The organism is Prosthecobacter vanneervenii (assembly GCF_014203095.1).
GTDB classification, from domain to species: Bacteria; Verrucomicrobiota; Verrucomicrobiia; order Verrucomicrobiales; family Verrucomicrobiaceae; genus Prosthecobacter; species Prosthecobacter vanneervenii.
In genome coordinates this window covers 171,121-227,991 of record NZ_JACHIG010000007.1, presented here as the reverse complement: position 1 = coordinate 227,991, position 56,871 = coordinate 171,121, and the positions used below count along the sequence as shown (strand labels likewise).

Genomic DNA, 56,871 nt, shown 5'->3' with positions numbered 1-56,871 from the left:
TGCGCCTGAAGGGCCCCTTCAGCGGATCGCCCGTGGCGGCTGGCAAGCGAATCTACATCGTGAATGAGCGCGGCATCTTCCAGGTGATCGACCCCGAGGCTCCCGAAGGCAAAGTGCTGAAGGAGATCGAGCTGAAAGAGACGGTACTGACCACGCCCGCCATCTCCGGTGGCGCGATCTATGTGCGCAGCGACGCCAAACTGTGGAAGCTGCAGTAATGGCGACACACGAAGATCCCGCGCAGGAACCTGAAGAACTGCTGGACGCTGCGGTAGCCACCGAGGTGGAGCAGGAGACCTCGCGCGCGCTCGGCAAGGAAACACGCCAGGTGCTCATGGCCGTGCTGCTGGTGGCCGCTTTCATGGCCGTGGCACATTTCACGCCGCTGAAGGCCTGGATCTCCAATGTGCAGACCTGGAAAAAGATGGTGCACGATTTTGGCTGGGGCGCGCATGCCATCTTCATGGCCGCCTGCGCCGGCAGTGTGATGCTGGGCGTGCCGCGCCTGCCGCTGTGCGCTGCTGCAGGGCTGGTGTTTGGCTTTGGCGAGGGGCTGGTGATCTCGCTGGTGGCATCCACCTTGGGCTCGTATGGCGCGTTTGTGCTGTCACGCCATGGCTTCCGCCGTGCGGCGGAGTCACGTGCTGAGAAATGGCCGTGGCTGAAGAAACTGCTGAAAAAGCCGTCCGTGCTGCGGGTCTTCTGGGTACGGCAGCTCATGGTGCCGGGTCTGGTACTGAATGTTCTGCTGGGCATGACGCCGGTGAAGCACACGCGCTTTCTGCTGGGCACCGCGCTGGGCTACCTGCCGCTGAATGTGGCTTTCAGCCTGGTGGGCAGCGGCCTGGGCAAGGGCAGCCTGGCCACCACGATGACACAACTCCTCGCCGCCATGGCGGTGATCAACATCGCCGCATGGCTGGTTTACAAGGTGATGAAAAAGCAGAAGCAGCAGGGCTGAGATTGCACATGGCTCAGGCTCAGTACCTGGCGTGTCAGGTCAGCGCATGCTCCTGCATGTCATCCGCCCGCAAGGCATTGAACACCACGGCGGCCAGGCCGATGATGACAAAGACCGGGAAGATGAGGATGAGCAGCGGCAGCAACATGATGAAAGCCAGCGGGCCGAGCACGAGGCTCAGCAGCAGCGTCTCCCAGCCAAACTGCTTGAGCCTGAGGCTGACAGGTGGCGTGCCGTGCTGACCGCTTTTGACAAAGATGTGGTCCTGCCGCAGCCAGACAAGCAGGGGGCGGAGGGCCTGGCGGAAGGGCCGCAGGAGGGTGGCCTGCATCCGGCGCAGCTGCCAGACGCGATGGAGATTCCGGGTGACGAAACGCGCTTCGGCGTTGTGGGCAGGGGCGACCAGCTGAAACGAGGCCGCCTGCCCTTGGAGAGGTACAGGGATCGTGTTCATAGCAAAGGGATCTGTTGTGATCTTGCTTACTGTAACGTGTCAGCTGCTTTGTTCCTGACAGAAAACATCCTGACTGCCTCATCCGCATGGGTTGAACGCAGCGTGTGTGTGCGCTCCGTGAAACACGCCCACAGAGTGGGGATAAGGATAATCACCCTAAGACGGTGCTTCTGCAGCCGGGTCTTTTTAGCGGACCATGGCCTCAGCCACAGCGGCCATGCAGCGAGCATGCCCGGCAGCTGGTGCACAGTTCACAGCTGACCGACTGGGGATTTTCCAGGCATTTGGGGCAGTGCACGCAAAGCATGCAAAACGGACGCTGCGAACCAGACACCGCCGATGTAGCAGCGACCGCCACTCTCTCTGTCGCGCATGAGGATGACACGGCGCAGGCCTTTTTGGAACGCGTCTGAACTTGGGCCAAAACATCGGTTTTCATGCGTGCGGGGGTGATCTGACGCACGAGTCGGATGAGACGAGAAAATGTGCTATTGGCAGACCTGCCAATACGTGAAGTTTTTTTTAGCCGCGTTGCACTTTCATCACTTCTGCGCAGGTTAAAATGCATGTCCGTAAACGCCGGTGCCGGGATCCAATCAGCCAGTCTCAGATGGAGCGGTGGCGTACATTCACTCACCGGCACATGCTTCATCGGCCGCCGCTCTGACAACGACATCCCCATCAACAACGTGCAGGCCTCCCGACGCCATGCGGTGATGATGATGCTGAATGGGGACTGGTGGATCAGCGATCTCGGCAGCCGCAATGGCGTGATCGTCAACGGCTTGCGGCTCAGCACGGCACGCCGCCTGCGCAATGGAGATGAAATCCGCATCGCCAATCAGCGGCTCGTTTTCAGCAACTCCGCACAGGGCCCCCACCAGCACAGCTCCATCATGGGCAAGACTACGGAGCAGGCCCCGCGCTCGGCCAACGACGCTCCGCAGGTGGCCGCGTGCGAGCTCCTCATCGTCTCCAGCAAGGGTGAAGTGCTGGAGGGCGACAAGGCGGCGCACTGGTTCTTTGGCAAAACGCTGGAGCGCGCTCCAGGTGCGCTGCACTACATGCTGCCCCCTGCCGTGCGCCACTGGCTGCAGCAGCTCTCAGACGCGAATGAGAAAACCTGCCCGCCGCTGGAAATGGAGCAGGACGGGCACCGCATCATGTTCTCGCTGGCCCGCTGCCGGGACGACCGCTTTTACCTGCTGGGCCGTGTGGAGTCGGTCAAAGTCACCATCGAACGCCTGCAGAGCCTGGGCCTGACCGAGCGCGAGGCGGAGGTGCTCTACTGGGTTTGTGAAGGCAAGAGCAACCCAGAGATCGCTCAGATCCTGGATGTGACCCTGCACACCGTGAACCGGCACAACGAGCACATCTTCAAAAAGCTGGCCGTGGACAACCGCCAAAAGGCCATCAAGGCCGTGCAGGAACGGCTGGGGGTGTGAGGGCGGAAGCTGCTAGCTGCCCCGCCTCCTCACACCCGCGCAAAGAAGTGGATTACTTCACCACCGGAGTCAGCACCATGTTGCGGTAGTCCACATTGGTGTGGTCGCCCTGGAGGTAGATGGGGCCGGGCTTGAATTCATCGCTGGTCATCGCACCGCCGGTGCAGCCGAGCACGGGGGCGTTGTCGATGATGGTCTTGCCATTGAGGATGACGGTCAGGTGGCGGTCCACGAGGGTGATGTCGAGCGTCTGCCATTCACCGATGGGCTTTTCGGCGGCCACGCTGGGGGTGATGCGGCTGTAGAGCGCGCCCATGTGGTGGGAGTCCAGCGGCTGGCCAAAGCTTTCCATCACCTGCACTTCGTAGATGCCGCGCAGGTAGATGCCGCTGTTGCTGCCTTCCTGGGTGCGGACTTCGGTCTTGAGATTGAAGTCTTCAAACTCGGCGTCGGTGCGCAGATTGCCAAAGTGCTTGTCCTTGGCCTTCACCACGCGGTTTTGCAGCACGCCGTCCACAACGCTCCAGCCATTGTCCACGCCCTCCTTCAGCAGACGCCAGCCGGTGAGGTCTTTGCCATTGAGGAGCTGGATGGGAGCGCCGTACTTCACCTTGGAAAGGTCAGGTGCTGGCGGCACGTCGGGGATGCGCTTGCCGGCAAAGTCCTGCGGCTTGCCGATCTCCTTGCCTTCCGCGTTTTTCTTGGAGGTGGTGAGCTTGAGGTTTTCGCCTTCGATCTTGGCGGAAATGGTTTCGATAGCAGTCAGCTTGCCCTCCTTGTTCTTCTGCTCACGGGTCACCAGGAGGGTGTCTCCGTCGATCTTGGTGCCGGCGGTGGGCACCACGCTGCCGCCGCCCCAGAGCACGCTGGAGCTGAGGGCGCCGTCCTTGGACTCAACGCCGAGCCAGCCCGCGCCGCCTCCGGGAATCGTGAGCGCCCAGCGGCCGACGAAGGGACTGTCTGCGGCATGGAGAAGCGTGCCGAGACTGAACACAGCAGCGATGGAAAGAGAGCGAAGCGGGAGCATGATGGCGAGTGGTATGGGGTAGGATGTTGAACGAGCTGGAATTAACGGGCTTTCTTCTGCTGATCCTTCACGCAGTCGGGATCGGCGGGCGTGGGGGAGCCGGTCTGGTCCACCGGATGGTTGAAGAGGTAGTGCCAGACGGCTTCGTGGATGAATTTGCCATCCTTGTCCTTCACAGCAGCGCCACCAGGAGTCACGGAGCTGTGGGCGCGTTTGTCATCGCCCTTCACATCCGCATTGGTGATGAGGCGGCGGGTGTTTTGAAAGGGAGGGGCGCTGATGTCCACATCCACGATGGGGCCATACTGATTGAGGCCCATCATCTCCCAGGAGCGGCAGTAGTGGTCGGCTGTCCAGCCGCCGTCGAGCACGTGGCTGAAGCCGAAGATGCGATTTCCCGGCGTGGCGGAGGGCAGGGCCTGCCAGGAGTCGTAGTTGTCTCGCGGACCGCAGAAGCAGACGACGCGATCGACTTTCTGATGCTTGGCAAAGCGGGCCGAGGTGGTGGCACCGTGGGAGGCACCGGAGACGATGACCTTGTCCCAGCGCAGGCCTTTGCCGTCCTGGGCGATGAACTGCTCCCATTTGCCTTCGGGATGCTCTTTGGCCAGCCATTTCACAAACTGGAACGAGCGCTCCATCATGCTGTCCGGCTGCGGGATGCTCACAACATCGCTCACATCCTCGCCAGTGCAGGCTTCGAGGCGGATGTCTCCGAGTGTCTTACCATCGTCGCGGCGTGCGGCGGGGATGATGCCGAACCACTTGTTGGCGTAATGCGGCTGGATGGCGTGGAGGCCATAGCTGTTGAGGCGCTCAAACAAGGGCGCGCTGTGGCCCATGAGCCAGATGACGAGCTTGCCCTGCAGCTTCACGCTGGTGTCCACGCTGGCGTTTTGCAGGTCCTGCGGCTTGCCCTTTTTGTCGGTGAAGACGAAGTCGATTTCCGGATGCTCCTTGGCACGCGGATCGATTTCGCTGGCACGCTTGGAGATGGTGGGTGCGGCGTGGACATGGGTGCTGACGCAGAGGGCCAGCAGGCAGGGGAGGATGTGTTTCATGTGGTTGATAAATTCGACTTCCAGAGGGGCCAGGAATGGCCCCGTTACGACTCAAAACGCAGCCCGGCGGAGTAGGTGCCCACGCTGCGGATCGTCGCGCCATCTGCGCGTGTTTGATCCAGCGCTTTTTGCACGCGCGGGTCGGCGGTGGAGCCTTCGATCTCGATGTAGAAGCGGTACTTGTTGGGCTGGCCGCGGATGGGGCGGGATTCGAGGCGCTTCATGTTGATGTCGCCCTCGCTCAACGGTGTGAGGAAGCGGCACAGGCTGCCGGAGCGGTCTGGCAGCTCCACCACAAGTGCGGTGCGGTTGTGCTCCAAAGAGGGGGTGTTGGCCGTGTGGCCGATGAGGTAGAACTGCGTGATGTTTGGCACCTCTCCCGCGATGGGGAAATGCAGGATCTGCAGGCCGTGGCGCTCTGCATTCTGACGCGGACCGATGGCAGCCGCGCCGGAGACGGCCACGGCTTTCTCCGCCGCCTTGGCGGTGCTCGCCTCCACCACACGCTTCACATTGGGGTAGTGGGCCTTCAGCCATTCGTCGCCATGGTAGAACGGCATGGCGTGCGAGTGGATGGACATGATGGGCTCCCCTGCCCTGCCGAGCAGCGCCAGCTTCACATCCAGCGTGAGCTCTTCGAGAATGCGCAGCTCGCAGCGTGCATCGACGAGCCGGTCCACGGTGTCGATGATGAAGCCGCCGGAGGAGTTTTCGATGGGGACGATGCCGAGGGCGTCGGGGGTTGAGGCGAGGAAGTCGAAGACATCCCCCACATTGTCCCGCAGGCTCACCGCCGCGCCGGGGAAGCGCATCTGCGTGATGAGATGCGAAAAGCTCCCGTCGGGTCCGAGGCAGGCGATGGTGGGCGGTGGATTCATGCGCCGCGCATGCTCCGCCGCTGGGGCGGATGGTCAAGCTGAGTCAGCTCAAAGCAAAGCCATGAACTGCTCAGGAGTGACGACCTGCGGCTTGAAACCGCTGCCGTGCATAGACTGAAAGTGATGGTCGGTGGTCACGATGTATTCGGCGTTGGCGGCAACTGCACAGTCGGCAAATTTGTTGTCATCAACGTCCGCCGAGATCAGTCCAAAACGGTAAGATGGCGAAACCCGCATGACGTTGCTCGAAATGCTCAGAAGCCTTTCCAAAATACTCCATCTGGCAGCACCAGCCCGTTCCGTGACGACTTCCTCATACTCCAGCAAAATCTCTGTGCTCACCACCCAGGTGAATCTGTCATTCATCCATTCTTGAAGAATAGCATGATAGGGATGGCCTAAAGCACGCGCCTGCAATACCACGTTGGTGTCGAGAACTACGTGCATGCTCAGGCGTAGGGATGCCTGGTCCGATGAGCACGCACCGCCTGCTCGACAAGTGCGGGATCGTATTTGCCCGCCTGGCGGTCGGCTTCGGCCTCTTCACTCATCTGGGCAAAGAGCCAGCGCCTTTCAAACTCGACCAGCAGATCATTCACTGCGGCGATGGCGCTGTCGCTGAAGGCGTCCAGCTTCTGATGCAGCAGCGGACGCAGCTCTTGCGGGCTGAGGTTGGCAGAGGTCGCGCTCATGGTCAAAAGGTGTACTACCAGACGCTGATTGGCAAGCATCACGCTCTGGATTTCACCGCCACCCGGGCTTGATTGCCGCATGCGCCGCCGCTGGAAACTCATGCTCCTCTCCCTGCCCATACTAGCGGCAGGCGGGTGGTGGGGGCTGCCGTGGGTGGTGCGGATGCCGGAGGCGCTGCTGAGGCCGCCGCCAGCCTCAACGCTGTATCTGGCACGCGATGGCACGCCGCTGCGGCATCTGCTCAATGCAGACGGCACGCGCTCGGCACCGCCGGTGAGCTACGCGGAGATCCCGCCGCATCTGGTGCAGGCGCTGCTGGCGGCGGAGGACAAGCGCTTCTTCTCCCATGGAGGCATCGATCTCCTGGCCATCGCGCGCGCGGCCTGGAGCAATGTGCGCAGCCACCGCATTGTTTCCGGTGCCTCCACCCTTCATCAGCAGCTCATCAAAAACACCACGCCGCAGCACGGCAGGCGCACGCTGTGGGTCAAGATCACCGAGGCCCTGCGCGCGCGCCGTCTGGCCATGACGTGGAGCCGTGAGGAGGTGCTGGCGGCGTATGCGAACCGCGTTTCTTTTGGCAATCTCATGACCGGTGCCGCCACGGCTGCGTCCGGTTATTTCCACAAGCCACTGGGCGATCTGACGCCTGCAGAATGCGCGCTGCTAGCCGCGCTGCCGCAGTCCCCGGCGCGGCTGAATCCCTTTCGTAATCTGCCCGGTGTCCTCCCTCGCCAGCGCCACATCCTGGACAAGATGCACGCGCTGCACTGGCTGAGCGATGAACAGCACCGCGTGGCGCTGGACCAGAAGATCGTGCTGCAGCGCTTCAGCGGCGGCTTTGAGGCCCCGCATGCGGTGGAGATGCTGCACGGAGCTGTGCAGGATGGCACCGTGCGCACCACGCTGGATGCCACGCTGCAGCAGCACATCGAGACGATCATCGCCCAGCGGCTGGAGGCGCTGAAGGGCCGCCATGTGTCGCATGCTGCCGTGGTGGTGATCGAGAATGCGAGCGGTGCCGTACTGGCGCTGGCGGGTTCGCGTGACTTTTTTGCCAAAGACGGCGGGCAGCTCAATGGCGCGTGGGCGGCGCACTCGCCCGGCTCGGCGATGAAGCCCTTCACGTACCTGCTGGCTTTTGAGCGCGGGGCCACGCCTGCGAGCATCGTGGCGGATCTGCCGGTGGAATTTGCGACGGCATCGGGCACGTATCGGCCGGAGAACTACTCCCTGCGCAACTACGGCCCCATGACCTACCGCCAGGCGCTGGGGAATTCGCTGAACATCTCCGCCGTGCGCGTGCTGGACTCCATCGGCGGTGCGGAGACGCTGCTGCCCAGGCTGCGCGAGCTGGGCCTGACCACGCTGAATGAAGACGCCGCACACTACGGCCTGGGCCTCACGATTGGCAATGCCTCGGTGCGCCTCGTCGAGCTGGCGAATGCCTATGCGTGCCTGGCGCGCCTGGGCCGCTTCAAACCGTGGACGCTGCTGCAAAACACCCCTGATGCCGAGGAACGCCGCCTGCTGGGCGAGAATGAGAGCTGGCTCATCGCCGACATCCTCAGCGACAATCAGGCGCGCGAGATGGCCTTTGGAAGCTGGTCGGTCATACGACTGCCTTTCCGCTGCGCGGTGAAGACCGGCACCAGCTCCACCTTCCGCGACAACTGGACGCTGGGCTACACGCCAGAGTACACCGTCGGCGTGTGGGCGGGCAATTTTGACAACACGCCCATGCAGGACGTGAGCGGTGTCACGGGCGCAGGCCCGATCTTTCGTGACGTGATGCTGCACCTGCATGAAAAGCATGCTGCGACGTGGTATGACATGCCACAAGGCATCACCCACACGCGCATTGATCCCCGCACCGGCAGGCGGCTCACGCCGCAGACTCCACCGGCACGGATGAGCCGGGAGGAGTACTTCGTGGCAGGCCAGCTCCCGCCGCTGGCGCAGGCGGCTGACTACGATGCCAAAGGCCGCGCCATCCTGCCACGCGACTACGCCGCCTGGGTGGCCAGCAGCGCCAACTGGCTGGGGGATCTGGTAACGACTGCGGAGAGCGAGGACAGGCCGGCGCTGCGCATCACGAATCCGATTCCGGGGACGGTCATCATTTTGGATCCGGACATTCGGAATAATGGGAGCCGGTTATTGCTGCAGGCAGTGGGATTAGAGCGAGTGCGCTGGAGCTGCAAGACACTGGAACTGCGAGATGATGGGGGGCATACCTTTGCCATCCTCAAGCCGGGGAGGCATGAGATCGAAGCGCGGGATGAAGCGAGCGGATTGAGTGCGAGGACGTTTGTGATTGTGCGGGAGGAGTAAAAGCGGGACCGCGGGCAGTGCTGGCATGGCTCCGCCATGCGACCTTGAGAAGGAAGAAAGTTTCATCTTGTCCAGGGGTGGCGCTCGCTACGCGAGCTGACCCCTGGCTACCGGCTGTGATCCCTCCGGGATCGTCAATCCGCCAACCGTTCTCGATATACCTGCCGCGCATGGTCATAAGCGGCCACGGCGTCGGCATGTTCTTTGGGGTCGATGAGCGCCTCTTTCTGCGACCAGCATTGATCGACACATTTGAGACACCATTCGAGGCTGCGCTTTTCGCGAATGGGCTTGTCATTCACGATGAGGAAGATGGGATTGGTGTGCGAGGTGGCACGGATGCGCAGGGCCACCCAGCAGCTTTTTTCCACCGGCAGGTCAAAGCTCACATCATGCAGGCTGCCATCAGCGGTGATGTTTTTCCGCGCCACGGACACGCCATTGACGATGACCTCCACCGGCACCTCGCGTGAGCTGCCCACACGGGCGCGCTCGAGATCCCAGAAGGGTTTCTGTTCCGGCGAGAGGGACTGAATCTCTGGGTGCGGCTTGTCATTCAGCCGTGCGGCCACCTTGGCGGTGAGCTTGATGGTGGCGGGCTTGGCGAGCCGCAGTTCGCTGCCGTTCACGCCCATCTCCTGAGCGTTGGCCTTGAAGTCCATGAGGTGGCTTTTGCCATCGCTCACATAGGCGCGGCCTGCGCGGATGCCCTCGCACCAGGCATCGTAGCTGAGGCGACCGTCGAGCTTCACATAGGCGCGGCCCAGGCCCACGCGCTCGCCGTAGATGCAGGGGAAGTCCGTCTCTCCGCTGATGCGGGTACGGAAGCCGGCATTGAGCGTGTGGTACCAGATGTTCAGCTCCCAGGTGTGCGGGGTATCGACCATGGACATGAAATCGACCGCAGGCACCAGCTTGCCGTCCGGGCCTTCGACCAGATGCGTGACATCGACGATGTATTCATTGGCCCCGATGCCGTTGAAGGGCGGGATGATGAAGTTTGGCAGCTCGTTGGTGGCGCTGGGGATGCCGAGCTTGTAGGGCTGCTTTCGTGCGGGGTCATTTTCTGCCAGCGGCTGCAGGCCCCAGCCGCTGTGTGCGGGGCCGCAGAGCGCGCCCTGCTTTTTGGCCCACCGGAGCGTGCTGAGGCAGAGCGTGGGCCAGTGCGCGGTGCTGTCGCCGCCAGGGTACATCTGCTCCTTGAGCTTGAGCAGGCAGAGGTGGCCGCTTTTGTGACTGCCAAATCCGCTGACCTCCACGTCATAGCGCAGCAAAAAGGGGAATCGCGACTCCTTGTCCTCCATGCCAGTGAAAAACTGCTTTTGGTAATCGAAGCAGGGACCCCAGGTGAGATTCGCGCCGATTTTCAAATCTTCGCCCATGCAGTGCCGCGCCATGTCGGAGGCATGCACGCCCATGCTGGGCACAGAGTAGTGCGCGCAGCCTGCGGCGTGGATGTGGTGATCTCCGCTCCACCAGCCGAGCAGGGAGGGATCGATCCAGCGCCGCACCTGGAACTTAAGCGTGATGTTTGAGCCCGTGATCTTCACCTGCCGCTGCTCGGGCACGGATTCGGGGCCACGGCGGAAGGTGATGTCGTAAGCGCCATCGGGCAGCTTCAGCACCTCTCCATCGCCGCGATAGATCTGCGGGTGGAAAAAGAAGTCGGGCGCATGGCGCTTGATCTGGCTGGGGTAGATGCGCCCTGCGTGGTCTTGGATGAGTAGCTCTGCCATGCAGGGCTTGCCGTTTTCATCGGTGATGGCCAGCGTGACCTCGCGTGAGGGGCGGCAGTCGAAGAGCACGCTCGTCTCATTGCGAAAGCCGAGATCCTGCGTGCCCTGCCCAGTGTCAAAGCTGAAGACGGCCTCGCGTTTTCCCGCCTCGCTGGCGTAGAGCTGGATGATACGATACTCCACGCCCAGCCCGCTGAGCGTGGGTTGCTGCGGCGCAGCCTCAAACATCTGCATGTCCAGCCAGCGCGCGGCGAGGGGCGGCTGGCCGGGGTCTCGCGGCTGCGCATTGGGCACCACAGGCGGAGAGCCCTTCACATAGACCTCCTTGGACTGCGGACTGCTGGCGGCGAGACGGGCTGTGACGCCCGCCTCATTCTCCACCCGCACGAGATACTGACGCCAGCCGGACTCATCGAGAACGGGCTTGGCCGCGCCACGCTCCACCTTGACCCGCTGCTCGGGGGTGATGGTGACATGAAAAAGAGCATGGGCATCCAGCACGGCCTGCGCCTTCTCCACCGCTGTGGCATCATGCGACTGCAAGCAGCCGCGCAGCGTAGCCAGCTCCGCAGCATCAAAGGGAGAGCCGAGAAAGGCGGTGGCATCCATGAGCCGCTGCGTGGCCGAGAGGAAGGGCTGGGGCTCGACGGCGTGGGCCTGCGAAAGAAGAGCACCGGCCAGCATGGCTCCGGCGCAGAGTGTGGTTTTCATGGGGAGAGAAACGCGCTCACCGGCGGAGCCTTGCGGCTCAGATGCTGCGCAGCCTGCGCATGATGCTTTGAGGATCCTGCCTCAGATCAAGCAATGCGTGGAGTATGATGCCACGATCTTCCACTACGTAGAAGAGGCCAAAGTGACGCCTGAAGACCAGCACCCGCCTGATATTTCCACGATAAACGACGGGGCCGATTTCTGGAAAGACCTCGAGCAACCGGATCGAGGACAGCACTTCGTTGTAGAAGTGATCGCCCGACTATTCCTCACGGCGCTCCTGCTGCTCATAGAGTCGCTGCACGTCGGCTTCAGCGCCGAGTGTCCAGACGGCCGTCATGCGCGAGATGCCGCGATGTGTTTCTTGAGGGCCAGAATGCCTGCCGTCACCTGCTCCGTGCTGCGGACAGCGGCAGGGTTGGCCGCATGCTCCTGCAGCCGCTCATCAAGCAACGCAGCGGTGTCAGCGGTGATGGTACCTTCACGCGAAACATCGTGCCAGAGCTCGGACACGAGCCGCAGCTTTTGATCCACGGTGAGTGCGCTCACGGCGGGCAGTGTTTCCAGAATCATGCGGGAAGATGCTCCCGATGCGGCTGACCGCAACGGCTTCTTTGCCACCCGCCAGGCACCTCACACCACCACCAGCACGATCGCGCTCATCATCATGAGGGCGCCGGCCAGACGCCAGCGCATGACCTTGGGGCCGAGGTGCTGCTCGCTATTCGCGAACCAGTGGCCGATCATCCACACCAGCGCCACACTGAGCAGGCCGCGCGAGGCATAGACGATATTGGCCGAGGTAGCCTTCCCAAAGACGGCCAGGGTACTGACAAAGATGATGCTCTGCGTGCCCAGCAGCGCGGAGCCGCCGACGAGCCACGGCCAAGCCTGCACACGAATAGCACTGAGCGGGGCGGAGAAGCGGAAGATGAGCCCAAAGGAGAGCAGCGCATTGATCCAGAAGATGCAGGGCAGCAGGCGGCCCACGCCCCACTGCGGCCCCCATTTCTGCACCAGCACGTCAAACACCGCAAAAGCCACCGCGCCGAAGCCACCGGACACAAAGGTGAGCAGCAGGTGGCGCGGCGGTTGTCCGGCGTCTTTGCGATTGAGGAAGGTGATGCCCAGCACGCTGAGAAAGGCGGCGGCCCAGAGCTTGGCCCCTACAGCCTCGCCGATGAGCAGCGGCGTCAAGAAGGCCACCAGGATGACCTTGAGCCCAAACACGGGCACGGCCACGGAGACGTCCCCCTTGTCCAGTGCCAGAAACTGCGCCAGCTGGCCGAGGAAAAGACACATGGCGATGATGCCAGGCTGCCAGAGCATTTCGCGCTCGATAGGCGGACCACCGAGAAGCCATAGGAAAGAGAAGAGGCCTGCCACGATCAGATTCGCCACGAAAGTGGTGCGCCAGAGGCCTACCCCAAGATCGCTGGAGCGTTTCAGCACGAGCGCGCCAAAGGCGTACAATAGGGCTGCTAGCAAGGGTAAGAGCGTGGTGGCAAGGGCTGGGGGCACCCGTGCCATTATCACGCCCACACCCGGTGGCAAGCCCTAGCCCAAGGAATGCGGCGGCGGGCTTTCAGCCATCACTTGCCACGAGCACGGCGCTTGCTAAGCAAATGACCCCACTTTTTCCAACCATGACCGCTACCTTCCCCGAACAATCCGTCGCCGTCCTTTTCAGCGGAGGCGACGCGCCCGGCATGAACGCCTTTCTGCGCGCCGTTGTCCGCCTGGGCCTGAACCGCGAGAAGATCGCCGTGCTGGGCATCCGCGATGGCTACCGTGGTCTCGTCCGCACCGCCCGCGCCGTGAATGATGACGCCGAAGCCTTGGTGCGCCTGAAGAACGACATCGCCACCCACACCGGCCGCGCCGGACTGATCTCCGAGCAGCTCCACATCATCCAGATGGACCACGCCAGCGTGAGCGGCATCATGGGCAAGGGCGGCACCATCCTCGGCTCCGCCCGCTGCCTGGAGTTTCATGACAAGAAGGTGCGCGACAGCGTCATCAAGCTGCTCAAAAGCCTGAATGTTCGCGCCCTGGTGGTGGTGGGTGGTGACGGCTCTCTCACCGGTGCCCGCCTGCTGGCCCAGGAGAGTGACCTGCGCGTGATCGGCGTGCCTGCCACGATCGACAACGACCTGCAGTTTACCGACATGGCGCTGGGCGTGGACACCGCGGTGAACACCCTCGTCTGGGCGGTGGACCACTTCATCGACACCGCACGCAGCCATCGCCGCGTGATGGTGCTGGAAACCATGGGCCGTGCCAGCGGCGACCTGGCCCGCATGGCCGGTCTGGCATCCGGTGCAGAAATGATCATCACCCCCGAGGGCGGCCCGCTGAACGAGGAGGCCATGAAGAAACTGGCCGCCAAGATCGAAGGCGCGATGACCCGCGGCCGTGGCCACGCCATCGTGCTGGTGGCTGAGGGCGTGGAATTTGACCCGCCGCAGAAGCGCAACCGCGCCTACGTGCTCATGGACGCCTTCCAGCAGTACTTCCAGCGCGCCGGAGCCCCCTTCCAAGACCTGGAGGTGCGCCCCTCGGTGCTGGGCCATCTGCAGCGCGGCGGCCATACCACACCCGGTGACTGCATCCTGGCGGCACGCTTTGCCGACCACGCCTGGAAGACCATCCAGCAGCCCGATGGCGGCAGCGGCATCACCGCCCTGCGCGGGAACGTGGTCGAGATCGTTCCCTACGGCGAACCCGACATGCCCGAGCGCGCCGCCTACTCACGCGAGATGGAGCTGCTGCACGATGCCCTGAGCTCGTGGTAAGACGAGCCATGGGCAAAGCCCTCATGGGCACAAGATTCCGTCAAGGTGTGTGAAATGCACGCCTTGACGATCTTGGCTCTTATTTGAGCTGCTTGAGTGGTTCCGCGTTCCTGACCCACCGATCCATCCATTTCACTGTCTCCTCCCACATCTCCGGCAGATACACGTGGCCGACTCCGGGGTAGATCTTGTTTTCAAAATACTCGGCATCGTTCATTCCCGTGAGAAGGTAGATCCGGCTCACGATCTCGCCGATGTGCCGCACGCCTTCCACGGGCGAGCCGCTGTCCTGATCGCCCGTCATGAAGAGCATGGGGCGCGGGGCACCGAGGGCGATGACGGACTCGGTGTCAAAGTGCCGGAGCATGCCGGGGACAAAGTAGTAGATGCCGTGCGCCTTGAGCATGCCGGCACGGATGAGCTCCTCGTAGCGTGTCATGCAGCCGACGCAGACGGCGGCGCGCGGACGGTCGTCCAATGCCATGATCCACCAGCTTCTGGTGGAGCCCATGCTGATGCCGGTGACGCCGATGCGTTGCGCGTCCACCTCGGGGCGGGAGCAGAGATAATCCAGCGCGGTCAGGTCATCTCGGATCATCATGCCCCAGAGCGTGCGCCCCACCCAGAGGTTGAACTTCGCGGCGGTCATCTCGCCATTGGAGCCCTTCTGCTGCGGGCCATCGGGGCCGTGGCCGTTGCGCTCGCCAAAGCATGGGGCGTCGATGCCCAGCACGACATATCCGGCCTCCGCCAGCGCGGGGCCTGCGGCCACGGGGGTGGCGTTGGTTTGCAGCAGCTCTTGCTTGCCGCTGTCATACTGGCCGCCGTGCCAGTGACAGTAGAGAATGGCCGGAGCTAGGCTCAGCGCTGTGGCCGTCTTTGGCACAAAGACGTAGCCTTTCACCACCTCGCCAGCGCCGTTGTCGAACTGAATGGTCTCCAGCGTGTAGGCTCCTTTGTCCTCACGGCTGGTCACCTGTACAGCAGATACGGGCGGGCGTGGCGGCAGATCGCCAAGCAGCTCGTTCAACGTGGCGCGAATCTGCGTGCGCTGCTTATGCCAGGCAGTCAGGGAGGCAGGCACCTGAAGCGGCGGGGCGATCTTAGTCTTGGCCAGCCAGGCATCGGCGGCGGGGTTGGGTTCAGCGGCTTGCATGAGCGTGTGCAGGAGAATGAGGCAGACGGCGGCGGTACGCATGCGCCGGTTCTATCAGGCCGGGAATTTTCACGCAACATGGATGCTGCGGTTTCGTTTTCACCGCTCCATGAAACACACCTCCCTGCTCGCTCTGGTCCTCGCCCTGGCCGCCTCCGGCATTCGTGCCGAGGACAAGCCGCTCCTCGCCATTCCTGGCAAGGCCATTTATGAAAACAACCTCGCCTCCGGAGCCGGTGCGCCGTGGAAGGCCGCCAAAGGCAAATGGGAGGCTGTGGACGGCGTGCTGCATGGCTCTGAGCTGGAAGCCGACAAGCACGGCGCGGTGATCCGGCTGCCCAACAAGCTGAAGGACTTCGTCATCGAGTATGAGTTCAAGTTCTCCGGCGCCAAGACCACCAGCCTTTCCATCAATGCCATCAAGGACCACATGGCGCGCATCATGATCACCCCCAAATCCGTGACCGTACAGCGCGACGACAACGACCACGAAGGCCCGGACAAGGCGGTGGTCTTTGCCCGCTTCCCAGCTGAGCTGGGCGAAGGCTGGCACAAGGTGCGCCTGGAAATGGTGGGAGACAAAATGCTGGGCAAGGTGGACGATCTGGTAGCCTGGGGTGCCAATGACCTCTTCCTCACGGAGAAGGCCTCCCCGGGCTTCACCGTCAGCGGCCAGTCCGTGGACTTCCGCAACTTCAGCCTCAAGGAAGCCACCCTCAATCCCGGCTGGGATGCCGTGATGGCCACCCTGCCCAAGCCCGGCGAGAAAGTAGCTCCCGTGGCCAGACCCGCCGCAGCCAAAGGCGCTGCCAAAGCCAAGAAGAAGGCCGAGTAAGCCTGCCAGCCTGCATTGACTTGCCATGCGCCCATTGCTAATGAGGCGCATGGCATTTCCCATTCGTTCCCCTCGTGACATGGTCGGCGGCATCATGGTCTTTGGCCGCATCCTGGACAAGATCCGCCTCTTCGACAAAGAAGGCAGCCTGCCCGAGGGCTACCACCTGGGCTACATGCCTGGCAACCGCACCTTTGACGAGCGCGTGTGCAAATTCCTCGGAGTGGATTTTTATGAGCTGACTCAGCGCACGCTGGCCGGTGGCACCGACGAGGAGATCCTGGAATGGTGCTGCCAGAACGGCAACCGCCCCACAGCCGAGCAGATCGAAATCTGGAATGGCTTCATGATGAAGCGCGGCTGGCGCGATGCTGCCAGCGAAGGCCTCGTCAAGCAGCGCGCCGAGGCTGGCCTCGCGCATCGCGAAGACCTGATCACCTTCTTTGACATGATGGATGTCGAGGAAGGCCGCGCGCCGTGAGGCATCAGAATCCCCGTGGTGCCATGGAGTAGAGGCCCATGGTGACATCGTAGGCATCCAGCATGGCCATGCGCTTGAGCTCATGGCCTGCGCCCCAGGAGTCGGTGAAGAGCACCTGGTTCTTGGCCAGATTGTAACCGATGACCATGCGCATGTGGCCGCCGCTGACCTGCCCCCCATTAGGCAGGGGCGGATCTTCGGGCTTCTCTCCCAAAGACAGCCCCCAGAGCAGAGGCACGCCCTTTTCGACATACTCTTTGATGATGGAGACGAACTCCTTCTCGGAAACCCGCCGTTTGCGGTTGGCCGCGTAATACTGTTCGGGGTTGATCAACGGCTTGAAGGTGACGTTGAAAGCTCCGTCGATCTTGGCCAGGCTCTTTTGCATGACCATGATGCTTGCCCCGCTTTCAGCATCGATGTTCACGAGCTTGGCCATTTCATGCTGATCACAGGGAATGCGCATGTACTCGAACAGGCGCTGGCAGCTGGCTGCCACGCAGTAGCCTTTCTGGCCCTGGTCCACCATGGGCACGCCTGAGATATAGACGTCTCCTTCCGGCGTCTTTTTGATCCGCTGCAGCAGCTCCATGCGCTGGACCCCGGTGCCCATCTTGCCCATGCTCCAGTTGGCCTGGTCCGGTGCGGCGAGCTTGAGCCGCAGAAACTCCGGCTTCGTGACCCTGCCGGGCGTGTTGTACTCGTTGTGCTCCAGCAGCGCGATGCCGCCTGGGGAGGACCACATCCATCCCGTCACAGGCAGCGCCGCATTGGACGACAGCACCTGACGCTTGGGAGACACCTTCATCACCTGGCTGAGATTTTGGCCAATCGTCTTGAAGATGCGGTCAAAATCCTGCACGTCGATGTCTCCGGAATCACCGCGATTGTAGAAGGAGATGGTGGCGCGCGCCATCCTGCCGTTCACAAACTCAAGCACAGCCTCCTCCAGTTTGACCGAACCCGCGAACATCGTGAGATTGATTTCCGCATTGGTGAACATGTGGCGTGAGAAACGCGCGCGGTCCTTGGTGCTGCTGACCCACTCAAACTGTGGCGGCTTCTGCTGCGTGTCCTGGTCTGCGAGTTTCAATTCGTAGTTCTTTTCCAGATCAGCGGCGGACCATTGCCAGAGAGCGGAGAAATTTAGCAGGGCGTCGAGATTGGCAGATAAGGCAGGCTGGGCTTTCGGTTCGGCAGGCGGCTGGGGAGAAGGCGCACCATCTTGGGGGTAGACGGGGGATATGGTCAAATAGGCGAAGGGCTCGCTGACGTAAAAGCGCACCCGGTATTTCGGATTCTTCCAGTTCAGAGAAGTGACTGGCTTGATGTTCGAACGCCCCATCGTATTGGATGTTTCCTCCTTGGGTGCTGGGTCACCCGTTTTCTGGGACATCAGGATCATAAATGCGCCCATCTTCTTCCTGGTCATGTTTCCTTCAGAAACCATGATTTCGAAGTGCGGGGCCATTCCTTCACCCTTATCCATTCCTTGAATCTTATAATATGAGACATTCAAGGAAATGACATCCAAGAGACCGCTCAAGAAGGTGGTTTCAAGCAGGCTCGACCTGGCCATGTCTGCGGCTCTATAAAAGAGCCTTGTCTCTCTGTCATCCGACTGGACGATTGTATAGACGGGTTTGCTCCGATTTTTGGCAACTGCGTCCAGCTTGCTCTTCAGTTTCTCAAGAGTCATCGCCATGGGATCAGCCCAGTCGATAAGGTCATCGATCGAAGGCTTGTTGGATTTGATCTGTGCACTCAGAGGGCCAGCCAGCCCAAGCCATACAAGCAAAATCAAACGGATGCAGCGCTGGAATTTCATGCAGTGCTTTTACCTTCTCATGCCTAAACCTGTCAAGGCTGCCGGATGTGCTTTGCCGTATGCACCAGTTCAGATAACCTATGGGAGGTCACCTAATAGCCTACAGTCCCAGCTCCTCTTGAGTCTCCTCTTTGTTCATCAGCGTGTTATAAGCGGCTGCGGCCGCACGCGCCGCAGTCCTGGCTTTGTCCACAAGGTCACTGTACCTGGCGCCTGACCTCACGGGATTGAGGATGGTGCTGCGAATAACTTCCCCGTAATCGGTCACGCCGTCCACATAAGGCCACACCCGCTGGTCGAGAATGGGGCGGAGCTGCCGCAGCCTGTTGAGGCTGGTGCCCACTTCGTCTGGTTTCAGACTCGACAAGGTGGTGGCGACGTCATTTTCGATGGAGTTCACGATGGCCTGGGCGCTGCTCTGCGCCGCCTCAATGGAGCCGCCGAGAGACAGGACGCGTGCGGATCTGCCCTGTGCATGTAACAGAAGATACTTGGCCGAGTAACAGTCGGGTGCCACCAGCAAAAGCGCCTCCAACCGCGCAATTGCATGTGGTGAACGCAGCAGCGGCGTGATCTGCCCGGGATTGCGCAGCAAGACGGCGCGCATGGCTTCAAAATCTGCCAGCGCCAGCTTCAGACCGGTCGAGCGCTCAGGCGTTGCGAGCGCAACGGCATCATCAAACGTTTTGATTCCAAACACCGTGATGCCCAGCAGCGGAGCCGGCCCGTCGAGCAAGATCAGATCCGCCACCGCGCGCTCGTTTTTGGCGGGCACGGCGACGATCTTGCAGCTTCCCTTGGTGGCGCCGCGGATCTTGGCCCGCACTCCGCCGATGGGCCGAACGTTGCCCTCTGAAGTCAGATCTCCTGTGACTGCGAATTCGGGATCCCATTTCCTGCCGGTCACGGCAGACTCTAGGAGCAATGCACAGGCCACGGCAGCGGAGGGCCCGTCTTTGTCGATGTATTTATCATCAAACCCGATTTCGAGCGAGTAGCCATCAGGCCAGCTCTTGTGGCGCTGCAGAGAGAAGTTGCGGACCTGGTTAAGGGCGCGTCTCATGCTTGCGCCGACGTCCTGGTTGAAATCCAGGAAGCTTTCTTTGCCGCCCTCTTTTTTCGGCAGCACGGTCAGGGTCATTGTAGTGACCTGGCCGGATTTTTCACCCGAGGAAAGCTGGGAGATGAGCAGTCCGTTTACCTGGGTAAGGCGGAGCTTGAAGTAATCTGTGGGCTTGGATTCAAAAGAAACGACCGGGATCTTGGGTTCAGCGGCTACAGACAACGGTTTGGCGGGCTCCATCTTGGGCGCAGGAACCACGGGGGTATCGGGAATGCCGACCGGGCTGCGCAGGGCAACCGGCTGAGTTTTGCGCATGCTGAGGAAATACCTCGGCTGTGTCGGATGCGCGGAGATGCTGGCTGTAAAATCAGCCCCCCGCCATGAATACGTGCGTATCTTTGGATCCGTGGACAGGACCTGGTGACTCACCTCAAACGCCTCATCCAGCTGGGCTAGCAATCCAGAGTCCACGTCCCACTCATTCTCCTGACGTGAGAAGATGACATTGATGAGGCTGGCGCGGCTGTCTTTCCATTCGATGCGCATGGCACTGGGCGAGCGCGTGCCTTTGAGCATGGTGAAGCTCAGCTTGTAGGCCCTGATGGATTCTGGACTGAACACGTGCGATGACTCCGCAGTGCCCCCGTCCAGAAAGTAGGGCTTGCTGGCACCGACTTTTTCCAAGGTGGAGAGCTTTTTCTCAAACTCTTCGCGAGAAAAGGAGAGGGGATTTTTCCAATCCAGAAGATCGTCCAGATTGATTTTGAGTTCCGGCGTGGAAGCAGAGACTGTCTGCGACGGCACCGGCTTTTCAGGAGAAGCGGGCGGCATCGTTCCTGCGGGGGCAGCCCTGGGATTGATGGGACGCACAGACACAACGAAAATGGTGTCATTCTGCTGGCGTGTGAAGGATGCGCTGGCGCTGTAGTGCTCGCCGCTCCACAGGTAACTGCCGCCTGAGCGTGTGAAAGAGTGTGCACCCAAGGCGTCACCAATGCCAGCCAGCAACTCTGGTGAAGCCTCGGTGTCGCCAGCCTGGGCAGTGTATCTGACAGCGACATGGTCGATCTGCCCATCGGCCCACATCACACGGACGGCTTCAGGCTCAAACTCCTTGCTGCCAAAGACGAGGTATTTGAGGTTGTTGCTGTGGCGATAGCTGGCATTGAACAAGTGGGAGGGCTGCGAGAACATCTTAGACTGGTCCAATGCGTACCACTTTTTGCCTGGCGTCGGAGCGAGTTTGGCGAGCCTGGCCTCGAGCTCCTCCGAATTCAGCGTGCAGGGCTTCTTCCATTCAAACACGGCATCGAAATTGATCTCCGTTACGACAGGAGATCTCGTCTGAGCACCAACAGTGTTCACCAGGGCGAACACTCCAAGCCAGACCCCGAAAAAGCCACGCAGTGATTTCTTCATGCAGCTGGTCTAGCCGTGCGACTTACCAACTGTCAAAACTTAAATCGAGGCACAACTCTCCTTTTTCTTAGTTTATCGGGCATGACACCCAGCAAACCCGCCCGAGATCACTTCAGCACCACAGCAGTGTGGCCGGCTTTCAGCACGCCCTGCAGCGGCTTGGGATACACGCCGAGGATCACGATGACGAGAGCGAGTGCACCCGCGACAGCCTTAGTGGCTCCGGAGAGAGTGAGAGCAGGCACGTCGGTGCCTTCGGTGCTGTACATCGCAAGCACGGTCTTGAAGTAGTAGTAGAAGCCCGTGGCAGCGGCGATGACGGCGCAGCTGAGCGCGCCCCAACAGCCATGATCAGCCAGACCGAGGAAGACGAAGAGCTTGCCGAGGAAGCCAGCGGTCAGCGGCAGACCGGCCAGAGAGGCAAAGGAGAGGGTCATCAGCAGGGCCAGCAGCGGATTGCGTTTGGCAAGGCCGGTGAAGTCCTTGAGGTCTTCGCCAAGGCCGTTGGCGCGCATGATTCCAAGACCCAGGAAGCCGAGGACAGTCATGGGCAGATACGTGGCCAGGTAGAAGGCCACCACACCGCCAGAAGAAAGATCAAAGCGGGCGCTCTCGCGGCAGGCGAGGGCGAGGATGAGATAACCAGCGTGGCTGATGCTGGAGTAGGCCAGCAGGCGCTTGACGCTGGTCTGGAACATGGCGGGCAGGCTGCCGAGCAGCGCAGTGAGGGCACCCACGACAAGAAGCAGGGCCTGAATCTCACTGCCAATGATGGAGCCGGGGGCCATGAAAGCATCGAGAGCGCGGGTAAGGACCACGAAGCCTGCGGCTTTGGAACCGACGGAAAGGAAGGCGGTCACGGGGGTAGGTGCGCCCTGATAGACGTCTGGCACCCACATGTGGAAGGGAGCTGCCGCAACTTTGAAACCCAGGCCGCAGAGCAGTACAGCCGCACCAAAGAGTGCGGCGGTCTTGCCGGTGGCAGGATTGGCCAGCGCCTTGGCGATGCCGTCAAAGCTCATCGTACCGGTGGCACCGTAGATCCAGGCGATGCCATAGACGAGCACGCCGGTGGAAAGAGCACCCAGGATCAGGTATTTGACACCCGCCTCAAGGCTGAAGGCGCTTTTGCGTGCAAAGGCGACCAGCACATAGAAGGAGACGGTAACGAGCTCAAGAGAGACGAACACCGTGACCAGATCACGGGCGGAGGCCATCCACATCATGCCAGCGCAGACGAGGAGCGGCAGGCTGAACATTTCGCCCAGTTTGCCATCCAGCGTGAAACGCGTGAGGTAGGGCGCGCATTCCAGCGTGAGCCAGAGGACGAGGATGGTGATGACGAGGGCAAAGCCCTTGTAGAAAATGGCGAGGCCGTCGAGCTGGTGCCAGGGCTGGATAAAGCCGGGCAGGCTGGCGGTGTCGTGCGGTGCAAAGATGAACAACACCAGCGCGAGGACGGTGCCAGCAATGGCGGTGAGACCGAGGGTGCGGCGGGAGATGTCTGGCTTGAAGGCCTCGACCAGCAGCAGTGCGAGTCCGAGAATGGCGAGGCCGGCTTCGATGGTAAAAACGCTCATGGCAGGACTACAGCGCGGATTTCATGAGGTTGAGCAGCAGCGAGGGGCAGCAGCCGGTGATAAGCAGCGTGGTTGCAAGCAGGATGAACGGCACACGCTGGGAGAGCGCGGGGTCGATCATAAACAGGCCGGTGGCGGGGCTGCCATGGAAGATGCTGCGGTAGGCGCGCAGCATGTAAACGGCGGACATCACCACGCCCCAGAGCGCAAAAATGACGGCCCACTGCAGGGAACTCAGGGCACCGATTTTGAAGTCGGTGAAGTTGCCGAGGAAGATCATCACCTCCCCTGCGAAGTTGGTCAGGCCAGGCAGGCCGATGGAGGCAAAGGCTCCGAACGCGAACAATACGGTGAAAGCAGGCGCGTGAGTGGCAAGGCCGCCGAGCTTGTTGTACTCCAGCGTGCCGAGCTGGTTGCGCATGCGGCCGCAAAGACCGAAGAGCAGCGCGATGGAGACACCGTGCGCAAACATGAGGATGACCGCACCTTTCAGCGCCAGATCACTGCCTGAGGCGATACCGAGGAAGATGTAGCCCATGTGCATGACGCTGGAGTTTGCCAGGGTGTCATCAAGGCGGCTGGCGTGAATGGTGACGAGACCCATCACGAGGATATTGCCCAGGAGCATCCAAATCAGCGCGGTCTGCACCCACTCCACATGAGCGCCCTGTGGCAGCAGCGGCAGCGCGATGCGGATGAGGCCATAGAGGCCGAACTTCTTGAGCACACCGGAGTGCAGCATGGCCACTGGAGTAGGGGCCGTGGCGTAGGCCGGGGCAGCCCAGCTATGGAAAGGAAACAGGCTGACGAGGGAGCCAAAACCGAGCAGCAGCAGGAAGAAGATCTGCGCCTGCTTGGCATCCGGCAGCGGGGTGAGCTTGGCCTGGTTGCGCAGAGCTTCGAGGTCAAAGGTCAGTTTGGAACCGCCGCTGAATTCGAGCACCAGCCAGGCAAGGCCGGCGAGAAGAACAAGGCTGCCGGCACCGAGATAGATCGTGGCTTTCCAGGCAACCGCCTTGCGCTGGGCAGGTTCGGCACGGCCATGCAGGGCGATCATGAGGAAGGTGGGGATCAGCGCCAGCTCGTGGAAGGCGTAGATGAAGAAGACATCCGTGGTGAGGAAGGCCCCAAGTGCACCGCCGCCGATGAGCAGCGAAGAGATGTAGAAGATATTGGGGCGGTCCTCGATCTGCCAGATGGCGGCCAGCATCACCAAGGCGGTGAGCAACGCCAGAATGAGCGAAGTGCCATCTGCGCCCACTGCAAAGCTCAGCGCTGGATTCTCAAGAATCGGGTGAGAGCAAGTGAAGGCCAGACCGGTTTTGCCGCCATACTGGACCACGGCATAAAGGACGAGGATCAGATTGACGATGGTGGCACCGAGAGATGCGGCGCGCGCAGGCGCACCGAGCCAGACCGCCAATGCGGCGAGGAGCGGTAGTGCGATGATTATTTCAAGAACGCTCATTCAATTCCTCCATCAATGGCCCAGACGGGGCAGCACAAATACGACCAGATAAACCACTCCAATAACACCTCCGCCCAGCAGGAAGGTATAGGCCTGCATGTGGCCACCCTGAAGCATGCGGGTGGCGGCACCAATACGGGCGACTATGGCTGCGGGCAGACGGGCGACCAGGCCGTCCACAAACACACGCTCCAGAGCGGTGACGATCCAAGCCAGACGATCCTGGAAGATGCGGACAATGACGGCGTAGATCTCGTCAAAGTAGAACTTGTTGGCAAAGAGCTTGATGCTGAGCGGATCCTTCTCCTTGCCGCGGTAAAGGAAGATGGCACCGAGAGTGCCCACAAGGAATGCCAGCAGGGAGGCCACCAGAACCGTGGTGTGGGGGGGCTCATGCGCTGGTTTCAGAGCCTGCAGCGGCGTGGCGAAGCCATCCCAGGCGGAGAGAATGGAAAAGACCGCCAGCAGAATGAGAGGAAGCAACATGATGACAGGCACCTCGGTGGCATGGTGGGCGGAGTCCGTGCGGGGCTTGCCAAAAAAGGCGACGATGACAAGGCGCGACATGTAGAAGGAGGTGAGCAACGCCGTCAGCCAGGCGCTGTGGAACAGGATGCTGCAACCACTGTCATAGGCCGCGCCGAGAATGCCTTCCTTGCTGTAGAAACCGCTGGTGATGTATGGCAGACCCATGAGGGCTGCCGTGCCGATGGCAAATGTCCAAAAAGTGATAGGCATGTGCTTGCGCAAACCGCCCATCTTCCAGATGTCCTGCTCATGATGGCAGGCGTAGATCACCGCGCCGGAGCCCAGGAAGAGCATCGCTTTGAAAAAGGCATGCGTGTAGAGATGGAACATGGCCGGGTGGCCTGGATTCGGGCCATGCACTTCATGACCATGCTGAACATGCATGGCCACAGCACCCACGGCCATCACCATATAGCCGAGCTGGGAAAGAGTGGAGTAGGCCAGCACACGCTTGATGTCGTTCTGCTGAGTGGCCATCAGAGCCGCAAGCAATGCGGTACCGCAGCCGATGCCTGCAATAATTTCAGCGGCCAGCGGTGAAGCCTCGATGAGGAAGCTGACACGCACCAGCATGTAAACACCAGCGGCGACCATCGTGGCGGCGTGGATGAGAGCGGAAACGGGTGTGGGGCCCTCCATGGCGTCCGGCAGCCAGACGTGCAGGGGGAACTGGGCGGACTTGCCCACAGCACCAAGGAAAATGCAGAGAGCGGCAGCGGCGACGAAACCGGGTGATGCTGCAGCCAGTTCATTGCCCGGCTTGAAGGCGGATTCCAGATCTCCCAGGTTCACGCTGCCGTGGTTGGCTCCGAACAGCAACAGAATGCCGATCATGAAGCCGAAGTCGCCGATACGATTTGTAAGGAAGGCCTTCTTGCAGGCTTCAGCGGCGCTGGCTTTCTGATACCAGTGGCCGATGAGCAGGTAGGAGCTCAGGCCCACCAGCTCCCAGAAGATGAACATCATCAGGAGGTTTCCCGCCAGCACGATGCCGGTCATGGAGAACATGAAGAGGGAGAGGGAGCCGAAGAAGCGCGGGCGGGCCTCGTCATCCTTCATGTACCCCAGCGAGAAGATGTGCACCAGCATGCCGATGAAGCTGACGATGAACATCATGCCCCGGCTCTGCTTGTCGATCAGCACATCAATGTTGGCATGGATATGTCCCACATCGATGAAGGGCAGCAGCAGCTTGTTGTCGTCGTCAGCCGCCAGAAGAGCGAGGCAGGCGATGAACGAGATGATCGAAGAACCGACGGAGATGAGCACGGCCGCCCCCTTGAGCTGACGATGCCCCAAGAGGATGAGCAGCGCCGATAAGAAGGGCAGCAGTAGGATGATGCTGGCGTGCATACGGGCGCGTTATCCTTGAAGTTTGGTGACGGACTCCACATCCACGCTCTGCTTGGAGCGGAAGAGAGCCACGATGATGGCGAGACCCACGGCCACTTCAGCAGCGGCCACGGTGATGGTGAAGAAAACGAGCGACTGCGCGGTGTAGTCCGGCAGGCCGTTGACGACATGAAAGCGGGAGAAGCCCACCAGCGCCAGATTGGCCGCGCTGAGCATCATCTCCAGACACATATAAACAATGATGATGTTCCGGCGTGCAATGACGCCAGCCAGACCGAGGGCAAACAGCATGCCGCTGACGACGAGATAGTGGCCGAGTGTGATCATGGCGCGGGGCTCCTTTCGCGTTTGCTGAGGACCACCACACCGATCGTGCCGACCAGCAGCAGCAGGCCGATCACCTGCAGATGGAATCCGTATTGATCAAAAAGGGTGAAGCCGATCAACTTGGCATCAGGCAGTTCGCCAGCCTTCAGATCCTTGGTGATCGTGGGCAGCGCGGCCTTGCCGATCTTGGCGGAGGCTTCCGCCAGGGCCAGCGGGGCGGTGGCGGCGGTCTTGCCGGCCAAATCGGTGCTGCCAGCGACCATGAAGATCTGCAGGGTCAAAAACACGGCTAGCAGCACACCGGACACGATGGCGGGGAGGTTCAGTTTCTTGCCCTCCTCCGTCTTGATGTCCAGCAGCATGATAATAAAGAGGAAGAGCACCATGACCGCGCCGGCGTAGACGAGGATCTGGATGACTCCGATGAAGTAGGCATCCAGACTCAGGAAAAGAGCCGCGAGACCGACGAAACTGGCCGCCAAGGAGAGGGCGCAGGTCACTGGATTGCGCCCGGTGACGACCATGAAGCCGAAGCCCAGGGTGATCAGCGCAAAGAAATAGAACAGCAGCGGGGGCATTATTTGAGCTCGTTCCACTTGTTCACCAGCCCCACACGCTGGCCGCCGATTTCATAGAGGCGCTTTTTGTTGTGCACCATCTCCTTGCGGGAGAGACCGGTGATGGCGTAGTCCTTGCGCAGGAAAATGGCCTGCTCCGGGCAGACCTCCTCGCACATGCCGCAGTAAATGCAGCGAATCATGTCGATTTCGAACTCCTTCGGCCGCTTTTCGACCTTGGCCCACGGATCGTCGCTGGGGATCTCCCCAGGGATGATCTTGATGGCCTTGGGAGGGCAGATGAATTCGCAGAGCTGGCAGCTCACGCAGCGCTCACGGTCATGCTCGTCGGTGACGAGGGTAGGCGCGCCACGGTAGTGGTCGGGCAGATGGTCGTCCCATTTCTGCTCCGGGTATTCCATCGTTACCTTGGGCTTGCGTCCGGCAATCTGGAGGAAGGTTTTAATGCCATGTCCAACCGTGATTTTCAGCCCTTTCAGAAGCGTGGAAATGAACCAGCGTTCATGCCAGGCGAGTTTGGGACGTTGTACAATGATAGTGGCCATGAGAAGCGGAAAACCGCAGGGGGAGTCGGTTTTGATTATCCGAGTGTCCCGCAGTGCGGCAACCGCTATTTGTGAAAAATTTCACAAGGCCGGACTGGAGGCGCCAAATCGCAGTAAAAACAGACCTCAACAGGCCTGCGATGGCGGCAGAGGCGCTCCCTTGTCCCTTGCCGAGGCTATTTGGCGTCGGCTTTCTTCGGGGCCGCTTTCTTTTTAGCGGGTTTTTCAGGCTTGGTGAACCCCGCTTTCGCGTAGCCAACCATCTGCGCAAAGATGCCTTCGCCAATGCCATCCGCTGCCAGCACGCTGGTCACATCTGCGAGAGGACGGATTTTCACGATGGCCTTGGCACGTGCCTCTCCCACCCCGGGGAGAGCCAGGAGAGCGGCATCATCCCCTGTATTGAGGATGGAGAGCAGCTGGCTGCGCTGCTGGGTCGTCAGGGTGCTGGCCAGCGCCTCAGCCTTGGCGGAGGGCTTGGCGGGCTGCCCAGCAGCGGCTTTGGCCTTGCCAGCGTCCTTTTTGGGCGTCGTATCTTCGGCTGCGGTGAGCGACAGACTGAGGGTGATGAATGAGAGGAGGGTAATGAGCTTTTTCATAGGTATGCATTTGAACAACACGCTGCCAAGGTATGAAATTACCCACGGAAAAGGCGAGTAAAATCTGCTCTTCCTCATCCTTTTCCCGCAGAATATGACTTGGTTGTGAAAACAGCACTCCTTGCATTCTTCCACCACCCCTCATTTGCCCGATTTTTGAGCCGAACAACCCTCCATTCGGGGGTAAGTCCGGCAATATTATTTATTTATAGTTTTGAAGAATTAAATAAAGAGTCTTAGATTTCTTATGGCGTTTCTAATTCATATCGGTTAGAATAGTGCCACCACCGGGAAATGACCAGCACTGATCGCACGCGCATCTTGATCGTTGAGAACGAGGGACTCGTAGGCTGTGACATGGCTACGACCCTCGGTAAGCTAGGGTATCTAGTCGTTGCCATCTGCTCGTCTGGAGAAGAGGCGCTTGCTCGTTTTGAGGAGTTTCGTCCCGATCTTGTCCTGATGGACGTTCATCTGGCAGGACAGCTCGATGGCATAGAGACAGCACGTGAATTGCAGCGCCGAGGCAGCGTGGCCATTGTTTACGTTACGGCCTGTGCCGACCTCGACACCGTGGCCCGCGCCCGCGAAACCCACCCCCACGGTTACTTGCTCAAACCTTTCAACCACGACGAACTCCGCCTGGCTGTGGAAGTGGCCGCCCAGCGCCACTTTGAGGAAAATGAACGACAGCGCCGTGAGCACAGCTACTTTGAGGCGTTTCAGAGCCTGGCAGACGGCGTGATCGCTGCGGATCTCTCCGGTGGCGTGGTATTCATGAATCCCTCCGCTGCCCGCACCACAGGGTGGAATGCGCAGGAGGCCATCGGCCGCTCCCTGCACGAGGTCTTCCGCATCTTTCAGAGTACGGGAGAGCCCGCTGAGATTCTCTCCGCAGAAGCTCCAGCAGACTCCACCGAACGCACGGTGTACCTGACCAACCTGGCGGGAGAGCGTGTGGCCATCCATGACCGCTCGGCACCGCTGCGCGACGCCCAGGGACACCTGTCTGGCCTGATCATCCTCTTCCGCGCTGCAGTCACCGCGCCTGCCCCTATGGAAACCGCCGCAACCACCCGCAACACCGCGCCTCTGGTGGACGTGGTGGAGAGCATTTCCGACCCGCTTTTCTCCCTCGACTCGCGCTGGCGCGTCACCTACGCCAACGCCAGCGCCCTGAGGCTTTTTGACCGCAACCTGCAAAATATGCTGGGGCTCTCGCTCTGGGACATCATGCCCAGCGCCACCCGCGAGCTGCACCACGAGGCTTTTGCCCACGCGATGCTGCACCGCGAGACGGTGAACCGGGAGATCTACCTTGATGAAAAGCAGATCTGGCTGGAGCTGCGCGGCTATCCTTTTGGCGAGGGGCTGCTGCTGCTCATTCAGGATGTGACCGCCCGCCGCGAGGAAGCCGAGCGCCGCAACCGAATCGACCGCCTGGAGTCCCTCGGCCTGCTGGCGCGTGGCTTTGCGCATGATTTCAACAACCTCCTTACCGTGCTGCTGGGAAACATCTCGCTGGCAGAGATGCGCCTGCGCAATGCCATCACGCTGCCTGAGCTGCACACTGCCAAGCAGGCCACACTGCAGGCGCAGAATCTCGTGCAGCAGCTGCTGACCTTTGCGCGCGGCGGTGCACCGATCAAAACCCAGCTCCGCCTGGGAGACCTCATTGAGACCTTTTTCACCCACCACACGCGTGCAAACCGGGTGGAATACCGCGTGGAGATCCAACCAGGGCTGCCGCAGGTGGCGATCGACAGCGCGCAGATCCGCCGCATGCTCAGCAATCTGATCCGCAATGCCGAGCAGGCTCAGCCTGAAGGCGGAGAGATCGTGGTGCGCTGCTTCGCGCCTGACCACGCGGAGATGTTCCCGGGAGAAATGGTGGCCGACACCAACTTCCAGCCCTCCGGCCTGGCCATTGAGGTGGAGGACAGAGGCGAAGGCATCCCTGCCGAGCACCTGCCGCACATCTTTGAGCCCTACTTCAGCACCCGCAAAGCCGACAACGCCACCGGCCTGGGCCTGACCGTATGTGAATCCATCGCCAAAGCCCATGGCGGCTCGCTGACGGTGAGCTCCGAGCCCGGCAGGGGAACAACTGTGCGTTTCTATCTGCCGCTCGACTCCGACAGCGAGGAGGCAGACGCCTTTGGCCTCAGCAAGGTCTTTGACACAGCTCCGGACCTCACGAACTCCAATCCGCGCATCCTCGTGCTGGAGGACGATCCCCTGGTGCGCTCCCTGATCGTCCGCAATCTCACCAGCAACGGCTTTGATGTGGCTGAAACTGCTGAAGGCACGGAAACAGTGCGCCTTTATCAGGAGTCATTCACCCAGGGCCGTCCTTACGATCTGGTCATTCTTGATCTTAGCATCCCCAATGGCATGGGCGGTGTGCGTGCCATGGAAAAGCTGCGCGCCATCGACCCAGAGGTCTTTGCCATCGTTTCCAGCGGCTATTCGGACGATCCTGTGATGGCCAACCCCGCCGCCTACGGCTTTGCCTCTGTGCTGCCAAAGCCCTACGAGCCTGCCGACATGCTGCGCCTGGTGCGCAACATTCTTTCCACGCGTGGCATCCGCCGCACCTCATCGCAGCAGGATTGACAATCGTGCCCAGGGTGCGGAATAGAGCACCCGCATGCACGAACAGGACCTCCTCGACAAACTCCGGAAGATCGAGCGCCTCTATGCAGGTGCTGCCACGCCGGGGGAGAAGGAGGCGGCGGCCGACGCCATCGCACGAATCAAGCGCCGCATCGGCGAGGCGGCCAAGGTGGAGCGGCCCATTGAGTACAAGTTCACCCTGACTGACAGCTGGTCGAAAAAACTCTTCACCGCTCTGCTGCGCCGCTACGAGCTCAGGCCCTACCGCTACACCCGCCAGCGCCGGAACACCGTCATGGTCCGGGTACCACGCAGCTTTGTCGAAGAGACGCTGTGGCCGGAGTTTCTCGAACTCAGCAAGGTGCTGCAGACCTACCTCGACGAAGTGACTGAACGCGTGATCTCCAGCGCCATCCACGAAGCCAGGGACGGCGAAGTGGAGGAGGAAGTCGTGGAGGGCGAGTATTTGGAATGATCAGTCCCGCCAGATAATGCGTGCGGCATAGACGCTGTTGTCCGCGCCATATTGATTGTCGGGCTTAATGACGTAGTCCGGGCCGTTCTTCTGCATCCACTCGGCCACGGTGACCCAAGTTTCGTTTTCGCTGACTTCGCAGATGCCAAAGTTGCCAAGGCGTGCGCCGCGCTCGGGCACCAGGATGCTCTCGGTTTCGCGCCTCACGGTGAGCGTGCCCTTGTCCACCTCAGCCATGAACAAGGGAGCACGATGGCGAAAGACGTGGTCGTTGCTGGCACCTCGACGGGTGTACACGAGATAGAGATGGTCTTTGTGCGCCACCCAGTGCTGCTGGGTGTTGTAGTTTCCCAGATCGCCACCGCTGCTCCAGTCCCAGCGTTTGGATTCGCTGAAGTGCAGGCCGTCATCGCTGCTGCACACGTATCCAGCGGTGTCGTTGCGCAGCGTGAGGTAAAACTTCCCAGCGCAGCGAATGAGGGACGGCTCGTACACACCGCGCCCTGACTCCAACATAACATCATTGCCCTGCTCAATGAAGCGCAGCGTGCTGCCGTCAAAGCTGCAGCGCAGCACGGTCACACGGTAGTATTTGTCTCCCTGAGCCTTGAAATAAATGGGCAGGAGGATGTCGCCGTTTTCCAGATCCACGCGCTGCACGCAGCCCGCTCCTGCGTTATAAAACTTAGGATCGGCGGGCATGGCCAGCGTGGCCCATGGCGACCATGTGTTGTGCTGCGGATCATAAACGGAGAAACAGGTCTCACGCGGACGCTCGTGAATAACCTTGTCGTCCGTGTAGCGCACCGTGTGGCCGATGCCGAGCAGCTTGCCGGATGTGGCGTGCCACTTGGGAGTGAAGTCACATGCCGCCACGATGACGCCGCCCGCTTCTTCACGCCGGCCCAAGGTGTCCGTGTTTTCCACGGGCTGCGTCCAGGTGCGGGCCATGTCCGATGTGCTGACGTGATTCAGGGCGTAGAACACATCACTGCCGGTGAGCAGGAGCTTCTGCATCGTCAGCACCACTTGGGGCGTGCTGCCGGGAATGGCACCTGCGCGCGGATGCACCCAGCACGTTTTGCCGTCGTAGCCTTTGGTGATGGTTTCGAGCTTCAGCTTGTACGGCTCGGCAGCAGTCAGCACCGATGTGAGGAGGAGCGTGGCAATAAAGCGGCAGATCATGCGCCACTCAACGCTCCTGCACTGCGGCGTCCTTCGGCTTTTGCCTGTCCCAGAACAATTTCATAGCGATGACCCCCAGCCACGGCGCCAGCCCTGCCAGGGCCATGCCGAGGTCGAAGGATTTTGTTTCGTCCACCAGTCTGCCAAAGAGCTTGTGCATGGGGGAGGACACCGCCCACACCCAGGTGCTCAGCAGGCCCGTGAGCCGGCCCACATGCCGGTCTGAAAGCTCCTGCACAAAGCTGTAGTAGCAGGGAAAGAGCGCCAGCGCACCGGCACCGACGCACAGCAGCGCACCGATCAGCGGCCAGCCCTTGGGCAGCCAGAACAGCAGCACGCTGAAGGAGGTGAGCACGCACGCACCCGCATACACCCAACGCCGTGCACCATGCGCCGAGAGGCCAAAGCGCCGCGCCAGCCACAGCGAGATGAACCCCGCCATGATGCAGCCGACATCCGTGCCGATGTAGTAGGCCGAGTTGAAAGCCAATGCCTCCACCTCGGGATAGCCGCGCCCCTCCTGCATGAACTTGGGCAGCCAAACACGGAAGAGGTGCCAGCAGGTCTGCGCGCCAAAGATCAGCATCGCCAACGCCCAGAAGCGTCCGCCGAGCAGGATGCCTCCCAGGCTTTCGCGCTTGGAGGGATCATCCTCCACCTTCACATCCAGGTCGTTTTTGCGCATGGACAGGAACCACACCACCACCCACACCAACCCGATGTAGCCGATGGCCTCAAAGGCCCGCCGCCAGCTGGAAAGCTCGTCCGTCATGAGCCAGATCATGAGCGGCGGCGTGACCACAGCGCCGATGGATGCTCCGCTCTGCAGCACGCTGTTTCCCATGGTGCGGTCCTTGGGCTCCAGCAGCGCAAAGGTGGTCTTTAGCGCGCATGGCCAGTGACCCGCCTCAAAGAAGCCCAGCAGCACCCGGCACATCAGCAGCGGCCAGTAGCCATTCGTATGCGCCGAGGCAATGCCCATCAGCGACCAGCCGCTGAGCACCACCGGATAGAGCCAGTACACCTTCACGCGGTCAGCCAGGAAACCAAACAGCAGGGACCCCACCGCAAAGGCCCAGCCAAAGGCCAGCTCCACATCACCATACTGCTCCTGCGAGAGATGAAACTCCTTCGTCACACGTGTGGCCGCATTTGCCAGCGTCTGCCGATCCATGTAATTGATCGTCGTGGCCAGCAGCAGCAGGCCGCAGAGATACCATTTCCAGAGGGAGGAGCGCGAAGTGGGCATGAGGTGATTACGGCGTCAAAATGAGTTCACTGCATTTTTCTTTGTTCGCATGAAGCAGGCCACTGAACACGGCTGCACTCATTGCCTTTCTCGCCTGCTTTTGAGCACGTGCTTGATCATCCAATAGACCAAGACTCCATACGGCGACAACGCTCCCATCCAGACAGCACTTACCGTCTTCCAAGAAGGGTCTTTCCGTATCGCTGCTGGCGCCACCGCCCAAGCATCAATGATGGCCATGCCAAAAAGGATTGGCACAAGAATTTCGCTCAAACTCTCTCTCCTGATCGGGCCGATCACCAACATGGCAAACCAGCCAATCGTCCCAATCGGAGTGAGCAGATCTGGATTCATTCGAAGGTCACCATATCACCCCTCCCAGCTCCTCCCATCCCACGCAATGACGCGTTCCAGCATCTTCACCACGGTCTCGCTGAAGCACTGGAAGAGCACCTCTCCTTTTTCCGCCGTGGCGCTGCGGGGATCTCCCACATGGCCGGGCTCGCTGCGGTCGGTCATGATCCAGCCGCGTGAGGCGGGCTCGAAGGGATTGCCAAAGGGAACGTCGCCCGTCTTGGTCAGATCGCCGACGAGTTCGGGGCGCAGGCGCAGGACCATGCTCGTCTCCCACTCACAGGCATGGCCCATGACGCGCTGCTGGATGGAGGGATCGCGCGTCCAGGGCTTGGCGCCGAGGTTCCAGTAGGTGGCAAAGAGCAGCAGCAGGTCGCTGCGATCGCGGTATTTCTGCCGTGTCTCAAACACCGCCTGTTTTCCAGGGATGTCGTTGCCGCCGTGGCCATTGAGAAACACGAGCCGCTTGAAGCCGTGGGCGATGAAGTTTTCCATCAGCCCGTTGAGTAAATCGAGATAGAGGCGCGGCTCCGCCGAGAGGGTGCCGGGGAAGTCCATGTGATGATGGGAATTCCCCAGCCACGTGAGCGGCGCTATGAGTACACGCTCACCCAGCACCGCCTCCGTACGACGAATAAGTTCGTTGGTGAGCATGCTGTCGGTGAAGACCGGCATGTGCCTGCCGTGCTGTTCCAGAGCGGCGACGGGGAAAATCACCGGCGTGTCGCGGCTGAGCGCGTCCACCTCGGACCACTTCAAATCGGCCAGTTGCATGCTCGTAAACGGGATGGGGTTACTTGATTTCCTCGACCTTGATCGTGTGAGTGACAGGCTTGATGAACTTGCGCACGTTGGCATCCTGCTTGGCGTGCTCGTCTCCCAGCTTCTTCTTCAGCTTGGCCAGCGCGGCAGCCACCTTGGGGTCTTCCGCTGCTTCTGCGGCCACCGAACGCATGTTGGTGACGAGGTTCTTGATCAGGATGGTTTCAAAAGCCTCTTTCTGTGTGATGGCGTTGGTCAATGCGGCGAAGTCATTGTCGAAAGGCGTCTTGGTAAATTCAGCAGCGAGATTCACGCCTGCCTTGAGCTGCTCGCTGGTGAACTCCTTGCTCTGCGTGCCCCAGGTGACCTTGGCCTTGGCGCTGCCGAGATTCACGACTTTTAGAGTGAGGCGGTTGAGGTCTTCATTGAAACTGGTGTAGGGCAGGATGCTGCGATTGCTGCCAGCAGATTTGGGGTCGGCATCAAACACGAAGGGCCATTTGGTGCTCTCCAGGGTCACGCTACCGTTCTGCCCGCCTTTGACCACGTGGCCGCTGCTGGCCTTGCTCTCGCCCTTCATGTCCAGAGAGATGGTGCCGATCTCGCCGTCAAACCCCAGCGCCTTGAGAAAGGCCTGCGCCATGAGCAGCTGGCCCGCTGGGGCGGGATGGAAGCCGTCGCCACCAAAGGGGCCGTATTCCTTGCCCAGCGCCGCCTTGGACTTGGTGAGCGCGCTGATCATCGTGTCATACACATTGGCAAAGGGCACTTTGTTTTCTTCCGCCAGCTTCTTGGCGATGTCGCGCAGGTGGGCAAGGTTGTCATTGTAGTCAGCACCGGTGACGTTCTTTTTGAAGAAGTCCGGGTCCACTCCGCCGGGGGAGCCGATGGCCATGGCCTTCACGCCGACCTTCTTCATGCCCTCGATCACCAGGCGCATGTTTTTCTCATACTCGGCACCGACTTCCGGTGCATAGGGGCGGTAGCTGCCGTCATTCATGCCGTAGCAGGTGGTGGCCACATTGGGATTGAACACCGCCAGGTCGTTTTCCAGGCGGGCTGCGAAGCCGCCGGCGCGCTCGCCGCTCCAGCCAAACTGGCACACCTTGATGTCGCTGCGCCCTGTGCAGGCCAGCAGGTAGGTCTCGATGTATTTGGAGTAAATTTTTTGCTCCGTGATGCTGTCGCCGATCACAGCGACGCGGGCGTTGGGAGGCAGGATGGATTCGGCACGGAGGCCGGTGGCGATGCAGATGAGGGAGAGAAGCGGGAGGATACGCATAATGACAATCCTCATACCGTCAGAAAACGCGCGTTCTGACAAGGATTTCTTATCGCAGCATCGTTTCTGTCTGCGCCAGCACGTCTCCAAACGGAATGGTTTCCAGCAGACCAAAGCTAGGATGCCTGCCCAGCCGCTCCCGCGTCGTGGCGGGACTGGTAAGCCCGCAGAGGAAACGGGCCAGCTGGCGCGCGGAGCGCAGTGCGGGTTTGCGCTCGGCGATGACCTCCCGAATGGCCGCCACGTGCTCGATGGTGATCGGCGGCGGCTCTGACTGCGGGATGACGCGCGGCGCATCGTCGGCCACGCCTTTTTCACGCTCTTTGCAGCTGGTGCAGGTGCCGCAGTCGGCCTCCATGCTCTCGCCGAAGTAGTCCAGCAGGCGGCGCGTCAGGCAGCCGCGATGCCGCGCATAATTCAGCACCTCCTGCAGCCGCTCCACATCGCGTTCTTCTCGATGCGCAAAAAGCTGCTGCATCTTTTTGGTGATCTCTTTCGGATCTCGGCGGTGTGCTTCTTCAGAGAGCCGGTATTTCTGGCGGCTGCCACTGGGCTTGAGTTCGATGTCTCCTGACTCCTGAAGCCAGGTCAGCGCCTTGAGCACGCGATCTCGCGGCTCCTCAAGCTCAGCCGCGGCTTCATCGGGGTTGATCGTGGTCCACTTGGTGCCGCGCTTGCCGCATTGAAACAACCGGCGCAGAAAGGCCTGCCGCTCCGCCTTGTGTCCGGAGAGGATGCGCTGCTCCGGCTGGATGAAGCGGTACTGGTAGCTGGCATAGAACGAGCCCAGCGGGCGCAGGATGCCGTCCAGCTCCAGATTGGTGATGACTGTCTCGATCACCAGTGGGCGGATGTCCGTGGCATGGGCCAGGTCATACATGGAGACATCAAACTCCGTCCCGCCCAGCAGCAGATGGTCCAGCAGCTGGCGGATGGCCTGCGGCGTGGGCGTGTCTCCAAAGGTGAAATTTTCCAGCACAATGCAGTCGTCCCCACACGCGAGCATCTCGCACACGGAGGTCTTGCCATCGCGCCCGGCGCGACCGGTTTCCTGCGAGTAATTCTCCAGCGTCTTGGGCAGGTTGTAGTGATACACTGCACGGATGTCTGATTTGTCGATGCCCATGCCGAAGGCGATGGTGGCCACAATGACATCCGTCTGGCCGCTCATGAAGGCATCCTGCGCTGCGTGCCGGTGCTCGTCTGGAAGACCCGCATGATAGGCGAGGGCATTCACTTCATTCCTTTGCAGATGCGTGGCCACTTCTTCAGCGGTCTGCTGCAGGGTGACATAAACGATGGAGGGCAGCTTGCGCTTTTGCAGCAGGCGCGTGAGCACGCCCAGCCGCTGCCGCGTGGTGCAGGGCGTGATGCGGAAATGCAGATTGGGCCGCAGAAAAGAGGTCTGCACATGGTCCTCGTGCGCGATGCCAAAGGCCTTGCGGATATCCGCCGCCACCGAGGGAGTGGCTGTGGCGGTGAGCGCCAGCACAGGCCGGATGCCCAGCTCCGCCGCAACGTGCGCCAGCCGCAGGTATTCGGGACGAAAATTGTGCCCCCACTCCGAGATGCAGTGCGCCTCATCCACCGCCATCATGGAGATGCGCAAGCGCTTCAGCCGCTCGATGAAGTTTTCATTCATGAGCCTCTCGGGGGCGATGTAGAGCAGCTTCAGCACCCCGGTGCGCATGTCATCAAAAACCTGCGCCACCTCGGCAGCGGAGAGAGATGAGTCCAGCCGCGCTGCGGCAATGCCTCGTGCCTGCAGCGCCTGCACCTGATCCTTCATCAGCGCGATGAGCGGGGAGATGATGAGCGCCACCCCCTCCATGAGCAGCGCCGGAAGCTGGTAGCAGAGGGATTTCCCCGCACTCGTGGGAAAGAGCGCCAGCGCGCTTCTCCCAGCCAGCAGCGCCTCCATCACCTGCTGCTGTCCCGCGCGAAAAGCCGCATGGCCAAAGTGTTGTTTCAGGGCGGCGTGGAGATCGTGGGGCATCAGTCTCACCAAGGAGCGGTGATGTGGCGGCCGGTCAAGGTCTCGACACACAAGATGGATAAGCCGCCGCAATGGCGGGCATCAGAAAATACGATTCGTGCCTCAGAGCCAAGGGGTTACGATTGAGCATGATCACACGCTCGCTGTTCCTCCCGCTTGTGCTTGCCACCGCCGTCCTGGCTGATGAGAAACCTTTCACGATGCTCACGGACGATCTCCTGGCGCAGCTCCCAGAAGCACAGCGCACTCAATGGACCTCCTACATCGCGAAATCCCGTGATGCCGCCGCCAACGAGCACCGCATTCTTGCCGATGAGTGCCAGAAGGCCGGGATGGAAAAATCCACACCCGCACCCGGCAACCGCAAGGAGTTTGAATTCAGCAACGACACGCCTGCCGAGTGGTTTGGCAGCGCCGAAAACCAAAAGCTCGCGGAGATCGTCATCAGCTACCAGACACCCACGGGCGGCTGGTCAAAGGCCGTCGATTACACCCAGGGTCCGCGCCAGCCCGGCACGCACTGGACCGCCCAGAACGGCGACGCCTGGCACTACTGCGGCACTTTTGACAACCGCACCACCACCGAGCAGCTCAAGTTCCTGGCAGGCGTCTTCACCGCCACCAAGCGTGAGGATGTGAAAGCTGCGCTGATGAAGGGGCTCGAATACGTCTTCGTGGCTCAATACCCCAACGGCGGCTGGCCGCAGAACTACCCCGTGGAGAGCGGCTACCATGAGGCCATCACACTGAATGACGATGCCATGATGCACGCGCTCGAATTGTTGCTCGCGGTCACCAAAGGCGAGAAACTCTTCAGCTTCGCCGATGATGCGCTCAAGCAGCGTGCGCAGGCTGCCTTTGACAAAGGCATCTCCAACATCGCCGCCATGCAGGTGAAGATAGATGGCACCCCCACCGTCTGGTGTGCGCAGCATCACCCGCTCACGCTCGCACCGGTGAAAGCGCGCGCCAAGGAGCCGCCCTCGCTTAGCGGTGGTGAATCAGCCAACCTGGTGAAGTTCCTCATGCGCTACGGCCCCACCACACCGGAAATCATCGCCGTGATCGACTCCGCCACGAAGTGGTTTGAAGCGCATAAGCTCACCGGTCTGCGCAAAATCAAGACAGCAGAGGGCAAGACCGACTACATCGAAGACCCCACCTGCACCGATGTGATCTGGGCGCGCTTTTACGATCTGCAGACCGGCAAGCCCATCTTTGCCGGCGCCGAGGACGGCATCATTTATCCAACCTTCCAAGAGATGGCTGCGAAGAACAAAGTCGGCTACGACTTCTTCAGCACTCGCCCGAAGGATCTGCTCGAGAAGGAGGCCGCACGCTGGAAAAAGCGTCTCGAAAAGGCCGAATAAAAATGGCCAAGGCTGCATCGCTGCCGCCTTGACCATTTCTTGAGGGGTTAGTGATCGCTCAGCTGATTACTTGCTGTGCGTGTCGCAGTGTTCCGGCTCGGGGTCGGTTTCTTCGACGACGGCCTTGTCCTTGATGAACTCCAGGGCTTCCTGCAGGAGGAGGTCGCTGCGCACGTTGTCGATGAGTCCGTTCTTCTGAGCCTCGGCCATGAACTTCTTGGCAGGCATCTTCTGGTGCTCGGCGATGCGGGCCAGCGCCATGGCGATCTTCTGGCCGGGCACTTCGAGAGCTTCCTTCTTGGCCACCTGCTCGAGGATGAAGCTGACCTTCACATTCTGGCGGGCCTGGTTGGTGGCGCTGTTCAGGATGTCGTCCTGCTGCTTCACCAGCTCTTCTTCGCCGATGCCCTGCTGCATGGCGCGCTGGGCGATTTCGTTGGTGCGGCGCTGGGCTTCGCGGTTCACGACTTCCTGCGGCAGCTCAAATTCCACCTTCTCGGTCAGATGAGCGATCACCTGGTTGGACTTGGCGGCATCGCGTGCCTGCTCGCGGCGGCGGCGGATGGCGGCGCGCACTTCCTCGCGCAGGGTTTCAGCGGTCATTTCATCACCGCCCACCTTCTTGATCAGTTCGTCGGTGAGCTCGGGCACCACCTTGTCCTTCACGCCGTGGCACTTGGCAGTCAGGGCGATGGTCTTGCCGCGCAGACCTTCAAAGCGGAAGTCATCTGCAATGGTGACATTGATCGTGCGCTCTTCGTCCTTGGCGATGCCAACGAGGCCTGCGTAGAAGCCGGGGAGGAAATCGTCTTCTTCACCCAGGAGGAACCAGTTTTCCTTCATCTCCTTGAGGTGGTCGGGGGCGTCCGGCATGGCCTCGCCGAGCGGCTGGCCGTCCAGGCTGCCGGTGACGCTGAGCACGACGACATCGCCGATGGCGGCGGCACGCTCCACGTCTTCATAGGTGGTGTGGTGCTCGCGCAGGTGCAGGATGTCGTGGTCCACATCGGCGTCCGTCACTTCGATGCGCGGCAGCTTCACCGGGATGCCGGTGTACTCAGGCAGCTCAAACTTGGGAGCCAGCGTCATCTCGATGGTGAAGCTGAAGCTCTTGTCCGTGTCGTGGTACATCTTGTCGTTCACAGCCAGGACGTTGAGGAGTTCGAGTCCTTCGCTCTTCACGGCCTGGCGCAGGCCGGCGCTGATGAGCTGCTTTTCCAGTTCGTCCTTCACTTCGTTTTCATAGCGCTTGGCCACGATGCTCTTCGGCGTCTTGCCGGGGCGATAGCCGGGGATGCGCACCATGCTGGCGTAGTAGGAGATGATTTCGTCACGCTCTTTGCCGACTTGTTCGGCAGGAACGCGGACGTGGGCGACGGCGCGGCAGTTGGGCTGATGTTCGACGTTGATGTTCATGAGAAAGAGGTTAGGGGCGAGGTGTTTTCCATCCCAAAAGCCGGGCGGTGGGGAGCCGCGTCCGGGCCGGAGGGGCGCGCATGATAGACAATTTGACGGATTTGACAAACAGAGATCGAGAACCCTGTATTTAGCCCCCCATGCGTATCTTTCAGAGATTTGAGGTCTGGCTGCTGCTTATCGCAGGAGGAATCGCCATCTGGTGGGCTCTTCAGGCGGGTTCCAACCCGGCCGAAACCAGCCCTGCCGCCGAAATCGACGCCTCATCCCCCGCCCTGCAGCTGCGCCGCTGCACTCTGGTGCGCGACTTTGGCAATGCCCGCCTGGACCTTGAGGTGCGCTACAAAAACGCCAGCCCCCGCCCCCTCTACCTGCAGCCGCCGGACGTGCGCCTGATCAATGCCGCCGGAAAGGACGTGCCCCCCTTCATCCTCCCCGTGGAGCGCCCCCCCAGCATCGAGGCCCAGACCACCTCAGACGTTCGCCTGCGCTTCTGGCTGGAAAAAGCCGACCTCTCCGGCCCCCTGACCTTGGAAATCCGCGGCCAGAAACTCGAAGTTAAAAACACCACCCCGCTGGACCTGGAAAAGCTGGAAAACGCCAAGCCCAAGGTGTGGTCGGGGGCGGAGTGGAAACCATAAGCCCACGGCTGTGAACCCCAAAAAGCCTAGGAAAGCAGGCTTTGGAGCCTTGGCTTTGCTGCTTCTCATTTTCTGGGGGCCTCACTGCATTCAGTTGTTTTACTATTTCACGACTCCGCCAGCCGTCATTTCATCCCATCGCCAGGAATACCAGCGCCTGGCGAACGAAGAAAGCGACCTAGCAACTGAGGCTAGGATGGCCAGCATCCGTCAGAGGAGTGCGCTTTATCTATGGTTTCACGCCCGTGGTTTGAATATCGACGAGGGAGATGACCATGAGAGCCAATGGGAGTCCATCAAACGCCCCTGGCAGGAACTCATTCAGTATTGGAGGCTTTGATATTTCTCAGCCCCTCAAAACCACCCACGTCGCCCCCCAGGAGCCGCTGCGTTCACCGGACGTTCAAATAAACGACGGGGGACTTCTCAGGGGCCTTGTGTTGAAAAGGCAGACAGTCCGCAAATGCCTGTGTGACGGTGTCAAAGCTGGCCAGCGGCATTTCAGTGGCTCCGTGGCAGAATTCGGCCATCTGTCTCGGTGGCAGCGTCACCTCATACTCGAGCTTGAGGAATTTGGGGTTAGGCCAGGAGACCTTGGGCTCGGCGGCAGCGCCCTCCTGATAAAAAGCCAGCAAGGTGGCCGGCCGTTTGGGCCCGTCAAATTCCACGATCAGCGCCCCGCCCAGTTCACGGGCAGCTCTTGGAGTCGCATTGGCTTCCACCGGCCGCCCACTGGCGTCGTACAGCGCCTTGATGGGCTCTGAAAAGCTGCTGACATACGCCACCTTGGCGGTTCTAGGCTCCGCCTCTTGGTTGATGAAGATGTCCCGGATGAGCGACATGTGCTGCTCCTGGGAAAAAGCGGGCCGCCTGGATACCGTCACCTTCTCATCCATCGAAGAGCCGTAGAACATGTAGGTTCCTCGTGGAGTCTGAGTCACACCACGATCCTCTACGTGCAGAAACACCCCCATGTCGCTGCCAGACAGCGGAGCTCCATCCAGCCAGAGTGCGTGTGCGCAGGCAATTCCCGTAGGGTTGTAAAGACTGCCGTCGGCATTCTTGCCAAATCCTTCTCTCAGACTGCTGGCACTTCGCAGGTTCAGAAACTGGTGCTGTTCCATAGGTGGCAGGCCATAATTGATGCCCCGGGACACTGCCGAAAAGACCACCTGCTCGCCAAAATCTTGTGGAAACGGCGTCTTGAAGTGGTCAGGAGCCACACCTTCTGGAAGCGGCTCTAATCGCACTCCATGCGCAAGATACCGCGGATCTCCCGGGGGCAGCAGTGCTGAGTGGTGCACAATCAGGGTATGGGTATCGGGCTTCCACTGCAGCCGGCAGGTCTGCCCGCCAGAGGAAGTGCGGAACCAGAAGATGGGCACATTGGGCAAAGTACCGGGGGCTGGTAGTGCAGCCAGCCAGATGGCCTCAGGATTGACCTGCAGGTTCCCGTCGGCATTGATCTTCACAGGTTGAAGACTCGAATCGACAAGCTGCTGAGTCTGTGCAGGAAAACGCACTTCAAACTCGATCTCCACCTGCTTGTCCCGCGCCGAAAGATTGGTCAGCGTGTCTGTGAACGTTAAAAATTGGTGAAACCTGCCTACTGGACTGCCTGTCTGCCGGGAGATCCATACATCATCCAGAGATCCCTCGGCGTAATGAATCAGACCTGCGGCGATCTCCGGATGCTTGTTGGCGGGCAGTGGGATAAATTTCGGATCGTTCCGGCTGCGCATGGTTTCCGCCCAGAAATCCCGCTGAGCATGAAAGAGCCGCGTCAGAATCCCAGGATGGGCGAGACGCTGCCTCTGCATCTCAAACTCCTTGCCATTGATCCGCAGACGTCCCGCCTCTGGAAACGTTTCTTTTTTGCTGACGGTACCATTCCCAAAGAAAGTCCAGACGCCGCTTCCAAACATGTGTTCACGGCGGCTGTCGCTTTCTCTCACCGGCGGTGGCCCCTGGGGAGCGGGTGGCGGCGCGGGAGCAGCGGCCGACTTTGCAGGCTCCAAAGAAGCCTTGGCAGGCTGGGGCGAAGGTGCAGGCACGGTCAGCTTGGCCACATCCCAGATGGAGATGGCCGTGTTTTCATGACCGCACGCCAGCAGGCTGCCGTCGGGAGAAAGGGCCACGCAGGTGGCGTCATCGGTGGGCAGAAGTGCCAGACCGAGAAGTTTCCCCGTTTCGATTTCCCATACAAAAAGATGCTGGTGGCGGCGCACGACATCCGTCATCACGGTGGCACAGCGTTTTTCATCCTGACTGACTCCAGCACGCATATTGATCACACCAGACCATCGGAGCGGGGTTTCAAACCAAGGCAACTGGGTTTTCCCGTCCAAACTGGTCACACAGAGACGATCGTTGGCCTGACGGACGACAAACTGTCTTTTTGGCAGCACCGCCACTGGCTGAGGCTGCACAAGCCGTCCAGACCTGGCAGCATCAGGAACTCCAGGCGTACTGGGCAGTTCTTCTAGGGTGCCTTGTGGCAGATTCAGGCGGCTCCATCTATAATTAGATTCAGAAAACATCACAAACGTGTCATCTGGTGCGAAGAACCAAAGCTGTGGTGCCACTGCAGGAAAGCGCTGGGAAATGGAACGCGTGCTGCCGGGCCCAAATTCCTTGCGAATACCAGCTGGTTGTTCCCCGTTGGTGGTCAGAATCCAGGATGCGCTCTGATTGGCGAAGACTTCTGTGCGTACACCGCCGTTCCAGCCAAGTCGCACCCCTCCAAAAGCCAGCTGCGGGTCAATTACCTGGACTTTATCTCCTGGTGGTTCCGCAGAGGATGGCAGCTTCCATTTCAGGACATCGCCATATTCATCTGACAGGATCTCAGTGTCATTGGCCGTCAGCGAGAGGGTACGGAAAGTTCTTTCGTCGTAAAAGTGGTGGTCAAAACTCTTCAGCCATGCGCGCGGCCTGCGCGTGGCCACATCCCATGCCCAAATGCCTTCAGTATCCACGGCCAGAAGGGTCTTTCCATCTCCAGTAAAGCGCAGCTGATGGGGCCGCCAGACATTCTGCTGCAGCCTTCCAGGCTGGGTGGCATCTGTTTCCCGAATGCTCACGATTCTAAGGCCGTGCTCATGCTCCACCAGCAAATGACTGCCGTCCGGAGAAAGAGTGCCTCCGGCATTTTCATCCAGCTTGATGCTGTGCGTCTTTTTGCTCGTGAAATCCAAAATGCGGGCGGAATTCACGGTGAACATGACGAGCTTCTGGCCGTCCGGGGTGAACTCAACATCGCGCAAATTTCCGATCTCAGACTGCGGAGAAGAGCGGAAGTCGAAATCCTCATACACCACATCCCATTTCCCACCGCGCAACTCGAGGCAGGTAAGGCCAAACTCCGTGTGGGACACCATTCGCCGCATGTCCGCAGAAAGCGTGACATGCCCCTCCATCTGCTCCAGCGGCGGACAATCAACCCGCATGGGCTTCAAAGTAGACAGAGAGATCTTCAGCAGCGCACGCCCGTCATTTTCACGATGGATCATCCAGAGCTCACCGCCCCTCATCATCAGCCTTCCGGCATCGAATGACAGGGATTTCGACCTGCCTGGGAAATCATGCTGCTGCAGCAGGGCTCCAGTCGCGGCATCCAGCAGACGCAGGCTCATTTGCTCATGCCACGTGCTTAGCACGACCACTTTTTTATCATCGGTAGTAAACGCGGCGCCGCTGATGCTTTCGCCGTCCCTCATGGGCAGCTTCCACATCCGACCGCCATCCTGAATGCGAAAGCAGCCAAACGCCCCCTCCGTCCAGGCCATCGTGTTTTTCGTGGGATCCAGCTCCGGCTGGTCGTCCATACGCCTGGATCTTGCGCAGAGCAGATCTCCCTTTTGCGAAAGGCACCAGGCATCACCGACATTCAAAAGAGCAGAACGCATAGCGCGCATCGTTTTGGCATCTGGCTGCCACAGTGACACCGGATTGATCCCTGATCTCCACGACTCCATGCTGATGATCTTTCCACTGCGGTGCCATACCAGTCCTCCATTGAGGAAACTGCCGCACCCAGGAATCCCAAAAAATCCCTGAAGGGCCGGGTTGGGTGGATTGAACGGACCCAGCTTCGCCTCCTGGGCGGCAGACGTACCCGCCAGGCACAACACAACACAGACCGAACTCGAGACTAACAATGATGACATGCTCATGAGTGGAATTTGAAAAAGAAAGATGTTACTTTTTAGCGGCCGCAGGCACCACCAGCCCGATCTCAACCTCTCCGCCGCTTTTTCGCAGGACCTGCAGCAGCACGGCGGATTTTTTAGGCATCATGCGCTGCATAATTTTTTCCGCCGTCTCTCCTACATAGGGGCTTGGAGTCTGCTTGTTGACGCTGAGAATCATGTCTCCTGCGGACAACTTGAGGACGCCTTCACTCGTTTTGTAATCCTCCAGCACTTGCAGGGCGTGAAAATTTTCGCGCAAGAGAAGCTTGTTGCGCAGCCTTTCGTCCACCAGCGCCACTTTCAGCCCGGGAAGCAGCTCCCCTTCCAAAGTCGGCGGCAGAGCGCGGGACGGAGCATCCATCAGGGTGGCTTCAGCCTCATGCAGTTCTGATGCCCGGTAGTAGGAGAGCTTTACGACGTCACCAGCTTTCATCGTGGTCATACGCATGAGAAACCGCGCCCGGCTGGTCACTGCCTGGCCATTCACCGCAGTGATCACATCTCCGGGGAGCAGCCCCGCCTTGTCCGCAGGCTGACCGGCCTCGACGTGCACCACCACGGCGCCTTTCACGGCTGTGTTCAGCTTCAATTCTCTGACCACGTCTGCATCCGTGTCCACAAACCGCACCCCCAGCATTCCGCGCCGAACACTGCCGTCTTTCAGCAGATCATCCGCCACTTTGACAGCGAGATTGATCGGAATCGACAGCCCGATGCCCTCTGCCCTTCCAAAGCGCGCCGTGTTCATGCCAAAGACCCGCCCGAGTCCGTCCACCAGCGGGCCTCCGGAGTTGCCGGGATTGATTGCGGCATCTGTTTGAATGAAGTCCTGCAGTCTGCTGGCCAGCCCGCTGATCTCGGAGCGGCCGGTGGCGCTCACGATGCCCAGCGTCACTGTTTGCTCCAGGCCGAATGGGCTTCCCACCGACAGCACCACGTCTCCCGGTTGGACTTGGTCACTGTTGGTCAGCGTAGCCGGCTTCCAGGCACCGCTCCTGGCACGCAGCAGCGCCACATCCGTGGCCCTGTCCATCCCGACTATCTCCGCAGGCACATCCATCTGGCTGCCACGCGCCCTGAGCCATATCTCCTGGGCTCCATAAACCACATGATGGTTGGTCATCACCAGCCCTTCAGGAGTCAGCACAATCCCGGTGCCAGACTCCGGACCCATCTCGTTTTTTTCCTCGAATGCGTCCGGCGTCATGTCATACGCATCCACCCGCCATGCCGTCTTGGTCTTCCACTGCTTGACCCAGACCGTGACCACGCTGTCATGGATCGCTGAGACCGCACTACGATAACTCAAAACAACAGCTCCGGCGTTTGGCAGCGGAGCATCATCACGCTTTAGCTTTTGCTCCAGATCCTCCGCAGCCGGAATGAGGCTTCGACTTATAAGAACAAAGGTCAGGCCAAAAATAACGCGCATTTTTTTTAAGCTATCAAGCATGCTGACAGCTGGCAATATCAGAGTGAATGCAAAACCACCCACGTCGCACCCCAGGAGCCGCTGGCCTCTTCCGCAGGCCAGATAAACTGCTGTACCTCAGGCAGTTTCTCCAACAGCTGGTGCACCCCTACCCGCAAGGTGCCGGTGCCTTTGCCGTGGATAATGCGTACCTGTAGGATGCCCAGCCTGCGGCATTCAGAAAAATATTCCGGCAGCAAACTGCTAATGTCCTGCGGCCGGAAGGTGTGCAGATCCAGCTCCGGACCGATGGGATGCTCCACCACCTCGGGGATCGGCTCATCAGCATCTAAGGACATGGCGGAAGGTGTTGGTGCAGGCCTGGAAGTCCAGCAGCAATCCGTTGCTCACAGTGCTTGTGCTCTCGGCGGGTGCGTCTAGCATGCAGCAGGTGCTTCCAAGGAGTTTCTCTTGCTATCCCAACTACGAGCCTGGTCCGAGCAGCTGCGTGATTACGCACGCCAGGGACGTGCAGTGCTGAGAAACGTGGCCGATGGCAACACCTTGGACCCTTTTCCCCTCAAGGAGATACTGAAGGGCTACCACAAGGAATTCCTCAAGGCCGACTTCAGGAGTGGCCTGGACGGTGCGCTGCTGGCTATCCCGCAGGGCATGGCCTTTGCCGTGGTGGCGGGGCTGCCGCTGGCCTACGGCATCACCTGCTCGGCGGTGGCCTGCGTGGTGGGGGCGCTGCTGATGAGCTCGCGGCACTCCATCTACGGCCCCACCAACGCCACCGCGTTCATGGTGTCGTCCTACTTTGCCTCCTTTCCCAATCTAAACCAGCTGGCCTCCATGCCGATGCTGGTCTTCCTCGTGGGTGCGCTGCTGATCTTTGGCGCCTACTTCCGTGTGGCGGAAATGGCCCGCTTCATCAGCCGCGCTGTGGTGGTGGCCTACCTGACCGGTGCGGCTCTGCAAATGTTTGCGCATCAGCTGCCGGTGGTGCTGGGCCAGCAGCTTGAGGAGGCCTCCGGCAGGCCCATGGCACGCACCCTGGTGTCCGATGTGCACGATGTACTCTCCCACCTGGGCTCCATCCACTGGCCCAGTGCGCTCATCTGCGTGCTGGCCATCGGCAGCTACTACGGGCTCAAGCGCTTTGGCAAACGCTTCCCTGCGCTGACGATCACACTCATCCTCATGTCCCTGATTGCCGTGGCGATGAACAAGGCAGGGCTCAAGGTGGCCACGTATTCGGACCTCAGCTTCACCTGGCGCACACTGCTGCCCCCCTTCCCAGACTTCACCAGCGGCAATGCCTCGGCGCAGTTCAGCCAGCTCTTTGGCCTGGCGCTCTCGCTGGCCTTTGTGGCCATGATGGAAAACTCCGCCATGGCCCGCACACTGGCCAGCCGGTCCGGCCACAATGTGGATCCAAACCAGGACATGCTCAGCCTGGGCGCGGCCAATCTGGCCTGCGCCTACCTCAGCGGCATGCCTGCCTCTCATTCCCTCACCCGCTCCCTGGCAGCGTATGAAAGCGGAGCTGTGTCCCCGCTTTCCGCCATTTTCAGCGGACTGGTCTGTCTGGTGGCGGCGCTGACGATCGGCCCGCTGGTGGCGTATGTCCCCAAGGCTGCACTCGGTGCCATGGTCATCTGCGTGGCGGTGGCACTCATCAACAAACGTCAGATCTACATCTCCCTGCGCGCTACTGGCTCGGACGCCATCGTGTTTCTGACCACCTTCTTTGCCACCCTGCTGGTGCCGCTGCATGTGGCCATCTTCACCGGTGTGGGCATCTCCATCATCCTCTACCTGCACAAGGCCAGCCAGCCCTCCCTGGTGGAGTATGAGTTCAATGCAGACGGCCACCTGGCCGAGGCACAGCAGGGCGGACGCCAGCACCCGGCCATCTCCATCGTGCATGTGGAGGGCGATCTGTTTTTTGCCTCCGCCGACCTTTTCCGGACGCAGATCCAGCGCTTCTGCGCAGATCCCAACCTGCGCATCGTCATTCTGCGCCTCAAAAACGCCCGCCATCTGGATGCCACCTGCGCCATGGCCATTGAAGAACTCATCCGCATGCTGCGCGCTGACGGACGCGATCTCATCGTCAGCGGCGTGGCCAAGGATCTTTACCGAGTGCTCAAAGATGCCGGCATGGTGGAGGTGATCGGCAAAGAAAACCTCTTCCTGGCCAGTCCGTCCAATCCCAACGTCTCCACCCGCAATGCCCTGCGCCGCGCGCAGGATATTCTGGGCATCAAGGACGCCGACGTGCGTATCTACTACGACTCATCGAAAGCTCCCAAACCTTAGCCAGTTTCATCCCTCCCCATGAAGTGGTCCTTCCGACTTTTTACCCTGGCCGGCACCGAGGTGCGCGTGCATGCCACCTTCCTGCTTCTGCTGCTTTTTGTCGCCGGCGATGGCTTTCTCAGGGGGCAGGGCATCAGTGCAGCGCTGGAGTCCATCCTGTTCATCACCACCATGTTTGCCTGCGTGGTGCTGCACGAGTTTGGCCACGTCCTGGCCGCACGCGGCTACGGCATTCGCACGCCGGACATCACGCTCCTGCCCATCGGTGGCGTGGCGCGGCTGGAGCGCATGCCGCGCAAGCCCTCCGAGGAGCTCGTCGTGGCCGTCAGCGGGCCGCTGGTGAATGTCATCATCGCCGCCGCCATTTACCTCGGCTTCGGCATTACTGCCGCATTGAACCCTGGCTACAATTTTCTTAAATCTGGCGGCTTCTTCGAAAAGCTCATGGTGTGGAATGCCTTCATGGTTGCCTTCAACCTCATCCCCGCCTTCCCCATGGACGGCGGCCGTGTGCTGCGCGCGGTTTTTGCCATGTTCATGGACTACGGCACCGCCACACGGCGTGCCGCCTCCATCGGCCAAGGGCTGGCTATGCTGGTGGCAGTTTACATGCTGCTCAATGCCACGCTGCACCCCATGCTCCTGCTCATCTGCTTCTTCATTTTCATGGCCGCCGGGCAGGAGGCCGCTGGCGTGGCGCAGCAGGAAGCCACGCGCAACATGCGCGTGCGAGATGCCATGCTGACCGATTTCCGCACCTTGCCACCGGATGCCACCCTGCGGGACGGCGTGGAACTGCTGCTGACCGGTGCGCAGCAGGACTTTCCCGTGCTCGATTCCCATGGCGGCATGCAGGGCATGCTGACCCGTCATGATCTGATCTCCGCACTTGCGGAGAAAGGCCCCTCGGCGCCCGTGGTGGAGGTGATGCGCCCCTGCCCGGACTCCACCTCTCCCGGCACCGATCTTTCGCAGGCGCTCGATGCCTTGAATGCAAGCGACTGCCCGGCCATGCCTGTACTGGAACCCGGCAGCGGCAGGCTGCTGGGCCTGCTCACTGCCGAGAATGTGGGCGAGACGCTCATGGTGCATGCGGCGCTGATGAAGCTGCGCGGCTCATCCTAGCAGCGTGCTCACACTGCCTGCAGCGGTGCAACGATGTTCACTGGCCAGGGCGAGAACTTCTCAAAAATGCCAGGAGCCAGCTCCTTGCTGCCTGCATAGCCACGGCGGAACATTTCCAGCTTGGCGTCAATATTGTCCACATGATGCAGCACGATGGCCTCCGGCGTCTTGGGCAGCACCGGAGAGCCAAACTCCAGCGTGCCATGATGCGCCGCGATCAGGTGCAGCAGATGCAGGCGCACCAGCTCGGAGGCGGGCTCCAGCGCAGACCATTCGGCGGCCGCGGGCTCTTCAAGAAGATCGCGCCACATCCGGTTTACCAGCTCCAGCCCTAGCGGAATATGACCCAGCATCTCGGCGGTCATATTGTAGGGCATGGTAAAGCCGCTCTCCGCATACACGTTTTCCCAGAGCTTGCCGCAGTCGTGGAAGAGCACGCCCGCAATCAGCAGATCACGGTTCAGATGCGGATACACAGCCGCGATGGCCGCTGCGCTGCGCATCATCTGCGCCACATGCTCCACCAGTCCGCCACGGCGTGCGTGGTGGTTCTTGCGCGCTGCACCAGTGCGGCGGAAGCGCTCGCCATGGCGCTCCATGAAGACGCTGCACAGCCGCAGCAGGCGCGGATCGCGGATGGATTCGATGAAACCCACGATGTCGGTGTAGTCCGCCTGCTGACGCGCGGCCAGCTCCGGATCTCCCAGCAGGAGCGTCACGGTTTCATCCTCGCTAAGCGTGCGCATCTGCACCTGACGAGGCTCGATGCCGTATTTGCCCTCCACCCACTGGCCCGCAAGCTGGATGAAGGCATTGCGCGTCAGCCTGGCCACGTCTTGAAACAGGGGATTGTTGTCAAACACGCGCCACACCAGTGAATCGGCCGCATCCACCAGCTTCACCTCAAAGAACGGACTTCCGGCGCTGGTGGCCTTCTCAGTGCGCAACTCCACCTGCAGATGCAGCCGGTAGGGCTGCGGCGACTGGTTCACGACCTGACGCAGCTGCGTTAGGGAGATGAGATCGAGATCGTCTGAAAGTATTTCGCTCATGAAGTGGGGTCTTTGGTGTGCCCAGGATTATTTTGCCAGGGAGTGCCTGAGGTGTCTGAGAGCGGGGCACGGCTTTTCGGTGCGTTTCCAGGAACCTTGTCGTCTTCACTGATGAGCAGGAAGAGGACAATACCGATCACAGGTGCGAAAGTGGTGACCAGAAACCACAGAATGCGCTCCTGGGTTCCAAACCGTCTGCGGTTCAGCAGATAGGCCAGCACTGCGCAGTAGATCAGCGCGTACAAGATCCAAGCTGTAATCCAGAATGGGTCTGAGCTGATGAATTTGAATTCCGGCATGGCACCGCGAATTCAAGCGGCTGCCTACAGAAAAGCAACACTGCACCCGTATTACATCACCGGCTGCCCGATCTCGCGCCACGGTCCCTGCTTGAGCACAATGTCCGGCACCAGTGACTGCCACTGGCTGTCACGAGCCAGGATCATGTTGCGCACCTCCGCGCTGGTATGGAAGAGGAAGTCCTGGTTGGGCTCCTCCAGTGCGCGCACACTCTGGGTGTCGATCAGGTAGTGCAGCAGGTGCTTCTGCTCCGGAGTCACACGGGCGTCGTTAACACCCACGATCTGCCCGTTCATCGGGTTGCCCATGGGATAGACATACACACGCACCTGATTTTTGAAGAGACGTCCAAAGGCTTCGAGCAATCCGCCTTCCAGATCGGTGCACCAGCGTTCATTGAACAGCTCCTGGAAGAGCGGCAGCCCAAGCACGATGCCAATGGGGCACTGCGTGTGGCGCGCCAGATAGCTGCTGACGCGGTGGAATTCAGGATACTTGGAGATGAGCACATTCTTGCCCAGCGCCTGCAGCACGTCTGCGCGTGCCAGGAACTCGCTGTCAGGCACCTCAGCCCCGCTGGCCAGCAGGTTGTGCATGGTAATCTCCAGGATCTCGACGTTGTTCTGCGCTGCCTCTCCAAAATCCGCTTTAAAGGCAGCCTGTCCGCGCTCGATCATGTCGAGGTTGAGTTTGGTGATGGGGTCAAAGCTGCCGCGCTTGAGGAAGACCGGCTTTTTGTAAAGCACATCCGAAGCCTGCCAGATCTCGCCATCCGCACCAAAGAGCGCGGCATCTGCCAGCCCCAAACGCACCAGTTTCAGAGCCACGAGACGATCCTGATACTCTGATGCGGCAAACACCGGACCGGTGAAGTCGATCATGTCGATCTCGACACGCTTGCGGCTCAGATCATCCAGCAGGCTCTGCAGGAAGGAGGACAGGTCATTCCGAAGGTAGAATGCGGCATAGAGCAGGTTCACGCCGAGCTTTCCCACAGCGTCTGACTGGCGGGCATTCGAGTCATCGAGCAGGCGCACGTGCAGCTGGATTTCATTGCTGGGGCCTCCGGGTTCAGTCTGGAAGCGCAGCCCCAGCCAGCCGTGACATTCCTCCTTGGTGTCGCGGTAGGAGCGGGCACGGATGGTGTCTGCAAGCGTGAAGAAGGTGGTGGTGGTGCCGCGCTTGGCATTCAGGCGCTGAATGAGCATGGGATATTCATGCTCCAGCATGGCGCACATGCGCTGGCGGGAGACGTAGCGCGAACATTTGCCGTAGATCTCATCGCTGATCGTCATGTCATAGGCGGACATGGTCTTGGCCACCGTGCCCGAAGCACCACCTGCACGGAAAAACCAGTTGGCGATCTCCTGACCGGCGCCGATTTCAGCAAACGTCCCGTAAATGGTGTGCGCGAGGTTGATCTTCAGTGCTTTTTCAAGTGTGCCGGGGCGGTCGTTGACGGAGTTCATACAAGAGTTTTACGATGCGCCATCCTGCCTGCGATGCACGAAGCATTTGAAGGCAGTTCCGGCACCGTCTGGGTTGGTGAGCCAGGCTGGCGCGGAGTGTGAATGCAGGAACTGGGCCAGAGTCTGCTGCGAGAATTCAACCACGCCCAGTGCCTGCAACCAGGCGGAGTAATCGGTGAAATTGATGTCTGCAGTGATGTCCTGCCTGCCTGGATTGGCATAAATGTCAGCACCGATAAGCCGCTGATGTAGCAGATAGGCGCGCAGCGTGCCTTGTGGGCGGCGATGGTAGAGCTGAGGGAAGAAATCGCCGTAATCAATGGTCAGCATGGCACCGCTTTTCCAGTGTGGGGTCCATTGCTGAAGCCAGTCGCGTACGCTGACATGCAGCTCGCAACGCTGACCCTCGGCAAAGGCGGTGTGTTGCAGTACACTGAAATGCGCCGCATCCAGTTCATGCGGGTGCAGCGCCTCCGGCACCCAGACCTCCAGCCACCGCTGCTCGGCAACGCTCCACTGCACGAGCGTGACGGGAAAGGCATCCAGCAGTTCATTGTGATAGATGAAGGCATGGCCCTGCGCAGCGGCGAGTGCAGACTCCAGCGAGGGATGCCACACCACACGGCCCGCGAGCTTCCTCTCCTGCTCCTTCCGCAGCACGGGAGAAGTCTCAACGATGTGGAAAGTGAAGCGTCGGCGCGTCCACCAGCCCAGCGCTCTGCGCACCGTGTGCATCAGCGAGCCTTCTCCAGCACCGACTTCAATGACATGCCGCACTTGCGGCTGCAAGCATGACTCTGACTTCAGCCATGCCGCCACCGCATTCCCTAAGCTAGGCGAAAGCGTGGCCGAGGTGGAGAAATCTCCGCGTGCCCCGACTGTTTTGATGTGGCGAGTGTAGTAGCCCCGTTCAGGATCGAACAAGGCGCGCGCCATGAAAGCGGAAAAGGGTTCGGCCATGCGATCTGCGATGCGAGTTGAGTCAGCGGAGTGCTGCAGACTCGGAGGTCCGCGCTCCGAAGCAGCGGATGATTTCATCAGCAATGATTTCCAGCCCCTCCTGCACGATGTGCTGCGGCTGCGAATAGGTCAGGCGCAAGCACTCATGCGGATGCCGCCATTCCTGTTCCAGACCAAAGGCGAAGTAATGCCCTGGAATGACCAGCACTTTGCGCCCCTTGAGCCTGTGATACAGCTCGGAGGCAGGAATCGGCAGTCCATTGACCCACAACCAGAGGAAGAAGGCTCCCTCCTGCGCATGCAACGCCCACGGCACTCGCTCGCCTAGTGCAGATGAGAGCACGCCTTTGGCAAAGTCTGAACGCTCTCGGTAGAAGGGGCGGATCACCTCAGGGCCCAGTTTGATGAGCCTGTCGTCTTTCAACAGAGGCATCAGCAGTGCCTGGCCAAGATTGCCATTCGCCAGCGAGACGATGGCATTCATGTTGGAGAGCGCTTTCACGATGGAGGGATCAGCCACGATCATGGCCGTGCGCACGCCTGGCAGGCCCACCTTGCTCATGCTGATGCTGAAGATCATGCCCGGCTGCCACCGCGGCTGGAAGCCGTTGTGGATCACGCCGGGGAAAGGATGCCCATAGGCATTGTCGATGATGAGCGGGATGCCATGCGCATCTGCCAGCGCATGCAGGCTCTCGAATTCATTCTGCGTGAGCACGTTCCCCGTCGGGTTGGTCGGGCAGGAGACACACATGGCCGCGATGTCCGGCGTCATGCGCAGACGGTCAAAATCCACGTGGTATTTGATCTCATGTGGCGCGGTTTCACTGATGCGCGGCAGGCAGGCCGTGAACTGACCTTCCGCGAGCGCCTGATTGGCATAACCGATGTACTCCGGCAGCAGCGGGAAAAGAATGCGTTTTCTGGCAGCACCCGTCTGTCCGGCGAGGAGATTGAAGAGCAGAAAGCACGCGCTCTGGGAGCTGGGCATGACCGCGATGTTTTCATGCGTCACGCCCCAGCCGCACTCGCGATTCAGAAAGGCGGCGAAGGCCTCGCGGAAGAGCGGGTTGCCACCGGGCGGGTCGTAATTCAGCAGCGTGCGATCGATGCTGCCGTCATCCAGCATGGCATGCATGCGCTCGCGCCAGAGCTGCTGCACGGCGGGAATGGCCGCAGGCTGCCCGCCGCCAAGCATGCGCATGTCCGGGTGCGTGGTGAGCGCAGCTCCGCAGTCATCCATGAGTTCCTGGATACCACTGGGGCCGGCCAGCCGCAGGCCGATGTCTGAAAAGGTTGGTTGCATCATCAGGCGACCGAGGTCTGCACCCAGTCGCGTATGCTGAAATCTGGCGCGGATTTCTCAATCTGCCAGCGGCCGTCTGCGTTCAATCTGAAACTCCCAATCCAGTGCTGATACCACTGGTCGGGCGAGATCATGCTGAGCTGACGCTTGCCCTCCACTTCATACAGGTGATAGACCTCCCCGCAGACAGGCTCAAACCCGAAGTGGCTCTCGTAGATGAGCTTGTTCCAGTTAAAGGCGTCGATCACCTCCATGTACCGCTCCTGTATCTCCAGCATCTCCTGCTGCAGTTCACGCTCCACGCGGGAGACGCCCCGGCTTTTGAAGTTAGTGAGATCCTGAGGGATGATCTTGGCGGCCAGACGGGAAACGGGGTACGGCAGGTAGTTGCCGCGCGGGCCGGTGGTTTGCAGGGCTTCGTCGATGGGGTCCAAAACAGGAGCGTTTTCTGTCATAAGGTGCCTTTTTGCGCCCGGGATGCAATGGTGCTTTGATTTGAAAAGCCCCGGCCTGGACGTAGTATGAGATATGAAAAACGTTTCGCACCTGCTGCTGGCTGCACTCCTTTCCAGCCTGCTGGCCTCCTGCGCCAGCAGAACCATGGACAGTGTCCCCTCGCTGGCGGAGCTCAATGCGTACGAGCAGGTGATGCGCGCCAAGTACCAAGGCTTGTACAACGACCTGGAAAAGAGGCGTGCCAGTGGAGTCATTAGCAAAACCCAGTATGACGAAGACAAGCATCGCCTGGATGCCAAAGTCGCGGCAGCCGTGAACGACGCCGCCTGGAACAAGCACTTCCTGGCTGAATCTGAACGCAAATCAGACGGCGTTCCGACACCGGACCAGCCCGTGGTGCTCGCCGCTGGTCAGGTTGGGGGCATGATGAGCGGATCAGTGGGGTCCGGCGGCATGGGCTCTTTCTACCGCCCTTCCTATATGAACTACGGTGCTGTCGCCGGCATGGGCGGCACCGCTGGCATGAGCGGCAGCATGCGCAGTGCCAACGATCAAATCGGCAAAGGCCAGAGCATCCGCAACGACGCCATCTCCGCAGGTGGCAGTTATCTCTCCACACCTCCTCCAGGCTCTGTGTACGACAACGAACCCCAGCGATAAGATTGGCATCAGCCATCCTGATGCTGAAATGAAGCGCGGGTGAGGCGGCATGATCTCGCGACGGATCATGTGATGACCAAGAACCCCGCCGACTGCAGACGCCTCCTCGACCAGGGGAAAGCTATACCGCTTCTGCTGCTCAGAAGCACTGAGCCTGCCGCACAAGCGATGAGGAGGAGCGGTCAGAACAGCGTTTGAGACCGTGCGCCTTTAAATCAACTACACACGGAAACAGAGCCCCCAACCAGGCATCGCGCTGCCGCCGGGCCTTGCGACAAACACACCATTGATCGCACGGCCTGGACTAAAAAAGAGAAAGCCCTGTGAGGAGTGATCCCCACAGGGCTTTTGATGACGGATTGCTCCGCCACATTGACCTCAGTCAAGAGGCCAACGCATTACTTCTTGGCGGC

52 protein-coding genes (2 of these 52 cut by a window edge) are annotated in these 56,871 nt (G+C 60.5%); 15 read left to right on the top strand and 37 right to left on the bottom strand.

The annotated features are described in order from the left end of the window. Positions 1-218, top strand: partial view of an outer membrane protein assembly factor BamB family protein gene (locus tag HNQ65_RS16970; protein ID WP_184341083.1) — the 3' portion only. It extends 952 nt beyond the left edge of the window; only the last 218 of its 1,170 coding nucleotides appear in the window; its start codon lies off the left edge, out of view; it ends in the stop codon at positions 216-218. After that, on the top strand, positions 218-961 hold the full coding sequence (locus HNQ65_RS16965; protein ID WP_184341081.1) for a TVP38/TMEM64 family protein: 744 nt from the start codon (positions 218-220) through the stop codon (positions 959-961). The genes HNQ65_RS16970 and HNQ65_RS16965 overlap by 1 nt, the downstream gene beginning before the upstream one ends. Positions 962-995: 34 nt before the next feature. Here the strand turns inward: HNQ65_RS16965 and HNQ65_RS16960 are convergent, their stop codons facing one another. Further along, positions 996-1,415: a hypothetical protein gene (locus HNQ65_RS16960; RefSeq protein WP_184341080.1), complete on the bottom strand. Its 420-nt coding sequence runs from the start codon at positions 1,413-1,415 to the stop codon at positions 996-998. 566 nt (positions 1,416-1,981) lie between these two features. Here HNQ65_RS16960 and HNQ65_RS16955 point away from each other — a divergent pair. After that, the gene (locus HNQ65_RS16955) at positions 1,982-2,860 is read left to right on the top strand and encodes an FHA domain-containing protein (RefSeq protein ID WP_184341079.1); all 879 of its coding nucleotides are present in this window, start codon (positions 1,982-1,984) and stop codon (positions 2,858-2,860) included. Between the two features lie 52 nt (positions 2,861-2,912). On the opposite strand, the gene HNQ65_RS16950 is transcribed toward HNQ65_RS16955, so the two are convergent. Genes HNQ65_RS16950 through HNQ65_RS16930 form a run of 5 tightly spaced genes read right to left on the bottom strand, consistent with a single transcriptional unit; the run spans position 2,913 to position 6,518 of the window. Continuing rightward, the gene (locus HNQ65_RS16950) at positions 2,913-3,887 is read right to left on the bottom strand and encodes a 3-keto-disaccharide hydrolase (RefSeq protein ID WP_184341077.1); all 975 of its coding nucleotides are present in this window, start codon (positions 3,885-3,887) and stop codon (positions 2,913-2,915) included. A 41-nt stretch (positions 3,888-3,928) separates the two neighbouring features. Continuing rightward, positions 3,929-4,948 carry a BPSS1187 family protein gene (locus tag HNQ65_RS16945; protein ID WP_184341075.1) on the bottom strand — a complete coding sequence of 340 codons (1,020 nt, stop codon included), beginning with the start codon at positions 4,946-4,948 and terminating at the stop codon, positions 3,929-3,931. 44 nt (positions 4,949-4,992) lie between these two features. After that, a complete protein-coding gene (locus HNQ65_RS16940) occupies positions 4,993-5,826 on the bottom strand; it encodes a prephenate dehydratase (RefSeq protein ID WP_184341073.1) in 834 nt (277 codons plus the stop codon). Between the two features lie 48 nt (positions 5,827-5,874). After that, positions 5,875-6,273 carry a putative toxin-antitoxin system toxin component, PIN family gene (locus tag HNQ65_RS16935; protein ID WP_184341071.1) on the bottom strand — a complete coding sequence of 133 codons (399 nt, stop codon included), beginning with the start codon at positions 6,271-6,273 and terminating at the stop codon, positions 5,875-5,877. A gap of 2 nt (positions 6,274-6,275) precedes the next feature. Further along, the gene (locus tag HNQ65_RS16930) at positions 6,276-6,518 is read right to left on the bottom strand and encodes a hypothetical protein (protein ID WP_184341069.1); all 243 of its coding nucleotides are present in this window, start codon (positions 6,516-6,518) and stop codon (positions 6,276-6,278) included. 79 nt (positions 6,519-6,597) lie between these two features. Here HNQ65_RS16930 and pbpC point away from each other — a divergent pair, with 79 nt between their 5' ends. After that, a complete protein-coding gene (pbpC, locus tag HNQ65_RS16925) occupies positions 6,598-8,853 on the top strand; it encodes a penicillin-binding protein 1C (protein WP_184341067.1) in 2,256 nt (751 codons plus the stop codon). 134 nt (positions 8,854-8,987) lie between these two features. On the opposite strand, the gene HNQ65_RS16920 is transcribed toward pbpC, so the two are convergent. The 4 genes from HNQ65_RS16920 to HNQ65_RS16905 all read right to left on the bottom strand — a co-directional run bounded on the left by HNQ65_RS16920 (position 8,988) and on the right by HNQ65_RS16905 (position 12,788). Then, positions 8,988-11,300: a CehA/McbA family metallohydrolase gene (locus HNQ65_RS16920; RefSeq protein WP_184341065.1), complete on the bottom strand. Its 2,313-nt coding sequence runs from the start codon at positions 11,298-11,300 to the stop codon at positions 8,988-8,990. 37 nt (positions 11,301-11,337) lie between these two features. Then, positions 11,338-11,538, bottom strand: coding sequence for a hypothetical protein (locus HNQ65_RS16915; RefSeq protein ID WP_184341063.1), 201 nt, complete (start codon positions 11,536-11,538; stop codon positions 11,338-11,340). 98 nt (positions 11,539-11,636) lie between these two features. Then, positions 11,637-11,873 carry an addiction module protein gene (locus tag HNQ65_RS16910; RefSeq protein WP_184341061.1) on the bottom strand — a complete coding sequence of 79 codons (237 nt, stop codon included), beginning with the start codon at positions 11,871-11,873 and terminating at the stop codon, positions 11,637-11,639. Between the two features lie 60 nt (positions 11,874-11,933). After that, positions 11,934-12,788: a DMT family transporter gene (locus HNQ65_RS16905; protein WP_221306196.1), complete on the bottom strand. Its 855-nt coding sequence runs from the start codon at positions 12,786-12,788 to the stop codon at positions 11,934-11,936. Between the two features lie 158 nt (positions 12,789-12,946). Between HNQ65_RS16905 and HNQ65_RS16900 the strand changes: the two genes are divergently transcribed. Then, positions 12,947-14,095: a 6-phosphofructokinase gene (locus tag HNQ65_RS16900; protein ID WP_184341057.1), complete on the top strand. Its 1,149-nt coding sequence runs from the start codon at positions 12,947-12,949 to the stop codon at positions 14,093-14,095. 79 nt (positions 14,096-14,174) lie between these two features. On the opposite strand, the gene HNQ65_RS16895 is transcribed toward HNQ65_RS16900, so the two are convergent. Then, entirely contained in the window at positions 14,175-15,293 is a 1,119-nt protein-coding gene (locus HNQ65_RS16895; protein ID WP_184341055.1) for an alpha/beta hydrolase family protein, read from the bottom strand. A 67-nt stretch (positions 15,294-15,360) separates the two neighbouring features. Here HNQ65_RS16895 and HNQ65_RS16890 point away from each other — a divergent pair, with 67 nt between their 5' ends. Next, complete coding sequence (locus tag HNQ65_RS16890) at positions 15,361-16,086, top strand: LamG domain-containing protein (RefSeq protein ID WP_184341053.1); 726 nt, start codon at positions 15,361-15,363, stop codon at positions 16,084-16,086. Between the two features lie 49 nt (positions 16,087-16,135). Then, positions 16,136-16,567: a DUF5069 domain-containing protein gene (locus tag HNQ65_RS16885; protein WP_184341051.1), complete on the top strand. Its 432-nt coding sequence runs from the start codon at positions 16,136-16,138 to the stop codon at positions 16,565-16,567. Positions 16,568-16,571: 4 nt separating this feature from the next. Here HNQ65_RS16885 and HNQ65_RS16880 read toward each other — a convergent pair whose 3' ends face one another. The 9 genes from HNQ65_RS16880 to HNQ65_RS16840 all read right to left on the bottom strand — a co-directional run bounded on the left by HNQ65_RS16880 (position 16,572) and on the right by HNQ65_RS16840 (position 27,855). Continuing rightward, positions 16,572-17,963, bottom strand: a complete 1,392-nt coding sequence (locus HNQ65_RS16880; RefSeq protein ID WP_184341049.1) for a C39 family peptidase — start codon at positions 17,961-17,963, stop codon at positions 16,572-16,574. Positions 17,964-18,495: 532 nt separating this feature from the next. Beyond that, the gene (locus HNQ65_RS16875) at positions 18,496-20,877 is read right to left on the bottom strand and encodes a S16 family serine protease (RefSeq protein ID WP_184341047.1); all 2,382 of its coding nucleotides are present in this window, start codon (positions 20,875-20,877) and stop codon (positions 18,496-18,498) included. 107 nt (positions 20,878-20,984) lie between these two features. Continuing rightward, entirely contained in the window at positions 20,985-22,457 is a 1,473-nt protein-coding gene (locus HNQ65_RS16870) for an NADH-quinone oxidoreductase subunit N (RefSeq protein ID WP_184341045.1), read from the bottom strand. Between the two features lie 7 nt (positions 22,458-22,464). Further along, positions 22,465-23,925 (bottom strand): complex I subunit 4 family protein, encoded by a 1,461-nt coding sequence (locus HNQ65_RS16865; protein WP_184341043.1) that lies wholly within the window; start codon positions 23,923-23,925, stop codon positions 22,465-22,467. A 12-nt stretch (positions 23,926-23,937) separates the two neighbouring features. After that, on the bottom strand, positions 23,938-25,806 hold the full coding sequence (gene nuoL, locus HNQ65_RS16860) for an NADH-quinone oxidoreductase subunit L (protein ID WP_184341041.1): 1,869 nt from the start codon (positions 25,804-25,806) through the stop codon (positions 23,938-23,940). Positions 25,807-25,815: 9 nt separating this feature from the next. Further along, positions 25,816-26,133 (bottom strand): NADH-quinone oxidoreductase subunit NuoK, encoded by a 318-nt coding sequence (gene nuoK / locus HNQ65_RS16855; RefSeq protein ID WP_184341039.1) that lies wholly within the window; start codon positions 26,131-26,133, stop codon positions 25,816-25,818. Further along, a complete protein-coding gene (locus tag HNQ65_RS16850; protein ID WP_184341037.1) occupies positions 26,130-26,711 on the bottom strand; it encodes an NADH-quinone oxidoreductase subunit J family protein in 582 nt (193 codons plus the stop codon). The genes nuoK and HNQ65_RS16850 overlap by 4 nt, the downstream gene beginning before the upstream one ends. Further along, a complete protein-coding gene (locus tag HNQ65_RS16845) occupies positions 26,711-27,256 on the bottom strand; it encodes a 4Fe-4S binding protein (RefSeq protein ID WP_184341035.1) in 546 nt (181 codons plus the stop codon). Before HNQ65_RS16845 ends, HNQ65_RS16850 begins: the two co-directional genes overlap by 1 nt. Positions 27,257-27,432: 176 nt before the next feature. Next, positions 27,433-27,855, bottom strand: a complete 423-nt coding sequence (locus tag HNQ65_RS16840) for a hypothetical protein (RefSeq protein WP_184341033.1) — start codon at positions 27,853-27,855, stop codon at positions 27,433-27,435. Positions 27,856-28,149: 294 nt separating this feature from the next. On the opposite strand from HNQ65_RS16840, the gene HNQ65_RS16835 reads away from it, so the two are divergent. Both HNQ65_RS16835 and HNQ65_RS16830 read left to right on the top strand, forming a co-directional pair. Further along, on the top strand, positions 28,150-30,471 hold the full coding sequence (locus HNQ65_RS16835) for a hybrid sensor histidine kinase/response regulator (RefSeq protein WP_281382116.1): 2,322 nt from the start codon (positions 28,150-28,152) through the stop codon (positions 30,469-30,471). Positions 30,472-30,505: 34 nt separating this feature from the next. Continuing rightward, positions 30,506-30,946 (top strand): hypothetical protein, encoded by a 441-nt coding sequence (locus HNQ65_RS16830; protein ID WP_184341029.1) that lies wholly within the window; start codon positions 30,506-30,508, stop codon positions 30,944-30,946. Here HNQ65_RS16830 and HNQ65_RS16825 read toward each other — a convergent pair whose 3' ends face one another. The 6 genes from HNQ65_RS16825 to HNQ65_RS16800 form a co-directional block, all read right to left on the bottom strand. Further along, positions 30,947-32,131, bottom strand: coding sequence for a sialidase family protein (locus HNQ65_RS16825; protein WP_184341027.1), 1,185 nt, complete (start codon positions 32,129-32,131; stop codon positions 30,947-30,949). It abuts the gene before it with no gap. A 7-nt stretch (positions 32,132-32,138) separates the two neighbouring features. Then, the gene (locus tag HNQ65_RS16820) at positions 32,139-33,380 is read right to left on the bottom strand and encodes an MFS transporter (RefSeq protein WP_184341025.1); all 1,242 of its coding nucleotides are present in this window, start codon (positions 33,378-33,380) and stop codon (positions 32,139-32,141) included. Positions 33,381-33,458: 78 nt separating this feature from the next. Then, the gene (locus HNQ65_RS16815) at positions 33,459-33,734 is read right to left on the bottom strand and encodes a hypothetical protein (RefSeq protein ID WP_184341023.1); all 276 of its coding nucleotides are present in this window, start codon (positions 33,732-33,734) and stop codon (positions 33,459-33,461) included. A 15-nt stretch (positions 33,735-33,749) separates the two neighbouring features. Continuing rightward, positions 33,750-34,508, bottom strand: a complete 759-nt coding sequence (locus HNQ65_RS16810; protein WP_184341021.1) for a creatininase family protein — start codon at positions 34,506-34,508, stop codon at positions 33,750-33,752. A 19-nt stretch (positions 34,509-34,527) separates the two neighbouring features. Continuing rightward, a complete protein-coding gene (locus tag HNQ65_RS16805) occupies positions 34,528-35,778 on the bottom strand; it encodes an SGNH/GDSL hydrolase family protein (protein ID WP_184341019.1) in 1,251 nt (416 codons plus the stop codon). A 49-nt stretch (positions 35,779-35,827) separates the two neighbouring features. Then, entirely contained in the window at positions 35,828-37,774 is a 1,947-nt protein-coding gene (locus HNQ65_RS16800; RefSeq protein WP_184341017.1) for a RecQ family ATP-dependent DNA helicase, read from the bottom strand. A gap of 128 nt (positions 37,775-37,902) precedes the next feature. On the opposite strand from HNQ65_RS16800, the gene pelA reads away from it, so the two are divergent. Further along, positions 37,903-39,144: a pectate lyase gene (pelA, locus tag HNQ65_RS16795; RefSeq protein WP_184341015.1), complete on the top strand. Its 1,242-nt coding sequence runs from the start codon at positions 37,903-37,905 to the stop codon at positions 39,142-39,144. Between the two features lie 66 nt (positions 39,145-39,210). Here the strand turns inward: pelA and tig are convergent, their stop codons facing one another. Beyond that, complete coding sequence (gene tig / locus HNQ65_RS16790; protein ID WP_184341013.1) at positions 39,211-40,560, bottom strand: trigger factor; 1,350 nt, start codon at positions 40,558-40,560, stop codon at positions 39,211-39,213. A 140-nt stretch (positions 40,561-40,700) separates the two neighbouring features. Here tig and HNQ65_RS16785 point away from each other — a divergent pair, with 140 nt between their 5' ends. Both HNQ65_RS16785 and HNQ65_RS16780 read left to right on the top strand, forming a co-directional pair. Then, entirely contained in the window at positions 40,701-41,201 is a 501-nt protein-coding gene (locus tag HNQ65_RS16785) for a hypothetical protein (protein ID WP_184341011.1), read from the top strand. Positions 41,202-41,211: 10 nt separating this feature from the next. After that, positions 41,212-41,541, top strand: a complete 330-nt coding sequence (locus tag HNQ65_RS16780; protein WP_184341009.1) for a hypothetical protein — start codon at positions 41,212-41,214, stop codon at positions 41,539-41,541. A gap of 52 nt (positions 41,542-41,593) precedes the next feature. Here HNQ65_RS16780 and HNQ65_RS16775 read toward each other — a convergent pair whose 3' ends face one another. The 3 genes from HNQ65_RS16775 to HNQ65_RS16765 all read right to left on the bottom strand — a co-directional run bounded on the left by HNQ65_RS16775 (position 41,594) and on the right by HNQ65_RS16765 (position 47,164). Further along, positions 41,594-45,028, bottom strand: a complete 3,435-nt coding sequence (locus HNQ65_RS16775) for a WD40 repeat domain-containing protein (RefSeq protein WP_184341007.1) — start codon at positions 45,026-45,028, stop codon at positions 41,594-41,596. Positions 45,029-45,401: 373 nt separating this feature from the next. Then, positions 45,402-46,826, bottom strand: coding sequence for a S1C family serine protease (locus HNQ65_RS16770; protein WP_184341005.1), 1,425 nt, complete (start codon positions 46,824-46,826; stop codon positions 45,402-45,404). A gap of 38 nt (positions 46,827-46,864) precedes the next feature. Next, on the bottom strand, positions 46,865-47,164 hold the full coding sequence (locus tag HNQ65_RS16765) for a Smr/MutS family protein (RefSeq protein WP_184341003.1): 300 nt from the start codon (positions 47,162-47,164) through the stop codon (positions 46,865-46,867). Between the two features lie 112 nt (positions 47,165-47,276). Between HNQ65_RS16765 and HNQ65_RS16760 the strand changes: the two genes are divergently transcribed. Next, on the top strand, positions 47,277-49,130 hold the full coding sequence (locus HNQ65_RS16760; RefSeq protein ID WP_184341001.1) for a SulP family inorganic anion transporter: 1,854 nt from the start codon (positions 47,277-47,279) through the stop codon (positions 49,128-49,130). Between the two features lie 18 nt (positions 49,131-49,148). Further along, positions 49,149-50,255 carry a site-2 protease family protein gene (locus HNQ65_RS16755; RefSeq protein ID WP_184340999.1) on the top strand — a complete coding sequence of 369 codons (1,107 nt, stop codon included), beginning with the start codon at positions 49,149-49,151 and terminating at the stop codon, positions 50,253-50,255. Between the two features lie 8 nt (positions 50,256-50,263). Here HNQ65_RS16755 and HNQ65_RS16750 read toward each other — a convergent pair whose 3' ends face one another. The 6 genes from HNQ65_RS16750 to HNQ65_RS16725 are packed head-to-tail and all read right to left on the bottom strand — an operon-like array spanning position 50,264 to position 55,797. After that, positions 50,264-51,307 (bottom strand): HD domain-containing protein, encoded by a 1,044-nt coding sequence (locus HNQ65_RS16750; protein WP_184340997.1) that lies wholly within the window; start codon positions 51,305-51,307, stop codon positions 50,264-50,266. Further along, positions 51,304-51,606: a PLDc N-terminal domain-containing protein gene (locus HNQ65_RS16745; RefSeq protein ID WP_184340995.1), complete on the bottom strand. Its 303-nt coding sequence runs from the start codon at positions 51,604-51,606 to the stop codon at positions 51,304-51,306. The genes HNQ65_RS16750 and HNQ65_RS16745 overlap by 4 nt, the downstream gene beginning before the upstream one ends. Before the next feature lie 51 nt (positions 51,607-51,657). Then, entirely contained in the window at positions 51,658-53,076 is a 1,419-nt protein-coding gene (locus tag HNQ65_RS16740) for a TonB-dependent receptor (protein ID WP_184340993.1), read from the bottom strand. A gap of 9 nt (positions 53,077-53,085) precedes the next feature. Further along, a complete protein-coding gene (locus HNQ65_RS16735) occupies positions 53,086-54,036 on the bottom strand; it encodes an SAM-dependent methyltransferase (RefSeq protein ID WP_184340992.1) in 951 nt (316 codons plus the stop codon). A 22-nt stretch (positions 54,037-54,058) separates the two neighbouring features. Further along, positions 54,059-55,345, bottom strand: coding sequence for a valine--pyruvate transaminase (locus HNQ65_RS16730; RefSeq protein ID WP_246438350.1), 1,287 nt, complete (start codon positions 55,343-55,345; stop codon positions 54,059-54,061). Beyond that, positions 55,345-55,797 (bottom strand): DUF2452 domain-containing protein, encoded by a 453-nt coding sequence (locus tag HNQ65_RS16725; RefSeq protein ID WP_184340990.1) that lies wholly within the window; start codon positions 55,795-55,797, stop codon positions 55,345-55,347. Before HNQ65_RS16725 ends, HNQ65_RS16730 begins: the two co-directional genes overlap by 1 nt. A gap of 73 nt (positions 55,798-55,870) precedes the next feature. Here HNQ65_RS16725 and HNQ65_RS16720 point away from each other — a divergent pair, with 73 nt between their 5' ends. Next, positions 55,871-56,458, top strand: a complete 588-nt coding sequence (locus tag HNQ65_RS16720) for a hypothetical protein (protein ID WP_184340989.1) — start codon at positions 55,871-55,873, stop codon at positions 56,456-56,458. A gap of 398 nt (positions 56,459-56,856) precedes the next feature. On the opposite strand, the gene ppdK is transcribed toward HNQ65_RS16720, so the two are convergent. Then, positions 56,857-56,871, bottom strand: the end of a protein-coding gene (gene ppdK, locus HNQ65_RS16715; RefSeq protein WP_184340987.1) for a pyruvate, phosphate dikinase. Its footprint extends 2,940 nt past the window's final position; the window shows 15 of its 2,955 coding nt (coding positions 2,941-2,955); its start codon lies off the right edge, out of view; it ends in the stop codon at positions 56,857-56,859.

Coding starts and splice junctions, on each gene's coding strand:
- HNQ65_RS16965 (WP_184341081.1), top strand. CDS start 218: ATGGCGACACACGAAGATCCCGCGCAGGAACCTGAAGAACTGCTGGAC.
- HNQ65_RS16960 (WP_184341080.1), bottom strand. CDS start 1,415: ATGAACACGATCCCTGTACCTCTCCAAGGGCAGGCGGCCTCGTTTCAG.
- HNQ65_RS16955 (WP_184341079.1), top strand. CDS start 1,982: ATGTCCGTAAACGCCGGTGCCGGGATCCAATCAGCCAGTCTCAGATGG.
- HNQ65_RS16950 (WP_184341077.1), bottom strand. CDS start 3,887: ATGCTCCCGCTTCGCTCTCTTTCCATCGCTGCTGTGTTCAGTCTCGGC.
- HNQ65_RS16945 (WP_184341075.1), bottom strand. CDS start 4,948: ATGAAACACATCCTCCCCTGCCTGCTGGCCCTCTGCGTCAGCACCCAT.
- HNQ65_RS16940 (WP_184341073.1), bottom strand. CDS start 5,826: ATGAATCCACCGCCCACCATCGCCTGCCTCGGACCCGACGGGAGCTTT.
- HNQ65_RS16935 (WP_184341071.1), bottom strand. CDS start 6,273: ATGCACGTAGTTCTCGACACCAACGTGGTATTGCAGGCGCGTGCTTTA.
- HNQ65_RS16930 (WP_184341069.1), bottom strand. CDS start 6,518: ATGAGCGCGACCTCTGCCAACCTCAGCCCGCAAGAGCTGCGTCCGCTG.
- pbpC (WP_184341067.1), top strand. CDS start 6,598: ATGCGCCGCCGCTGGAAACTCATGCTCCTCTCCCTGCCCATACTAGCG.
- HNQ65_RS16920 (WP_184341065.1), bottom strand. CDS start 11,300: ATGAAAACCACACTCTGCGCCGGAGCCATGCTGGCCGGTGCTCTTCTT.
- HNQ65_RS16910 (WP_184341061.1), bottom strand. CDS start 11,873: ATGATTCTGGAAACACTGCCCGCCGTGAGCGCACTCACCGTGGATCAA.
- HNQ65_RS16900 (WP_184341057.1), top strand. CDS start 12,947: ATGACCGCTACCTTCCCCGAACAATCCGTCGCCGTCCTTTTCAGCGGA.
- HNQ65_RS16895 (WP_184341055.1), bottom strand. CDS start 15,293: ATGCGTACCGCCGCCGTCTGCCTCATTCTCCTGCACACGCTCATGCAA.
- HNQ65_RS16890 (WP_184341053.1), top strand. CDS start 15,361: ATGAAACACACCTCCCTGCTCGCTCTGGTCCTCGCCCTGGCCGCCTCC.
- HNQ65_RS16885 (WP_184341051.1), top strand. CDS start 16,136: ATGGCATTTCCCATTCGTTCCCCTCGTGACATGGTCGGCGGCATCATG.
- HNQ65_RS16880 (WP_184341049.1), bottom strand. CDS start 17,963: ATGTCCCAGAAAACGGGTGACCCAGCACCCAAGGAGGAAACATCCAAT.
- HNQ65_RS16875 (WP_184341047.1), bottom strand. CDS start 20,877: ATGAAGAAATCACTGCGTGGCTTTTTCGGGGTCTGGCTTGGAGTGTTC.
- HNQ65_RS16870 (WP_184341045.1), bottom strand. CDS start 22,457: ATGAGCGTTTTTACCATCGAAGCCGGCCTCGCCATTCTCGGACTCGCA.
- HNQ65_RS16865 (WP_184341043.1), bottom strand. CDS start 23,925: ATGAGCGTTCTTGAAATAATCATCGCACTACCGCTCCTCGCCGCATTG.
- nuoL (WP_184341041.1), bottom strand. CDS start 25,806: ATGCACGCCAGCATCATCCTACTGCTGCCCTTCTTATCGGCGCTGCTC.
- nuoK (WP_184341039.1), bottom strand. CDS start 26,133: ATGATCACACTCGGCCACTATCTCGTCGTCAGCGGCATGCTGTTTGCC.
- HNQ65_RS16850 (WP_184341037.1), bottom strand. CDS start 26,711: ATGCCCCCGCTGCTGTTCTATTTCTTTGCGCTGATCACCCTGGGCTTC.
- HNQ65_RS16845 (WP_184341035.1), bottom strand. CDS start 27,256: ATGGCCACTATCATTGTACAACGTCCCAAACTCGCCTGGCATGAACGC.
- HNQ65_RS16840 (WP_184341033.1), bottom strand. CDS start 27,855: ATGAAAAAGCTCATTACCCTCCTCTCATTCATCACCCTCAGTCTGTCG.
- HNQ65_RS16835 (WP_281382116.1), top strand. CDS start 28,150: ATGACCAGCACTGATCGCACGCGCATCTTGATCGTTGAGAACGAGGGA.
- HNQ65_RS16830 (WP_184341029.1), top strand. CDS start 30,506: ATGCACGAACAGGACCTCCTCGACAAACTCCGGAAGATCGAGCGCCTC.
- HNQ65_RS16825 (WP_184341027.1), bottom strand. CDS start 32,131: ATGATCTGCCGCTTTATTGCCACGCTCCTCCTCACATCGGTGCTGACT.
- HNQ65_RS16820 (WP_184341025.1), bottom strand. CDS start 33,380: ATGCCCACTTCGCGCTCCTCCCTCTGGAAATGGTATCTCTGCGGCCTG.
- HNQ65_RS16815 (WP_184341023.1), bottom strand. CDS start 33,734: ATGAATCCAGATCTGCTCACTCCGATTGGGACGATTGGCTGGTTTGCC.
- HNQ65_RS16810 (WP_184341021.1), bottom strand. CDS start 34,508: ATGCAACTGGCCGATTTGAAGTGGTCCGAGGTGGACGCGCTCAGCCGC.
- HNQ65_RS16805 (WP_184341019.1), bottom strand. CDS start 35,778: ATGCGTATCCTCCCGCTTCTCTCCCTCATCTGCATCGCCACCGGCCTC.
- HNQ65_RS16800 (WP_184341017.1), bottom strand. CDS start 37,774: ATGCCCCACGATCTCCACGCCGCCCTGAAACAACACTTTGGCCATGCG.
- pelA (WP_184341015.1), top strand. CDS start 37,903: ATGATCACACGCTCGCTGTTCCTCCCGCTTGTGCTTGCCACCGCCGTC.
- tig (WP_184341013.1), bottom strand. CDS start 40,560: ATGAACATCAACGTCGAACATCAGCCCAACTGCCGCGCCGTCGCCCAC.
- HNQ65_RS16785 (WP_184341011.1), top strand. CDS start 40,701: ATGCGTATCTTTCAGAGATTTGAGGTCTGGCTGCTGCTTATCGCAGGA.
- HNQ65_RS16775 (WP_184341007.1), bottom strand. CDS start 45,028: ATGGACGACCAGCCGGAGCTGGATCCCACGAAAAACACGATGGCCTGG.
- HNQ65_RS16770 (WP_184341005.1), bottom strand. CDS start 46,826: ATGCGCGTTATTTTTGGCCTGACCTTTGTTCTTATAAGTCGAAGCCTC.
- HNQ65_RS16765 (WP_184341003.1), bottom strand. CDS start 47,164: ATGTCCTTAGATGCTGATGAGCCGATCCCCGAGGTGGTGGAGCATCCC.
- HNQ65_RS16755 (WP_184340999.1), top strand. CDS start 49,149: ATGAAGTGGTCCTTCCGACTTTTTACCCTGGCCGGCACCGAGGTGCGC.
- HNQ65_RS16750 (WP_184340997.1), bottom strand. CDS start 51,307: ATGAGCGAAATACTTTCAGACGATCTCGATCTCATCTCCCTAACGCAG.
- HNQ65_RS16745 (WP_184340995.1), bottom strand. CDS start 51,606: ATGCCGGAATTCAAATTCATCAGCTCAGACCCATTCTGGATTACAGCT.
- HNQ65_RS16740 (WP_184340993.1), bottom strand. CDS start 53,076: ATGAACTCCGTCAACGACCGCCCCGGCACACTTGAAAAAGCACTGAAG.
- HNQ65_RS16735 (WP_184340992.1), bottom strand. CDS start 54,036: ATGGCCGAACCCTTTTCCGCTTTCATGGCGCGCGCCTTGTTCGATCCT.
- HNQ65_RS16730 (WP_246438350.1), bottom strand. CDS start 55,345: ATGATGCAACCAACCTTTTCAGACATCGGCCTGCGGCTGGCCGGCCCC.
- HNQ65_RS16725 (WP_184340990.1), bottom strand. CDS start 55,797: ATGACAGAAAACGCTCCTGTTTTGGACCCCATCGACGAAGCCCTGCAA.
- HNQ65_RS16720 (WP_184340989.1), top strand. CDS start 55,871: ATGAAAAACGTTTCGCACCTGCTGCTGGCTGCACTCCTTTCCAGCCTG.